Raw genomic sequence first — 54,773 nt, forward strand, 5'->3', positions numbered from 1 at the left:
GTGTACCAGCTGGTGCTGACCTTCGCCCTCCTGCTCATACTCCTCGACGTGAAGAAGGTCATCTGGGGGGACAGCTCGATACGGACCGACGCCGTGTACAGCGCCATCAACACGATTCCGACGAGCGAACTCGTCGGGCTGAACTACCCGACTTACAACGTGTTCGTCATCCTCGTCGGGTCGGTCGTCGTCGTCGGCCTGTTCTGGTTCTTCGAGCGCACGAAAACCGGCCGTATCATCCGCGCGACCGCCATCGACCGCGAGATGGCGACCGCCATCGGCGTCAGCACCGACCGCGTGTTCACGCTCGTGTTCGCGCTCGGTGCGTTCCTCGCCGGTTTCGCCGGTGCGATGGCAGTGCCGCCGACGTCGGCAACGCTCGAAATGGGCACCAATCCGCTGGTACTATCCTTCGTCGTCATCGTCATCGGCGGCCTCGGCAGCCTCCGTGGCGCGTTCGTCGGGGCGCTTCTGGTCGGTGTCATCCGGAGCTGGATGATCACGCTGTACCCGCCGGGCGAAATCGCCGCCCCGTTCGCCATTATGGCGCTCATCCTGCTGGTCAAGCCCGAGGGCCTGTTCGGGACGTGGGGTGAGACAGCGTGATGCCGGAGCGCGTCGACCGTGACAGGACGCCAGCGTATCGCTTCCTCGGGGTCGAAGTGACCCGCCGGGAGGCCGCCTTCCTCGTCCTCGGGGTCGTCGTTCTGTTCATCGTGCCGGATCTCACGACAGTCTCCGATAGCCTCCAGCTCAGCGTCATCCACCAGGGCCTGCTGTTCGGCTTCGCGGCGGTCGGGCTGAACCTCCTGCTTCGGCACACGAAACTCACGTCGTTCGGCCACGCGGCCTTCTTCGGAACCGGCGCGTACGCGACCGCAGTGCTGGCACGCTACGCTGGCGTCCAGAGCGTCGGCCTGCTGTTGCTCGGGGCTATCGCGGCTGCGACGGTGATGGCGGCTATCATCGGGGCGCTATCGCTGCGACACACCGGGCTGTACTTCGCTCTCCTGACGCTGGCCTTTGGCCAGCTCCTGTACGCCATCGCGCTCGGGCAGAGCGCACTCGGGGGAAGCGACGGGCTCCCCATCCGACCGGGGCCGGCGAACCAGCCGCTCCTGTTCGGGACCGCGTTCAGCCCGGACGTGTATCAGGTGCTGACGTACTACCTGACGGTGGTCGTCATCCTCATCGGCCTGTTCGTGATGTACCGCATCACGCAGTCGCCGTTCCGCAACGCGCTTGACGCCATCGGGCAAGAGCGGACCCGAGCGCGGTTCATTGGTCTGCCGGTCCGGCGGTACGTCTGGGCCGCCTTCGTCGTCTCGGGCATCTACGGCGGCGTCGCGGGCGGCCTGTACGCCGTCGTCCGCCAGTACGTCCGTCCGGAGGGGACGCTGTTTTTCCTCCGGTCCGGAGACATCCTGTTCATGGCGATTCTGGGCGGGTTCCGGACGCTGGTCGGCCCGCTCATCGGCGGTGTCGTCCTCGTCTTCCTGCAGGACGTGGGCCAGGACGTGACCCAGTACTACGATTTCCTGACGGGCGTAGTGCTCCTGATCCTGGTGTACGGCTTCCCGAGGGGTATCGTCGGATCGCTCCGGTCCGGCGGCATCGTCAACACGCGGCTCAATGAACTGCGTCGAGAGCCGTCCGTCCTGTCGACGTGGGGGCGGACCGCCGTGCAATCGATAGAACGGAAAGTGACAGAAGCGCTGACCAGCCTGCGAATAATCCTTTTTGGAGTCGACTGATATGCTCGAAGCACGCAACCTGCGGAAGTCCTTCGGTGAACTGGTCGCAACTGACGACATCACGCTCGAGTTCGGCAAGGACGAGGGCGAACTCGTCTTCATCGTCGGCCCCAACGGAGCCGGCAAGACGACGTTCATCAACCTCCTCACCGGCTTTCTCTCGCCGGACGAAGGCTCCATCGTCCTCGACGGCGACGACATCACCGGCATGTCGGCAAACGGTCGTGTCGACGCCGGTATCGCCCGGAGCTTTCAGGTCGTCAAGGTGTTCGAGGAGATGACGGTCCGGGAGAACCTCCGGACGGTCGTGCTGACCGAACAGGGCAAGACCTGGAGCCTGTTCTCGATGGCCGACGGCCACGCGGAAGTGGAGACCAAGGTCGATGAACTGCTTGCGAAGTTCCGGCTCGAAGACGCCGCCGACACCCTCGCCGAGGAACTGCCCCACGGCGACCGGAAGCTGCTCGACGTGGCGATGTCCTTCGGCCTCGATCCGGACTACCTGCTGCTCGACGAGCCGACTTCCGGTGTCTCGACCCGCGAGAAGGAGTACGTCATCGAGACGATTGTCGAGGTCGGCAGGGCCGAGGGCGTCACGACGGTCACCATCGAGCACGACATGGACATCGTCACCGAGTACGCCGACCGCGTCGTGGCGCTCCACCAGGGGACCGTCCACGGGGTCGGCCCGCCGACGATGCTCGAAACGGACGACGAACTCCGGCGGCTCCTCCTGGGGGTGGGTGACGATGAGTAGCGACGCCCTGCTGTCCGTCCGCGGTCTCAACGCCGCCGTCGAGGGGTTCCAGGTGACCGAGGACATCGACCTCGACGTGAACACCGGCGAGGCGGTCGGCCTCGTCGGCCGCAACGGGGCCGGCAAGACGAGTACCTTTCGCGGCATCATGGGCCTGACGCCGGTCTGGAGCGGCTCAGTTACGTTCCGCGGCGAGGAGCTGACCAGCATCCGCTCGGAGCTGATACCCAAGCGAGGCATCGGCTACCAGCCCGAAGACCGGAAGCTGTTCACCGGGATGACTGTCGACGAAAACTTCCGGCTCCCCATCTGGACCAGTGGGAAGGCCCGCGGTATCGACGACGAGGACGCGGTCATCGAGAGCGTCTACGACGTGCTGACCGAACTCGATGACCGCCGGGACGCGAAGGTCCAGAACCTCAGTGGCGGCCAGGCGAAGATGGTCGCTATCGGCCGGGCACTGGCGCTTCAGCCCGACCTGCTCATCCTCGACGAACCGCTAGAGGGGCTAGCCCCGGTCGTCGTCGAGAGCCTCAAGCGCTACATCCGAGCCATCAACGACCGCGACATCGCGGTGCTCATCGCGGAGTCCAACGTCACGCACGTCCCCGATGTCGTCGACCGCCTGTACGTCATCGAACGGGGCGACATCGTCGCCAGCGGCGACCCTGAAGAACTGGCGGCCGACGAAGACATCCAGAAATTGATGCAGGGGAGCGGTACGGAGTAGCGGGCTGGAAAGTAGCCGAGACACTCCGTATCCGCCTCACTCGGTCACGTCGTTCATCGCCGTCGTGACGCGGTCGAGTATCTTCCGCTGGCTCCGCCGAAGGTTCTTCGAGATAGCCATCTTGGAGACATCGAACTCCTCGGCGAGCGACGACAGGGTCGCGTCCCGAGGCGTGTCGAAGTAACCGCCTTCGACGGCTTTCTCCAATGTGTCCCGTTCGACATCCGACAACTCCCGGCAGCCATCGACCAGCCGCTTTGCCGAGTCGATGTTCTGCAGCAGGTCGTAGTAGTCCTCCAAGTCGACCGATTCGCGGGACCGGATGGTGTAGTCGTTGTCCCGCTCCAGTTCCGACAGCGTCCCCTCTGCGACTCGCTCGGTGTCGAAGCCGACGTGCCAGATTTCCGAGCCGTCACGGATGCGGAACGGCCCGGTGATGTAGCCGCTGTGGTCGCGGATGACGCTCATCGCGTTCGTCTCGTCGATGCGCGAGCGGATGAGCGCCAGGTCGCCCTTCCGACGGAGAAGCTGATAGGACTCCATGTGATCGTGCGTCTCCAGCGCGTTCAGCCCGCGATCCAGTTCCTCCCGGTCCGCGCCGTTGACCATGATCCGCGTCTCCAACTCCCGCTCGACAGGGTGGAAATCCCACTGCTTGGCCAGAAACGACACCTCGTAGTCCCGTGTTGTGTCGATATACGGACAGTCGTACTGGACCATGTCCATCTCGAGCGAGATCATGAGCAATCAATCATGTTGAACTCTCTTAGTGATTGCCTCTCCGCCACGTAACCCGACCGTGCCAGTCACGCCGCAAACCCTTTTGACTGCGGCAGTTAACTTTCGAGTATGTACGTCCGGGATGCGAAAAACCGAGAGGAAGTCTGGTTGCTCGACCGTATCGAGGAGATGGGGCTGGACGAGACGGCTTTCAGATCCCGGGACTACGTCGTCGCTATCGACGAGGAGAGCCACGAGAAGGCGGGGTTCGGCCGTATCCGTATTCACAAGAGCGACGAGGAGTCCGTCTGTGAACTGACGAGTATCGGCGTGCTGCCCGTATGGCGCAACCAGGGGGTCGGCGCACACGTCATCGAGCGCCTGGTCGAGTACGCCGGCGACGAGGGGTTCGACACCGTCTACTCGCTGACGAACGCCTCCGAGTACCTCGCGCAGTTCGGTTTCGGGCGCATCGAGCCGGCGCAACTCCCTGACTCGCTCCGGGACCGACTCGCGACCAAACAGGAGAACATCCAGCCCGACGCGGTGCCGCTCCGGGTGGCCATCGACCGCTTCGAAGTACCGGGGCACCTCCGCAAACGGTTCAAGCGGGCCAGTGCCGGCGAGTCCGAGGAATCCGAGCCGGAGGAGGGTCCCGAGGACTTCGGCATCGACCCCGACGAAGCGACCTACAAGTACGACACGGGCGACTGATTATTTGCCGACGACGGACCGATTACCTGCCGACGACAGACTGATTATCTGACATCGACGACTTCGATATCGAACACGAGCGTCTTGCCGGACAGCTCGTGGTTGAAATCCACCTCGATAGCGTCGTCGCGGACCGCAGTCACGTCCCCGTGGAGACCGTTCTCGGCCTCGACGTGGAGCCCGACCTCCGGCTCTTTTCCGACCATACCCTCGAACGTCTCGGGGTCGTACTCGCGGACGCGGTCAGCCTGAAACTCCCCGTAAGCCTTTGCTGGCGGCACTGTGACGGTGGCCTCCTCACCCGCAGTCATTCCGACGATAGCCTCGTCGATCCCTTCGATGATCTCCCCCGCACCGACGGTGAAGGAAAGCGGTGCGTACTCGCTCGCCTCGACGCCCTGTGCCTCGATGAGTCCGTGCTCTCTGGCGACTTCGGGACGTGACGTATCGAAGACGCTCCCGTCCTCGAAGCGGCCGACGTACTCGATGGTGACGCCGTCTCCCGGTTCGATTGGCATACGTCCTCGATAGATACCGACGATATAAACCCGCCTCGGAACAGCGCGCGACCGTCTCACGGCGGGACGCGCATTACAAACCGTGAAGGATTTAAGAACCCTTAAGCCTCCGCCGTCCGACAATCCGTCCATGTTTGACCCCGACGAGCTGGCGGAGATACGGGAGTCGAAGGCTCAGTGGGAGGAAGACGACGTCCAGCCCACCGTCGACCGCTTTGGCGAACGCAAGGAGACGTTCACCACGGACACCGAGGGACACGAGGTAGACCGTCTGTACACCCCCGAAGACATCTCCGATATGGACTACGAGAAGGACCTGGGCTTCCCCGGCCAGGAACCGTACACCCGCGGCGTGTATCCGACCGGCTATCGGGGCCGACTCTGGACGATGCGTCAGTACGCCGGGATGGGGACCGCGACCGAGACTAACGAGCGGTTCAATTACCTGCTCGACCAGGGCCAGACCGGGCTCTCGATGGCTTTTGACCTCCCGACGCAGATGGGCTACGACTCCGACCACGCGATGGCCGCCGGTGAAGTCGGCAAGACCGGCGTCGCCATCGATTCGCTGGACGACATGGAGACCGTGTTCGACGGCATCCCGTTAGACGAAGTCTCGACAAGCATGACAATCAACGCCCCAGCGTCGGTGCTGCTGGCGATGTACATCGCCGTCGGCGACAAGCAGGGCGTCGACCGCGAGGCACTCCGCGGAACCATCCAGAACGACGTGCTCAAGGAGTACATCGCTCGGAACACGTTCATCTACCCACCGGAGCCGTCGATGCGACTCATCACCGACATCTTCGAGTTCTGCGCCGCCGAGACGCCGAAGTTCAACACCATCTCCATCTCGGGGTATCACATCCGCGAGGCCGGTTCGACGGCCGCTCAGGAAATCGCGTTCACGCTCGGCGACGGCATCGAGTACGTCGAAGCCGCCATCGAGGCCGGCCTTGACGTGGACGAGTTCGCCCCGCAGCTCTCCTTTTTCTTTGCCTCCTACAACAACATCTTCGAGGAGGTGGCGAAGTTCCGGGCGGCCCGGCGCCTCTGGGCGAAGATCATGGACGAGCGCTTCGACGCCCAGAACCCAAAGTCCAAGCAACTGAAGTTCCACACCCAGACCGCCGGGTCGACGCTGACCGCCCAGCAGATCGAGAACAACGTCGTCCGCGTGTCCTACCAGGCACTCGCGGCGGTCCTGGGCGGTACCCAGAGCCTCCACACCAACGGCAAGGACGAGGCCATCGGCCTCCCGACCGAGCAGTCAGTCAGGACCGCGCTGCGGACCCAGCAAATACTCGCCCACGAATCCGGCGCGGCCGACACTATCGACCCGCTGGCCGGCAGCTACTACGTCGAGTCGCTGACCGACGAACTCGAAGCCGAGGCCCGCGAACTCATCGAGGAGGTCGACGAACGAGGCGGGATGCGCCGCTCCATCGAGGAGCAGTGGGTCCAGCGCCAGATTCAGGACGTGGCCTTCGAGCGCCAGCGCGAACAGGAGGCGGGCGAGCGCGTCATCGTTGGCGTCAACGAGTATCAGGTCGAGGAAGAGGGCGAACAGGACATCGAGGAGGTCGACGAGGCCGTCGAACAGGCCCAGCAGGACAACGTCGCCACCGTCCGGGAGGAGCGTGACGACGAGGCTGTCGAAGCGAAACTCGACGCACTCCGGCAGGCGGCCGAGGGCGACGAGAACGTCATGCCCTACATCATCGACGCCGTGAAGGTGTACGCCACGACCGGCGAGGTGTGTGACGTGCTCCGGGACGTGTTCGGCGAGTACCAGCCCGGCTCGTCGATGTAAGGTCAGTCGAACCGCGGGGCCGTCCTGTTTTCCGGCTGTCCATGCTCCCAGAATTATAAGCTACCCCGGTGTACGGCCGTCCATGCGATTCGACCACGCCGGCATCGCCACCGACGACGCCGCCCCGCTCGCGGAACTGTTCGCCGACGCCTTCGAGACACCGGTCGTCCACGAGGAGACGTTCGATGGTCTGCAGGTGACGTTCCTGGAGATGGACAACGGCTATTTCGAACTGCTAGAGCCACTGCCGGACGCCGACGGCGCGATTCCACGGTACCTCGACAGCAACGGGCCGGGCATTCATCACGTCGCTCTGGAGACGGACGACATCTCCGCCGCGCTAGAGACAGTCAGCGACTGCGGCATCGACCTCATAGACGAGGAACCGCGGCCAGGCGCGTGGGGACACGACGTGGCCTTTCTCCATCCGAAGACGACCGGCGGCGTGCTCGTGGAGTTAGTCGAACACTAATCGGCTTCTCGTCCCGGTCCCGGATTCACTCGCCGTCGAGCAACGCTGCAAACCGTTCTTCGGCACCGGGCGTGAGCCGCTCGGGCGGCTCCGCGAACCACGCCGCTCCCACGAGTTCCGACTCGTCCACGTCGAGACTGCCTTTCTTGTACGCCGCTTCGAGGTAGATGTCTAGCGTGTGTACCGACCCCTGCGCGTCGGTGTCCGGATAGTACTTCGAGTGAACGACTTCCGCGACGCCGGTGACCGTACAGCGGATGCCGGTCTGTTCGTTGACGCGGCGGACGGCGGTCCCTTGCACCGATTCGTATTCGTCTCCTTTGCCGCCACCCGGCAGCGCCCACATGTCAGCGCCCCGGCCTAGCACTAGCAGGACGCGGTCGCGGGTGTCGTCGGCCGCCTGGTCGGGTATCTGGTCGCTTAGCTCCGGGAAATCGGAGCCGTCACGGGTGACGAACACGACGCTGTTCCCGGAGTAGCCGGTCCCGCGTGTCGCAGCGAACACGTCGGCGTATTCGTCAGGCGACAGCTCGAAGGTCTCCTCGGTGACCGGGACCTCGTCGTAGGCCGCTTCCAGACTCGCAATGCGCTTGTCGACGTTCGTCTGGTTGATTTTCTCCGTGAGGTTCGCGTCGCCGGCCTCCGCGTCGACCGGGGTGTCGTCACCAGTCATACGGGGTGATACTGCGGGCCACCGATAAGTGCCGCGGTCCAGTCGATGAAAAAGAACTTGTATTCTGGTTGTCTGCTTCCGGACATGAAAGCGATTGTCCTCGCAGGCGGATACGCCACCCGGCTCTGGCCTGTCACCAAGAACCGGCCCAAAATGCTGCTTCCCGTCGGTGAGACGACTGTCATCGACCGGATTCTGGGCGAACTGGAGAAAGACGATCGCATCTCAGACGTGTTCGTCAGTACGAACCAGCGCTTTGCCGATGACTTCCGTGACCACATCGCCGCGAGTAGTTTCGAGAAGCCGTCCCTGACCGTCGAGGAAACCGCCGAAGAGGACGAGAAGTTCGGCGTCGTCGGCGCGCTCGCCCAGCTGGTCGACCGGGAGGGGCTCGGCGACGAGGACCTGCTGGTCATCGCCGGCGACAACCTCATCAGCTTCGACATCGCGGAGTTCATCGACTACTTCGAACAGTACGACGACCCCACGCTCGCCGCCTACGATGTCGGCTCGCGGGAGAAGGCGAGTTCCTACGGCCTCATCGAACTGGACGGCGAGGAGGTCACGGACTTTCAAGAGAAGCCCGACGACCCCAACAGCACGCTCGTCTCGATTGCCTGCTACGCCTTCCCGGCCGACGCGATTCGTTTCGGCGAGTACCTCGACGACGGGAACAACCCCGACGAACCCGGCTGGTTCATCCAGTGGCTCGTCGACGACGGCCCCGTCCGGGCGTTCACGTTCGACGACGCCTGGTACGATATCGGCACGCCCGAAAGCTATCTGGAGGCCGTCGCGTGGGAACTCGACGGCGACAACGTCGTCGCAGAGGACGCCACCATCGAGAACACCACGCTCGGCGAGAACGTCCACGTCCTCTCGGGGGCCGAAATCGTCAACTCCAGCCTCGACGGCACCATCGTGTTCCCGGACACGACTATCCTCGATTCGGACATCCGCGAGTCGATTATCGACCGGGATACACAGGTCGAGAGTCTGGACCTCGCCGGCGCGCTCATCGGTGCGCATACGCAGTTGACGAACGGGGACTGACCCCGCCTAGCCGCTTCGATACAAAGTCACGCCAGCCACGCGTCTTCAATTTTGAGTGTCCCGCGACTGCCGTCCCACTCCGTCTCGTACTCCAGTTCGATCCGGCGGTCCATGTGTGGCCCGTCGGTGACGAGCGTCTCGAACTCGCCGCCTTCCCCGAGAATGTGGACGCCGTACTCCTCGTTGAGCGCCTCCAGTTCGTCGAGCGCGTCGGCGTCGAGCGTGCGACCCAGCCAGGACTCGTCGAGGCCGTAGGCGGCCACGCGGATGATCCGTATCTCGAAACCGGCGTCGAGCATCGCGTCGGCGAGGTCACGAGGGTTTTCCTGCCACAGCGGCGCGAACACGTTGGCTTCGAGGCGGTCGGCCATCGATTCGATGCGGGTCGTCTGGTACTCGCTCTCGACCGCGCCGGCGGTGACGCCGGTGATGCCGCCGTCCAGTTCGACGTCGAGTTCGCGTAGCGCGGCCTCCAGCGGTTCGAGTTCGGCGTCGCCCTGGTCGCCGGAGTCGAGCACGTCGTCAGCCTCGAAGTCATCGGGCTCGACTTCGACCAGCGGGATGCCGATACTCTCGGCGGCCAGGCGGGCCAGTCGAGTCGCCGGAACGTGGTACATATAGGAGTCGCCCTCCGGGTGGACCGTCACCAGATGTTCGACAGGGTGGCCCCGTTCCAGTGCTCGGTACAACGCCCACGAAGAGTCTTTGCCGCCGGAGAACAGCGAAACCCACGCGCCGTCTGTCATAGCCGCCGGTAGCCGGCGGCGGCGTAAATCGCTGTCTATTCCACCAGTTCGTCCTCGATATCGGTGTGGCTGACGTAGGTCGCTACCCGGACGCCGACGATGCTGATGAGGATACCTGCGAGGATGAACAGCCCGAGGCGGGTCCCCGCCTCCAGTATGAACCCCTGGACCTGAACGATGCCGAGGTTCGTCTCCGGCACCTGAAACGGCTCGAACACGCCACCGCGTTCGAGGAAGTACGCAGAAAAGCCGCGAACGACGAGCCCGACCGCGACCGCACCGAAGGGGAGGTTCACGTACGCGCTCCGGACCCCCTCTTGCTGGATGAGTTCGTCCAGCAGGCGACCGAGCGAGGCGGCCAGCGCCGCGCCGGTCAGCCACGGCACGGACGCGAAGGCAAAGCGGTTCGCAAGCAGGAACGGACTGATATCGCCGACCGCCGAGACGCCCAACACGCCGGCGAAGATGCCGACGAGCGAGAGGCCGGCGGCGACGACGTAGGTCACGAGCGACACCTGTCCCGAGTACAGGGCTTCTCGGGTCTGGCTGGGAAGTCGGGAGAGGTATGCGTCGATACCCAGTCCCTTGTAGATGAGGAACACGCCGATGGCGGCCGCGATAGCGCCGACGGCAATCGTCGGGCTGGTGACGACGAGCAACAGCGGGAACGCGAGCATGATGATCCCGACGGGGACCAGCACCGTCTTGCGCAGTTCCTCGTCTGCCAGGAACTGCTTGAGCAGGTAGTACGTGGATTCGATGTCGCGGGCCTGACGAACGACGACCCGGTCGACGGCGTCGACCTGGACGCGGCTCTCGATGATGGGAACCAGCCGCTCGTCGTCGGCACTGTCGACGACGACGACCGCGGAGTCCGGGTCGTGCTCGGCGACCAGACTGTCGATCTGGCCGGCGATTTCCCGGTCCGAACCGACGCTGTCGCTTCCGCCGCCGACGACGGCGAGGACCGGCGAGGACCCCTCAGCTTCGAGTTCATCCGCGACTGCGAGCCCTTCGAGGAGGCAGTTGACCCGGCTGTCTTCCGGGTCAACGACGCCCGTCTGCGTGATGAGTGACTCGACGGCGTCGCGGCCGACGACGGGACACGCCGCTGCGGCCGGACTGTCCCTGTCGATACACACCACCAGCGTTGTCACACTACGGCGAAGGCGGTCCCCGAATAAAAAACCTCCCGAGCTATCGCCGGAAGGAGAGGCCCTCGATATCACCGTCGGCGACGCCGGCGATACCCGCGCCGAGGGCGAAGGCGACCTGCTGTGCGCCTCCGCGGAGTTTGCCCGTCAATCCGCGCTCAGGCTCGTACTCCTTGATCGTCACAGCCTCGCCCAGCCGTTGCTCCAGGCTCGCCTCGACGTCGTCGCGCGTGCCGAGCCGGTCGACGAGCCCACGCTCTTCGGCCTCGTCACCGAGGAAGATGCGCGCTTCGGTGTCCTTGAGCGTCTCGGCGTCCATCTCGCGGCCCTCGGCCACGGTGTCGATGAACTGGTCGTAGTAGTCGTCGACGATGCCCTGGAGGTACTCGCGTTCGTCCTCGGTCATCTCCTTCAGCGGAACGCCGGCGTCCTTGTACTCGCCGGCGGTGAACTGCTCGTAGGAGAGGCCCAGGCGGTCGGCCAGTTCCTTGGCGTTGACCCGCGAGCCGACGACGCCGATCGAGCCGACGATAGAGCCCTCGCGCGCCCAGAGCTCGTCACAGCCGGCGGCGATGTCGTAGCCGCCGCTGGCACAGACGTCCGTGGCGTAGGCGATGGTCGGGCCGTCGAACTCCTCGGCGGCGATGCGGATGTCCTCGCTGGGGACGATTTCGCCGCCCGGCGTGTTCAGTTTCAGGAGCAGCGCCTCTGAGCCCCGGTCCGCGTCGGCACGGTCTATCTGTTCGACGATGTCGTCGGCCGACGCGCCCACCGGCGGACTGGTGATGCCGCCACCGCCGTCACGGCTGATCGGCCCTTCGACGGCGACCTCCGCGACGTTGTGTGCTGGGAGTAGGGAGCCGGCGATGTTGCTGCCGATACGGGCTGTGGCGACGGCGACAGCGACGACCAACAGGACGCCGAGCAACTGGGCGAGGTTGTCGGGTGTTCTGACAAACAGCACCCACCCCAGGACCGTGCCGATACCGACGATAATTACGACCAGTAACCCACGTATGATGTCGTCTGCGCCCGCCATTACTGATACATCCCGAGCGGCCGTGCGCTCGTGCTCTCCTCCTGGTTCTCCTGGAGCTGCTGGGCAAGTTGTGCCTTGGCTCGACCGATTTCCTCGGCCTGCTCGACCAGCGCATCGGTGTCGACCTCGAAGTCGGCCAGCGGGCTGATCGCCGTCTGCAGGAGCGCCCGAGCCGCTTCCGGGTCAGGAAAGCGCTGGTCGGCCTCGACGATGAGCCCGATGCTCGTCAGCCCGACCCGCTGTGATTCGTGGACCAGCGCGCCGGTTGGCCCGGTAATCGCGCCGTTCTCCGAGGGCGGGTCCACGTCTGCCTCCTCTAGCATCGCCGCCCCGTCACCCGTCGAGACGCCGTACACGTCCGGAACACCGTCTTTCTCGGCAGGACGGCCGCTGAGGTAGATCGGCGTCGCGTCGTTGGCCTCGAACCAACTGACCATGCAGCCGGCGAACTCCTTCGCGCCGGACGGGGAGATCGGGGCATCGCTCTGGAGGACTAGCAGGTCACGGCCCTCGTCAGCGTACAGCCGGACCGGCGGGCGAACCTCCGGGTCGTCCGTTCCGTACACGGCGATCTCTGGCAACCCCTCGCAGTGGGCCGATGCGTAGTACTCCATGTCGTAGACGTCGACGAGGTGGTCGGCGGCTATCTTGCCGACGAGTCCGACGCCCGGGAGCCCCTCGACCAGTGTCGGGGAATCGAGCGAAATGTCGTCGCGGTGGACCTGTATGTGTGCCATACCTCGGGTATCGGCCGCCGGCGGCTTGAAAGCCATGGGCCGGTGCCGTTCGAAACCCACAAACCGACCGCCAGCGAACGCCGGACAATGGAACCACTCGACCGCTACCGACCCATCATCGACGACTTCGAGGCGTTCATCGACGCGTGTGAACGCCCGCTGCCGTCGGCTGTCAGGGTCAACACCATCAAAGCCTCCGTCGAGCGGGTCCGAACGGCGCTTGCGGACGCGGACATCGCCTACGACCCCGTCGACTGGCACGACGGCCTGTTCGTCCTGCCCGAGGACTCCCCCGGCGCGAACTGGCCGTACTTCCACGGCTGGATTCACGGGCAGGAGGAAGTGTCCGTGATTCCGGCGACCGTACTGGACCCCCAGCCCGGCGAGCGAGTCTGGGACGCCTGTGCAGCACCGGGGAGCAAGACGACCCAGCTCGCCGCGCTGATGGAGGACACCGGCGAAGTCGTCGCGACCGACAACAACCTCGGGCGGATCTCGGCGCTGCGGACCAATACCGAGCGGCTGGGCGCGACCACGGTTGCCGTCACCCACGAGGACGGCCGCAACCACTCGCTCAAGCCCTTCGGCGGCGAAGAGTACGACCGCGCGCTCGTCGACGTGCCCTGCTCCTGTGAGGGGACCATCCGCAAGAACCCGGATACGCTGGAGGACTGGACGCTCTCGCACGTCGAAGGCATCTCCGGCGTCCAGAAGGGCATCCTCAAACGGGCCATCGAAGTGACCGAACCGGGCGGAACCGTCGTCTACTCCACCTGCACGTTCGCTCCGGAGGAAAACGAGGCCGTGCTTGACTACGTGCTCGACGAGGTCGCCTGTGAGATCGTGGACTACGACCTCCCGCTCGACCACGCACCGGGAATCACCGAGTGGCAGGACGAGAGATTCGACCCCAGCGTCACCAACGCCAAGCGCATCTACCCGCATCACAACGACACGGGCGGGTTCTTCTGTGCGAAACTGGAGGTGCCCGCGGAATGAGCGACCAGAGCACGGAGTTCACGCGGCTCCCAGAGACAGACGAGGAGCGCGAGGACCCCGAGCGGGCGACCCGCGAAGAAGTGCTCGACTTCTGGGCTGAACGCTTCGGCGTCCCGCCGGAGACCTTCGAGGGGTACACGTTCTGGGAACGTGGTGCTGGCAAACTGTGGCTGTATCAGGGGAGTCCGCCATCGCCTGTCGATATCGAGGGCCTGGGGATGACGTTCCTGCGGACGCGCCAGGAACACTGGAAACCGACGCTGGAGTCCGTCCAGCGGTTCGGAGAGCACGCCAGCCAGAACGTCATCCACCTCGATGAGGACGCTGCCCGAGCGTTCGTGGCCGGCGAGGACCAGGAACTCGACTGGGACGGCGACTGGGGGTATCTGGTCGTCACCCACGACCTCGCCGGCGAGGCCGAACCGGTCGGCGTCGGCCTGTACGTCTACGGCGAACTCAGGTCACAGGTGCCGAAAGGACGTCGCCGAGAGGTCTGATTCAAGCAGTGCGACCGCTCCGGTGAGAGCGGCTCAGCCGCTGAAAGACTTCGCGGCCGCCGTTCCCTGCAACGCGTACAACTCCGCGTACGTCCCGTCGTCGTCGAGCAGTTCGGCGTGGCTGCCCTGTTCCGTGACCTGCCCGTCCTCGACAGTGTAGATTCGGTCGGCGTTCGAGACGGTCGAGAGCCGGTGGGCGATTGCGATCACGGTCTGGTCCCCGTCGAGCGTCTCGACGGTTCGATGGATTTGCCGTTCCAGGTTCGAGTCGAGGTCGCTGGTGGCCTCATCGAGTACGAGTATCTCTGCGTCCGTCAGCAGCGCGCGGGCCAGTGCGACCCGCTGGCGTTGCCCGCCGGACAGTTTCACGCCGTCGTCGCCCAGCACTGTGTCGAGCCCCTGCGGGAGGTCATCGAGGAATTCGAGGACGAGGGCCTTCTCGGCCACTTCGTAGAGTGTCTCGTCGGAGATATCCCGACCGGCAGTGAGGTTGTACCGCAACGTGTCGTTGAAGATATGTGGGTCCTGTCGAACCATCGCAACAGCGTCACGCCATTCGCCGAGGGCATAGGTCGAAATCGGCGTTCCGTTCGCCAGGATATCACCGCCGTCCGGGGCATAGAGCCGAGTGAGCAGCGAGACGACTGTCGATTTGCCGCCACCGGACTCGCCGACGATACCGACGAACTCGCCTCGCTCGACAGTCATCGAGAAGTCCGCGAGTACTGGCTCGTCCTCGTAGGCGAACGAGGCGTTCTCGAACGCGATTTCCTTGATGCAGTCCGGGACCGGCTTCCCACCGGTCGGTTCCTGCTGGGTTTCGAGGCGGTCGATGAACTGGTGGGTGCGAACCAGATGTGGTAGCTCTCCCTCGATGGCGTAGATGGTAGAATTGAGCGAACTCAGTCGGGGCGCGAGTCGGAGCATCGCGAACAGGAACACGCCGAGTTCAGCGATCGACAGCGCCCGGAAACTGATTGCGACGTAGACGAGACCGAACAGGAGCAGCGAGACCGAGAGCCGATAGAGACTACCGATTGCGACCTCGTTCCGGCGAACGGCGATGCTGGTTGCAGTGTATCGGTCGAGTGTATCCCGGAACTCGGCAAGCAGTCCGTCGCGCATGCCGAACAGCTTCACGTCACGGATACCCTGCGTCCCCGCCTGTGTTGTCTCCTGCAGCCGTTCGTTTGCCGTCGCCACACGGTCGCCGACGGCGTACCCGGGCTCGATGCCGTATCTGATGAGCGCCGTGACCCCGCCGAGAGCGACAGCCGCACCGACTGCCAGCATCGGCGCGATAGCCAGTGCGATTCCGATGTAGACCAGACAGAGGATTCCCTGCTGGAAGAACTGGATAATCCGGCCGATGACACGGCCGGCGTACCGGGTCTGTGTCAGAATCGTGTTCATGATGTCGTCGGACCCCTTGTCGTCGTAGTAGGCGACCGACGCGTTCATCGCCAGTTCGTAGGCCCGGTTTTTGAGGTCGCGTTCGTACGCCTGTGTAAGCTTCGCCGCGAGCCATTTCACCGCAAACGATGCCGTGAACCGGACGACCATCACGCACGCGAGGCCGAGTAGCAGGGATTCGAGCGTGAGCGGCAGTCCGGCGGCGGCGTACGCGGACAGGAACTGACCGGTAACACCGTCCGCCTGAAGCGGGAGGCCTTGCCCGGCCTGTGCGGCGTCGAGTATCGGAAACAGGAACGAGAGGCCGACGCCCTCCAGCAGCATCACGAAGAGGCTGGCGGCGACGATACTCCCCGTCAGCGCCGGACGATACAGTGCCACACGGCGCAGCGATGCGTATTTCTCACTGACGGAGGGAGTATCAGCCATTGGTCCGGATGCGAGTTCTATGTAACATAGTTACCGACTCTCTACGGTTGGGCAGTACGGGAGCGAAGGGAGCGTCTACCGCCTGTCTGGGTCGTGACGGCGACGAAAAGAGGCCATAACAAATAGTGCGAGTATCCCTGGAGTCCACATATGGTCGCGATAGATTCTGGATCGGCTGTCGTCGCAACTGATAACTGTGTCACCACGACAATCGACGGCGAGATCGTGCTGCTCAACAACGAGACGGGGCGGTATCAGGGTCTGTCGGGCGTCGGCCCGGACATCTGGGACCGAATCCAGGAACCGACGGAACCAGCGGCTATCGTCTCAACGCTGGTCGAGGTGTACGATGTCTCCAGAGACCGAGTGGCAAATGACGTGGAACGATTCCTGGAAACGCTTGCCGCGGAGCAACTCATCAAGGTCGATGCGAGCCCGACTCCGTGAGTTCAGGGCGTTGCCACGGGCGCAGAAGCTATTGCTCTGTGAAGCTGTGGTACTGATCGTTGCGAGCAAGGTACTGCTTGCAGTCGCTGGGCTGGAGGACGCAGAGCGATATTTCGGTATGGTCTCTCAGTACCTCCCGTGTCATCGTCAGTCCGGGTCACCAGAGTCAGTACGGTGGGCGGTTCTGACAGCAGGATCACGTCTCCCAGGTTCCTACGATTGTCTTGACCGAGCACTCACTGGTAGCACACTGCTGGTAGCAAACGACCTGCCGCATCGTCTCCGCTTCGGCGTGGACACCCAGTCCGAGACGTTCGAGGCTCACGCTTGGATCGAGTCCAACGGGGCTGTCCTTATCGGGGATGTCGACGACTTTGGGCGCTTCCGCACACTCACGGAACGCGAAGTACGTGGCTAACGAATAGTAAACACGGCATTCTGTATGAATTCAACAGTAATGAGTACTATAACAAATACATCTACATCTGAAACCAGAGGCGGGGGTAACCCATGAAGGAATACGAAACGCCGTCGGTCGAAACGTACGGAACTGTCGAAGAAAAGACGAACTGGTGGGACCACGACGACGGATACGGGAAGTGGAGCTAGCGTCCGCAGTCGGTTCACGTATCTAACTGATCCCTCCTTTATTGATCCTCGACACTGGCACCGGTCAGTGGCTACGTCGTGACGGTTTCGTGGCTGTGTGTCGGAAGTAGAGAGTGCATTCTTATCCACCACAGCAGTCAAGCGATCTGGTATGAACCAGGGGTGTCGTAGATGGGGTGTGTTTCAGCACGGACGGAATCGATGGACAACTACGCAGGGAGGGACCTAGCAGGATGGCAACAGTAAACACAGCCACGTACGAAGCCTTTGGACTGACAGTCCGCTCGGCATTCGACGTACCGGAGCTTCCGCCCGCTGAGACAGAGCCCGACGGGCGGGCCGACGTCACCATCACTGAAGAACGGCTCCCTCGCCCACTGTCGGCTGACTCCGAATCGACCTTTCACGCGGTAGACGAGCGCGAATACTACCTTCTATACGACGCCGCAACGGTCAGAATTCTCGACGGGACGTCCATCGCTGTAGACCCGGCCTCGGACGTGCCAGGCGAAGTCCTCCGCCACGTACTGGTCGGCCCGGCGTTGAATCACTTGCTGGACCAGCGGGGCTACTTCGTGCTGCACGCCAGTACCGTCAGCATCAACGGGCGTGCAGTGGCGTTCGTCGGGGAGTCCGGGGTCGGAAAAACGACGACTGCGATGGCCTGTTTGCTTGACGGGCACCGTGTCCTGAGCGACGACGTGGCTGCGATAACGCTGGATAATGCGGGACCAGTCGTTCGGAGCGGCTACCCATCGATGAAACTCGACCCGGAGGCAGTTGCGGCATTTGACCCCCCGGTCGAGCCGCCGGAACAGGTCCACAGCGGGCGCCCGCGACATTTCTACGGGCTCAGACACGACCAGCCCGCGACTCCGGTGCCGCTAGAACGCATCTATCTGCTCGAAGACGGCGACTCTATCGGGGTGGATTCAGTCAGGCCGGACGAACAGGTCATGGCGCTCGTCGATAACACGTACACACTGGGCGCGCTGGACGCCGACGGCCAGGCCGTGTCCAATTTCAGTGCTTGCGGGGAGATCGTCGACATGACAGATATAAAACGGCTCCGCCGACCGTTCGATCTCGATATGCTCCCGGAGGTCGTAGCCCGGATTCAGTCTGATCTCAAGAGTGAGCCATGCTAACGGAGGCTGAACCCGAACTCCAATTGGTAGTCGACTGTGTTCGTACCGCAATCGTCACCGACGCTTCCCCCGACCCTCCCGCGCTGGATGCCGAACCTGCCTGGGACCGCGTCCTTGAACTCGCCCGATATCATGGCGTCGTGCAACTCCTCTATCAGGGGCTGGAACCGATAGCACGCGAGAGCGGTGATGAGTTCACCGTGCCAGAGTCCGTGTTGACACGACTTAGCAGCACAGTACAGGGAAAGCGGATGCGAAATCTCGCGTTCACGACCGAGCTACAGGAGATAATCGAGAGTTTTGAGACACGCGGTGTACGCGCGGTACCGTTCAAAGGACCGGTGCTTTCGGCCGCCACCTACGACGACGCAACGGTGCGGGAGTACAACGATCTGGATCTGCTCGTCCATCCTGAAGATATCACCGTCGCCGCGGATATTCTGGAAGAGCGAGGCTACGAGTGGCGCGGGGGCACGCCGCGATTGGACGACGCCGCGCTGTTGGGCGGTCCCGTGACGAAGGCAATCGTTCACGAGTACGAGATGCGAGGGCCGGAGTTCGACGTGGAACTCCGCTGGCGCGTGGGCGACGCCGAGCGACCGTTCACCACACCGTTCAGTGAACTCTGGGACCGCCGCGACACAGTCGCGGTCGGCGGCCAACCGCTTCCGGCGCTTGCACAGCCAGACCGGCTACTCGTGTTAGCGTTCCACGGAACCAAGCACCGCTGGTATCTCCTGAAGTGGCTCTGTGATTTCGTTGCGGCGCTGGAGTCGACGGAAGCCGACTGGTCACACGTCCTCGCTCGGGCGCGGGAAACTGGCGTCCAGCGGAACCTACTGCTCGGGGCCGCGCTCGCCCGTACTGTCTTCGGGTATGCCCTCCCAGCGCCGATACTGGATCGTCTTCGTACGGACGACCGCGTCACCGAGTTAACCGAGGCCGTCGTCGAATCGCTGGCCGCTGGGACGCCACAGGCACCCACGCAGTTCGAGGCCGCTCAGTTTCACCTGGCTGCCAGCGATTCGGCAACTGCGCTGGTGCCGCTCCTGCTGTTGCATTCGTCGCTTCACCCGACTTACTCGGAGTACCAGTTTTGCCCGCTCCCCGGTCCGCTGCATCCGCTGTACTACGTCATCTGGCCGCTCCGACTCCTCCTCGAAGTGCCACAGTGGCAGCGACAGCGGTCCGAAGAGCCACTTGACGAAGCGACCTGAACAGCCGAGTCGCTCGCTTCGTTCCGGCGACGATTCGCTGTATCTGGGGGCTGATTCTCAGCGGTATCCCACAGGCGGCTCACTCCCGTGGCTGGATTGTCCCCTCACCCAGCCCTTCCCAGGCGACGCGGTAGCCAAGGCGTGCGAGGGTGGCGCTGTCGTCCTCGAGACCGTAGTCTGCCAGTCTGTCGCTCGCCGCCTCGTACGCCATTCCGGGCTCGATCTCCTCGGCCAGGTCGTCTAACACGGCAGGGGAAACGAGCGTGCGCCCGACGCGCTCGTGGGCCGGATAGGCCACGTCTTCCAGCGCATCCTCGCTGACGCCGTACTCCGCGGCGAGGTCAGCGAGCGAGGTAACGTCGGCATCCGGCCGGAGTTCATCGGGTATCTCCGCGGCGCTCTCGCGCACCAGCCGCTCCTCGTAGGGTCGCAGGGCATCCCGCACGTCTTTCACTCTGACCGTCCCGGCGTACGGAATCGCTCGGTTATCCGTCGCTTCGATTTCGTCCCCGACACCGAGCGATTCGTCGACGGCGACCAGCATCTCCACGTCCGCCAGCGCGTCGAGGCGGGCGAGCTTCTTCTCGACGTACTCCGGCGTCCAGAAACCCATAATTTCGAAGAAAATCCGGAAGGGAGCGTCACTGGCGGCCCCGTCAGCCCCGTCCGAGCCCCCGCCACTGCGCCCGGTGTCCCGAACGCCGGTATCAGCGCCGGGTCGCCACTCGAAGGCGAAATCCGGGATGATGACATGTTCGCCGGCCGCCAGCGGCTCCGGCTCGCGGATGAGGTCCCAGTCGAGGTCCAGCGCGGCGAACCGGCCGGCGAAGTCGGCTTCGACACCGCTGTCGTAGCTGACCTCAGTTACGGGCTCGACGCCGGGCACGGAGACATCCCCATCTGAAAGGGTGAGTTCCCGCTCGGTGCCCCGGTCGTCGATGGTCGCCGTCAGTTCCCACTCGCTCGCGGCCGCGACCGTCCGAAGGAGACGAGCGAAGCGGGTGCCGTACCGGCGTGTATTCGAGAACAGCGCGTCCGGCCCCGTGACGACGACCTCTCGACCGTTCCCAGTCCGGCGAATCTCGTACATCAGCCGGAGGCGTTTGACCGCCGAGACGAGCGCCTTCGGGTCGGATGAGCGGACCTGTACCTCGGTCGCGTCGAACAGCGCCGTTTGCGCTAGCGAGAGGTTGTACTGGGTCCGCAGTTCGGCCGGCCCCCAGCGCGAGTCGACGTCAGTGAGAACCTGTCGCGAGTCCCGGTCGGCGTATAGCGCCTCGGCCAGCGTCTCGGCGTCCGTGCCGAAGTGGTCGGCCGCCTCGGAGAGTGCTCGCTCGCGCTCGGCCTCGGTCACGACGCCAACGTCCGCGGCGGCTTCGAACACCCGACGACGGGCGCGGACAGGGTCGACCGGGGCTTGCGTCTCGAAGGTAGCCTCCCGTTCGACGAGTTTCGCCAGCCCACGGACCAGCTTGAAGTCGTCGGCCTCCCGCTCTATTTCGGCGAGTGCCGCGTCCAGCGTCTCGCGGGACTCGCCGACGTGACCCTGGTAGACGCCCAGGACGCGGGCCGCCAGTCGCTCCGCGTCGGCGTCGGCGAACTGCAGGTGATAGCCGCCGCCGGCCCGGGACACCCGCAGGAGGTCTTTCGTCAGCACACGCGTGTGTCCGCGACGGAGCGACAAAAACACGGGGAGTCGGGGCAACTTCTCGAGACACTCAGGAGTACCACCACGCTGCACCGCCCCCTATCTGCGTCGCCTGGCGACCCGCTCTTCGGCGGTCTCCTCGGTCACGAGTTCGTACAGCAGCGCCCGGCCGCCGTCGGCTTTCGGTCGGAGAACCCGGCCGAGCCGCTGGGTGAACTCCCGCTCGGAGCCGCTGCCCGAGAGGACGACGGCGACGTTGGCGTCGGGCACGTCCACCCCCTCGTCGAGCACGTTCGCCGTCACGACCCGGGAGTAGGTCCCGTCGCGGAACCGCTCTAATATCTCGCGGCGCTCGCTCGCGCCCGTCTCGTGTGTTATCGCCGGGATGAGGAACCGCTCGGAGAGGCGGTACACGAGGTCGGTGTGGGCGGTGAAGACGATGATGCGGTCCTCGCGGTGGCGGTCCAGAATCGTCGCCAGCCGGTCGACCTTCCGCTGAGCGTTCATCATCACCTCGCGGGCGCGCTGTTTCGCCAGCAGCGCCTCCCGGGCCGCCGGGTCGTTGCCGGACCGCTTCACGAGTTCCTGATAGTCGCTGCCGGACCGGAGTTGGATGTTGGACTGCTTCAGGTAGTCGGTGAACGTCCCCTGGGACTCCTCGTAGCGGTCCCGCTCGTCCGGCGTGAGTGCGACTTCGATTCGTTTGATATCGTAGTCCGCGAGGTGCTCGCCCGCCAGGTCGTCAACGCTGACTCGCTGGACGAGCGGCCCGACGAGTGCCTCGATGGTCTCGTGTGCGCCGTCCGGCCGCTCGAACGTCGCCGTCAGCCCGAGTCGCGCCGGCGCGGCGAGCAGCCGAGCGATGTCCCGATACCCCTCGCCGCCGAGGTGATGGACCTCGTCGAAAACCACGAGTCCGAATCGGTCCCCGAGTTCGTCGGCCCGCAGGTACGCCGAGTCGTACGTCGACACCGTGATGTCCTCGACCCGCTGTTCGCCCCCGCCCATGCGGCCGACCGGCTGGTCGAACTCCCGCTGTAGCTCGCGCTGCCACTGCTCCAGCAGGTCGATGGTCGGGACGACGACCAGCGTCGGCGTCCCCAGCGCGACCATTGCCGCAATGCCGATAACGGTCTTGCCGCTCCCCGTCGGGAGTTCCAGACAGCCCCTATCGCCAGCCTCTCGCCAGGCGTCCAGCGCTGCCTGCTGGTAGGCTCTGAGGTCGTACGTCGTCGAGAGCGACAGCGACGGCAGGGAGCAGACAGCGTCTTCGTACGCTATCCCGCGGTCCCCCAGCGCACTCCGGAGGTCGGCGTACCGGTAGGCCGGCGCTCTGGCTGTCTGGGTGCGTTCGTCGTACTCGACGCCGGGCAGGTCCGACGGCGGGTCCCCCGTCACGCGGATGGTTCCCGACTCGTACGTCAACTCCAGCACACTCCGGGGTTCGCCGGTCCGGCCGATAACGCTTTCGCGGGCCGCATCGCCGGGGGCACCAGTTCAAATAACAATACGGTTTACGTCCACTCGCGCCTACAGTGTCAACTATGGACGACAGGCGTACGACACTACTTGCCCTCTTGCTGTCGGTAGTGCTGACCCTCGCTGTGTTGCCGGCGAGCGTAGCGGGAGCACAGACGGCACAGGAGACACTGACCGTGGATAAAGACGGGCGTGCCGACTACCGGTCGATACAGGCCGCTGTGGACGCCGCCGACAGCGGTGACACCGTCGAAGTCCGTCCGGGCACCTACTACGAAGAAGTCCGAATCAACGAGAACATCTCCCTCGTCGCACCCGACCGGGCGATACTGGACGGCTCGCGGTTCGTCAACGGAACCGGCGTCACGGTGGCCGGCACAGCCGAACCGAACGTCACCGGATTTACCGTGCGGAACTACCGCTTCGGTGTCGTGGCCAACGGAACCAGGGGCGACTGGACGGTCACTGATACGACCGTTATCGCTGCCGACGTCGGCGTCTACGCGCCGAATTCGTCCGGGAACTGGACTATCGAGGACGCCGCCGTCGCCAGCACGACCTACAGCGGCGTGTTCGCCCGCGGGACCAGCGGTGACTGGACGATTCGCGACACTCGCTTCGTCGCTGTCGGCGGCGACGGTGCAGACGTCCGGAAGTCCTCTGGCGACTGGACGGTCGCAGCAGTCGTCGTTGACCGGTCCGGCGCGGACGGCGTCGACGCCTCCGGGACAACTGGTGACTGGTCGGTCCAGAACACGGAGGTCCGCCGGAGCGATACCGGCGTCAAGGCTATCAATAGCGCCGGCGACTGGACGGCGACCGACCTGACAGTCCGCCAGAGCGACACCGGCCTCGTGACCGCCTTCTCAAGCGGCGCGTGGACGCTTGAAGATGCGACCCTCGAAACCCGGGATATCGGGGTCTTCACCGCTCGAACGACCGGCGCGTGGACCATCCAGAATACGACCATCGAAAGCCGGCAACAGGGAATCCACGCCGTCAAGACCAACGCGTCGTGGACTGTCTCTGGGTCGACCATATCCGTAACCGCCGAGCAGAATGCCATCGGTGTCGACGCCCGCTCCGCGAGCGAGGGCTGGTCGCTTACCGATGTCACCATCGACAGTCCCGATATCAAAGTCGCCGAGTGAAGCGACCGCACCGACACTGCCCTCCCTCGTCACGGGCTGCCACTCTCGCCACCAAAGCGAAGCCCTTAATTAAAACACCCCCTTCTCCCAGAGTGCGGGACCGTGGGGTAGCGGTATCCTCGGCGGATGGGGTCCGTCGGACCTGAGTTCGAATCTCGGCGGTCCCACTTCAAAATAAAGAATAGAGGCACTCTATGCCTCTTTTTCGGTTCAACGAGGTGTTCACTGTGAGCCGTGCGGCCGACCACAGTGAGCGAGAAGTTTGCCGTATCTGCGGCTTCGTCATCGACCGTGAGTTGAAGCGCTGCCCTGCGATGGATGAGGGGGTGTGTCGGCCATGAGCCGTGCCGAGCGCAGCTGGCAACCAAGCGACGACCTCCCCGGAACAGTCGGCGGGCCGTCAGCTCTCTCGATGCCCGACGAGTGGACGCTATCGACGGCGTGGCAACGCGCCCAGCAAGAGAGCGACGAGGGTGGCGCTATCAACGACGCCGAGCGTATCGTCACTCTCTCCGACGGCGACGACTACCACCGTGTTCTCTGGGCGATACAGAGCCGTACGCTCGTCGCTGAGTGCGACTGTCAGGGCTACCACTACAACGATGGTTGGTGTGCCCACGTCGCCTCGCTGTGGTGGCAGTGGGTCCGTGGGCAGATCGTCGTGGCCCATCTCGACACCGGCCGCGAATACCCAGAGCCACCAGCATGGCTCCGCCTCGACGACGACCCGACCGCCTACGATCAACTTACTCCTGCCGAACTTGATGCGTACCTCGCTTGCGATCTCGGTAGCTTCGGCGTTCGGGAGTTCGCCCGCTACACAGACCGGGTGGCTGGCACCATTGGGAACCTGCTGACCGACGCCCGCGAGAAGACGGAGGGTCGCCAATAATGCGCGCACACACGACCGCCCGAGCGCGAGACCTTCCGGCGACCCCACGGGGGGCTGTCCTACACGTACCAACATCGGCGTCCATCACGTCGCCGTATGGGGATTCGGCCCCGTCTTACGAGGAGGTGGCTAGTCAGACATGACTGGGGGGAGCCAACTTCACGAGGAGAGCGGCAGCGATAAGATTACGTTCCGCCTGCCGACTCATCTGAAGGAACAATATCAGGAGCAGGTCGACAATATGAGTGCCGACCTCGAAGAGTACGTGCGGCGGAAGGTTTCGGAACCGACCCAAGACGGTGGCGTGGAACCCTACGCCGACCCCGACGACCGAGACCTCGCCGTCGCCTACCGAACACTGTGTAAGAAGCGTACAAAGGGTGGAATCGTTCGGGGTGAAACTGCCAAACGGGCACTGGCGCAAGCAGTCGACAACATCGACCAGCAGGGCGCACAGCGCCTTCTCAACCGCTTAGCGAAGCGTGGGTATGTCCGCCTACAGAACGGGATTCCGCCCAGCGACTACATGGCTGTTCACGTTCGGCCGTTCTCTCGCCACGACCCCGCTCAGGGAGGTGCAAAAGCCGATGTGTGAGCAGTCTGCGGGTAGCACTGAGCAATGGCAGGTTGTCGAAGCGGGCACCGGCGGTAAGACGCTGGGGACATTCGACACTGAGGAGGGGGCCCGCGAGTACGTCGAAAACCGCTTTGGAGAGTCGCCGTCACCAACTGTAGGTCGTACGGTCTGGAAAGGCGAGAAACGCCCTGGCCGGTCACGGTACATCATTCAACTTCGCAAAGTCCACACGGCTACTGACCGGTCCGAGTAATGGCCTAATCAGTCATTCAGCCATTCAGCGGCGCGTTTTACGGGGTTTTAGCAATTCTGTTTCTGCGTATGCTCGTTCATCGAGTGGTGATAGTTTGACAGAGCGAATCGAGTACGGCACGAAAGCGGCAGCAGACGCCGCCAGAGACAGGCATGCAGAGTATTTGTGTACCGATGACGACCGGCGGCTGAAGACCGTTGCTTACAGCAGCGACACCCCGGACTCGGTTCTCGAAACCGAGCGCATCGAGGCAGCCGACGGTCGTGGAGAACGAACGGACGGACCCGGACAGGTTCCCCTCTCGGATAGCGAGCGCGAGCGGATTGACTTCTCCCAGAAGCGGGCCAACACCGCCCACGCCCGGAGTGTGAAGGGTATCGCACAGGCAGAGGGCGTGGAAGACTGGGTGAGCTACTATGACGGGACGCTGACCGTCGACGAGCATCGGGAAGTGATGGACCGAGCAAGCCGAGAGAGCGGCGCTCGGAGCGGTGGCGAGTCGGTTCAGGAGAAGGCCGGCCGTGCGGCGCGGGCCGCGCAGTCCAGCCGGTGCGATCACGCTCGGGGGCACTGTGAGAACGGCGACCCCGAAGCCTGCGAGTTCCTGACCCAGACCTGTGGGTACTCTGAGGAGGAGATCGCCCAGTTTATCGACGACGAACCGGCCGACCAGGGCGAGCAGCAGGAGCTTGTGACCGTCGGTGGCGATGAGTACCCCGAGATGGAGCTACGACCGGAGACAGCCGGTGCGCTCCGGCGTGGGTGGCAGGGATACAAAGCCGGTGTTTCAGACCTCGAAGCGGCGCTATCACAGAGCCGTGAGGCGGTCATCAACGCTCGGCAGGCATGGCGAGCGGTGAACCGGATTCGAGAAGCGAACGGCCAGGAACCGATGCATCCCGACCGGTTGCACACGCTCCTCGACGCGCTCGACGGGATGCCCACCAGCATCCCCTCGGTCCGCACACTGGACCACTTCGTTCAGGACGACGCTACCGACCCGGCCGAGGCGATAGAGACCGACGACCAGCGCACTCTCTCCGGCGAGCGAGCGGACGACCAAGCGCGCTTGGCCGGTGGTGAGCGCGGTGAGCGGGGGCAGGGCGAGGTGGTCGACGCGGTCGAGGAGAATTCCGGCGGGCTACTGAGCGACGAGCGCACCGAAAGCGGCGGGTCCGGTGAAACAGAGCAGCAGGTACCCGACGAGTTCGCGGTTGCTGAAGGCGGTCAGGAGACGCTATGACAGGACCAACTTGCCCCGCTGAGGGGTGCGACTACAACGAAGAGGGCGAAAAGACAGCCGCCAGTGTCCGGCGGCACATCAACGCAAAGGCCGACGACGCGCACAGCGACACGGAAGCTCTCAGGAGCGCGCTGAACAGTCCCACTGAGGGGGGCAACGAGGGCGCTGAGAGCGCTCCCGACGACTCGGACGACGAAGAGCAGGGAGAAAGCGAGGATGAGCGCGCTGAAGCGGTCGAGAACGAGGAGAACGAGCAGGACGAAATGGACCAATCAAGCGAATACGAGCGGCAGGTCGCACAGTCTACGGAAGCAGAGACCAGCAACGAGGGCGGTGAAACCGAGGGACAGCAGGGGAATGACGGAGCACAACAAAGCGCCTTCAGCAGTGCCCCCATTGCCCCGCTTCTCGCCGGTTTCGCGCTGGTCGCAATCTACGTGCTGGTCTCCTCCGGCAACTCTAGCGGTGACGACCAGCCGACCGAGGTAGAGAGCGAGGTGGTCGAGGAGAGTGAGCAGGCCGAACCGGTGGCTGACGATCCCGAAGCAGAGGTGGCCTGGTGATGAGCGCGGAACCAGCCGACTCAACTGAGGAACCAGATACCGAGGAACCAGATACCGAAGAAGTACCGGAGATCGACGCCGACGAGCAGGCCGAAATCTCTCTCGATGAACTGGACGTCGACCCCGACGAGGTAGAGGAGCAGGCAGGGGCCGGCCCAGAAGCGGACGGCGACGACGCGGCGGACACCGAAGGCGATGATGCCGGTGAACAGGACACCGCTGAGAGCGACCAGCAAGCGCCGACACCGGCCGGTGAGACGTGGGGTGACCAGTACGTCTCGATGCTGGCACTCCTCTTGGGCGAAATCGCAGAGTCGACCGAGGGCAAACCAGGGAAGACTGCCGAGGACATCGAGGATCTGGCCCGTGCCCCACCGGTGGAACTAGACGAGAATGTCGACGAGTGGCTACAGCAGGCCGGCATGGGGACCGACATCCCGCCGGGCAAGGCTGTGGCACTCGGCACGGCTGGCCTGGTGGCCGTCGTGCTGCTGACGGAGACTGACGCCGCGAGCGACCTGATAGACGGACTGAGCGAGCAGTTAGACAGCGACCTTCTGTGACCATGATGGGGAAAATCAAGCAGATTCGAGAGGCAAAGGCAGAGATAGAGAACCCGCATGAGAGCGAGCGTATGCAGGCGCTTGCCGAGATACTGGCCGAAATTCAGGCCAGCCAACGAGCAGCGGTGATGGACCAGCGGGACGCCGCTGGAATCGACCCCGACGACGACCGAGAGCGTCTGGATAGAGCCGCCCGTGTCCGCGAGATTCTGGACCTTGTCGACGGCTACGGCCCTGGTGGACGGCCGCTTTCCGAGGTGTGGCTGGTGCAGTGCGCACCCGACGACATCGACACCACCGAGCCGTCTATCACCGCCCACTACGCGGAGATGAGCGAAGCCGAGTGGGAGGCACAGATAGAGCGGTGGGCCGACACCATCAGGGAAACACAGTCGGGTGAGATCGACGCCACCGACCGGGAGCTGGCAGACCACCACATCAGCAAGAAGTGGGGCGTCTCCATCGACCGCTTCGAGGCCGTCGTGGTGGACTTCGACCCAGCCACGGCGTTGGAGGACCTGCTGGCTGGCCCCTCGAAAGAGACCGAGCAGGCCATCAAGGCCAACACGGAGGCACTGGCGGAGTCGTGAATCTCGGCTTCGTCGCCCAGAGCGGCTGGGGAAAGGGGTACCACGCGCAGTCGTGGATGGAGAGCAACGCCAGGGAGTACGAGGCGCTGGTCGTCCTGGACTACTGCGCGGAGTACCGCGGGCTGGTCAAAGCCGGTGTGGCCGACCACCTGATAGTCGGCCCTGTCGAAGCGCAGATGTCGGTGAGCGACTGGATGAAAGTCCTGCGGGCGAACCCGCAAATCGTACTGGAACGGCACAAGTCCGAAATCGGGACCGAGCGGTGGCGGGAAATCGCTACCCGCATTGCCTCGGCGCTCCGTCGCCTCGACCGTGACCAGTTAGTGGTCGTCGATGAAGCGCACTTCGTCGCTCCCCAGCGCGAGAAACTGCCGAAGCCAATCAAGGAACTGGCGACGACCGGCCGGGGCGCTGGCACGTCAACGATGTGGGTCACACAGCGGACGGCCGAGATTGACAAGACGATTCTGACACAGTGCCAGGCCCGCATGGTCGGGGGCTTCGACGGCGGGGAGATCGGGCCGCTCTCCTCGTCGATAGAGTACCCCGCCGAGTTGCACAACCCGGCGGCCGACCCTGCGCCGTCTCGAATCCCAGACGAACTGCTTCCGTCGGGTAGAAAGCGGCCAACAAGCCTCCAGAAGCACAAGAACGACGCTGGCCAGACGGTTGGGAGCGAATGGATTTACAGCGACGACGACGGCAACCGCCGGCGGGTCGACACTGGGACCGTCTCGATGCAGAGCAACCACTACGGAAGCGAAGGGAACGACCTCGAACCACCGGAATACGCATGATGACACAGATTACCCTACGTGGCGACGACAGCGAAACCTTCGAGGAGGTACGGGAACGTATCGACCGAGAACTACCCGGTAGCGAACCAAGCAATGCAGAGGTGGTCCGTGTGCTGATGGACGAGTCTTCTTTTTGATGATAACTGATATGGCTTCTTTTTCGTCATCCTAACAGGCTAATAGCATTTTGAATCCAGTAATTAAGGTTCAGAGAGCTAATTAACTGAAGGAGGAAACCAAGTGCCAACAGGGATGCACCATAAATATAGATACGTTTAATTCTAGCTTCGTAAAGTAAGCCACGGATTGCTGTGAGAGTCATAGTTTGGTCAGCCTTCAACTGTGCTTTATTATCTAGCTGGATAGTCCGTTCTTCGGGGAAGATTAGTTGTTCTCCATCAACTTTGAACCATCCGCCACGGATATCGATTTCAGAGTTTCGAGAGACGTTTTGCTCCGCGTGTCGATTCAAAAACCAACTCATCAGCACCCAACTCCAGTGATTGAGATGAATGGGGCCATCATAAGGATGCGCCTTCCTTTCCTCAACTTTCTGCTTATTAGTTGATTTTTTAATAACCCGGTCTAGCCCTTTCTTATATACCCTGTGCGCTGGATCAATCCTTTTTAGAAGCCGTTTGATGGGCTTGATATCGGACCCGAGTAGCACGATTGAGCCTATAAAATTCAAAAATAATCCCACTGGAGTTAGCATACAGGTAGGACTTTCCCGGATAATATAAAACCTAAACTGCAGTCTCCAGTATGGAAAAAGAAAGCCTGCGAGAGATAGTTAGCAAAAATTACATTTTATTGATAGTTGTCTTGATGTGCAAGTCCGAATAATGCTATTTGAGTAAATGATGAAGCGTATCGATCTATTTTGTTGCACTTTTTCGTCGGTTCTTGATGGGTAGCGGGTCGTAACGGTGGGCCTGCATGGATTTTGGTGATGCGATGGGCACGCTCGCCTCGGAGGACTACATGACGGATGTAGCCCTCGTGATGGGCGGGTTCGCGGCCCCTGCACTCGTGAAGTACGGAGTCGAAGACAAGATGGGCAAGGACCTGCCCGACGAAGCCTACGGCGCTACAGTCGCGGTCGGTGGCGCTCTCTACGGCGGCGCTGGTCGCAAGGTCGCTATCGGTGGCGGCGTTCACGTTCTCGAAGCCCTGCGAACGCGGTTCACGGAGGGTAACTGATGTCGGAGGACATCTTCGCCAGCGAAGGTGCGGCCGCCGAAGCTGTCACGACAGCACAGAACGCACCGGATTCGCCGGTTCCGACGCCAATCCTCGAAATCACGCCCGAACGCGGGCAGTTCCTCCGGTTCCTCAACCGCGTGGCGAAGGGTCAGGAGGCGGGTATCCCGATCTACATGGACCTACGGGACGCCAACGGCGACCCGCTCCCCACGAAATCGGAGCTGTTCCTCGCCATCGAACCGAGCGGCCACGAGACGACAATGCGCGTCTCGCAAGCGCTCAAGAACATCAGCCAGTACAACCAGCTTTCCGTCAACGAGCAGCGCAACGTCGACAACGTCGATTCCGTGAAGGTCGAGCTTCAGAACCCCGAGGGGCTTCCCAACGGCGGCCAGCCGACCGACAAAATCGACGTGCGCGATATCGACACGCTGTACCTGCTGCTGGACTCCCCGGCACAGGTCGACTGGTCGGAGTCCGAGGTGTACATCGACAGCAACGCCGTCGAGCAGCACGGCCGGCGGTGAATCACCGATGAACCTGGACCAACGCCTACGGAACGCGAAGCGCCAGCCCGGCCACGTCGTGCCCGACGACATGGACACGTCGGTCAACAGTCAGGGCCAGCGCTCGGAGATCGCGGAGTTCCGCGCCACCACGGCGCATATGCTCCGCACCGGGCAGAGCAACCCGCTCAAGGTCGCTATTCCGGCCTACAAGAAGTTCACGAGCAACGCAACGGCCGGAGACACTGAGACGTTCAGCCTACCCCACTCCATCACTGAGTGCCCGGTTACTCAGGACGCAGTGGTGTGGGTCAACGGAGAGTACTACGGCGCTCCCGACGCTATTGACTACGACGCCGACACGGTCGACGTGACCGACGATGGAACCGAGAACCGGATTCACGTCTACTACATCAGCGACGCAGCGGCGTCCTTCGAGCTTCGGAAGCAGGCGAGCAACGCCAACACCGGGGGCCAGCGGCTCTATTCGGCCAATCTCGGACTGGTCCATCCCAGCCCGCAGATTGAGCAGCCCGAATATATGACGCTCAACCAGACCCGGATGCACCGCTGGGTGGGCACGGACATGACGGTCAACGCCTACGTCGACGCGCCGTACACGGTCCGGTGGACCGACACCGACGGCGACGGAACCGAGGCGACGAACGCACTGCTCCACATCCCGGCGTTCATCGGCCAGAGTGAGGTAGCGGGCCTCACGTCGGCCGTGCGTCAGGACATGGGGCGGCAGTAGGAGGCTACCGCTTCTATGGCGGATTTTTCGGCACCGTGGGAAGTACAGAACGAGCCGACAGCCACCGCTACCAGTCTGGATGAGGGCGACACCGTAGCGGCGGCCAACACGCAGACGAACGGGCCGCTGACGGCCTGCGTCGAAAAGAGCAACTGGACCCTTCAGGACCTCGAATTAGTGCTACAAGCGATGAATGTGGTGCTGTTCCTGATAGTGGTCTGGATGGCAGTCACGGAGGATACAAACTGATGGGACAGAACGCAATGGAGCAGTGGGTATCGGAGCAGGATGACCTAGTAATCGAGGAGGACGGTTCGATTACCAACACAGAAACAGGAGTCAACAGCAAGAACAACAGCAACAGCGACCTCGACCTAATCGAGGGCGACGGAATCGGTGGCGACAACGATATAGCCAGCAACGAGGCCGCCGCCGAGCAGTTCGGGGAAAACGTCGCAACCGGAGAGATTGACGGCCACGCGCCAGACTCGGAGGTAAACGCCGTTCTCGGCAGCGACGGGGAAGCGGTGGCAGTGGCCGCCACGGAGGACGAAGTCGAGCAGTCCGAGGCGGTGCTGTATTCCGAAGCACAGCAGGACGGCGGTGGCACGCAGCCACCGGAGAATCCCCAGCAGGCGGCCCAGCAGATGCGAGCGAGCTATCAGCAGCTACTCAGGCAGATGCAGGGCCAGCAGACCGACGCCAGCGGCCCATCTCCGGCTCTGGCGGTGGGTGGTCTCGCGGCGCTGGGAATCGCAGGATACTGGGTGCTATACGGATGACTCAGGCAAAAGGGGGTAACATCACGCTTGAGCTTGACGCACCCCAGTCCGTCGACCCCGGACAGGGCTTCGAGGTGACGGCGAAGGTCCACAACGGCGGTCTCTACATCAACCCGTGGGAACCCGACCGCTGTACCGGCGAAGCATCCGCCGGCTACATGGTCCGGGTGGACCTCGAAGGGCCGATGGGAGAAACCCGCTCGCAGGGGCCGATGTGCGTTCGAGTTACGAACGTCGGCACTGGCACCGAGGAGGTGACAAAGACCTTCAGCGCCCCGGAATCGTCCGGAGAGTACGAGGTATCCGCCAACGCCGTCCTGCCCGGCTCGGGCAGCGAAACCGGCGAGGAAACCGCGTACGTCGTGGTCTCCGGCGAGGATACGGCCGAACCGGACCCAGACGATAGCGACGACGAGGACGACGACAGCGACGACAACAACGGCCCGCCGTCGTGGCTTCCAACGCCCGACGATAGCGACGATGACGACGACGACAGCCCGGCGGCGCAGTTCTTCGGGGTGGACATGGGACGCATCAAGCTGTACGGCGGTCTGCTGGCGCTGCTGCTGGCGCTGTGGGCGCTGAGTCCGTACGCGAGTCTGGCAGCCGCCGGGGCCGACGCACTGGGGGGCCGGTAGGATGGTCCCGGAGGCTATCATCTACCAGTCGACGGCCATTGTCACGGCAGGAGCGCTATCAGCGCTCGCTATAGAAGCCCGCTGGACACGGAACGCGGCGCTGCGACACGAGCGACAACTGAACGGAACCGAGCATCGGGCCGGAATCATCGAACTCGTGAACGAGCATCTGAGAGACAAGAATGAGGACTGAAATCGAAGCCGAAAAAGAGGAGATGAGCGAGCAGGAGATCGAGGAGCAGCGGCGACGTATCGACGGCGAGGGAGGGGCGGCATGATCGTCCCCGAACCAGCGGCCGACGACGTGCCGTACAACGACCCTCTCACTCGCATCCTCGACCCGGGCGAGCAGTTGACTGTGACGTTCTCGCCTACCCAGCAGGTCACGGAGTTCGTACTGCCGATTCTGGGAATGTCAAAGCACCCCGACAGCAGTTATGAGGCGTGGATGGACGGCAAGCGGGTGTACGGGCCGGCTCCTGTGCCCCCGACCGACATTGACGACCTCGTGGCTACGTTCATCCCGGCCCGTCGGTTTTCGTCGAAGATGACCGTCTACGTGCGGAACCTCTCAGACACGACGACCCGGCGATACACAATCCAGCCGCTCGGCTGGGAGGTGGCACAATGACGATTGAAACCACGGGGAAGGTCGAGCGCATCAACGTCGTCCAAGACGGCAACGGCGACGACCAACCCCCGAGCAACGAGCAGCGCCAGATGGAGATTCAGAAGGCCGTCGGGAACCCGTCGGGCGCGACGATCCGCACTCACACGACCGACGGAACGGCCGCCGAGCAGCTGCCCAATCTCTCCATCCCGGACGGGGTGACGGCACTGGTCGTCTACCTGCCCGCCAACAGCGGAGACGTGTTTCTCGGAGACGCAGACGACCAGTTTATCCCGCTGACCGACGCGGGCCACGTCTTCGAGTGGGAGGGAGCCACGCTGTCGGACCTGCACATCAGGACCAACACAGCCGGCGACGGCGTGGGTATCATCTTCGAGGGGGGACAGTAGCATGGCCGGACTCAGTGCAACGTCTGGCGGCGGCTTCGACTACATCCAGAGCGCCGAACCGGCCGACCCCGAGAATGGCGAACTGTGGTTTGACACGGACGGCGGGACCGACGGCAACGGCGAGGTGAAGGTCTACGACGGCACCACGTGGGACACGACCGGCTACGTCAGCCACGACCAACTCACTAACGTCTCTCCGGGCGACCACTTCACACCGGGTAGCGGCCTGTCGTTCAATTCGGGGACGCTGGCCCTTCTACTGTCGTCGTATCTGACCATCGACGGCAACGGCGACCTCGCGCTCGCATCGGACAGTATCGGGCAGGACCGGCTGGCCTTCAATACGGCCACGCAGTCGGAGCTAAACGGCCACGCGGGCGACTCGACGGCGCACCACAGCAAGCCGAGCGGGACGCAAAACACCACTGATGAGGTGTGGAGAGACCTCGGCTACTCAAACAAGGTATTCAGCGTTGTGACAGGATACGAGATTGAAGTAGACCATTACGGTGGCGATACAGGAAAGACGGGCCAGCATGAATTCCGACTGTATGACCGTAAAGACGGCAAAATAATTCATACCGAGACATTCACGACCGAGAACACGGGACAATATGAGTACGTTTCTGGGTCGGTGCCTGACGTGTGGGCTGGTTATTATGAATTCAATTTCGAGTACGAGACCAATTGGCAGAACGGCGCTATCAGAATAGCGCCCACTCCCCAACACTCGCACAACATCTAACAATGCAATCAGCAATATCTCAAATCCCGACACCAACGGCTGAGATGGTCGCTTACGGCCTTCTCATGTTTATCGGCGGGATGACGGTACCGACTCGCTACGGAATTGAGCGGCTGGAAGGATTCGGCCGGTTCATGGCGGCGAAAATCCCGTACAGACCCGAGCCGGGCAAAGACGAAGAAACGGCGATGCAGGAGGCGACAGGCAACGCAGACGAGCAGGAGAGCGGCCAAGACAACGGAGGTAACTGACATGGGAATCATCAAGATCGTCGGCGACCCCGACGGACACGGCGACGAGTACGACATTCGAGTAACTGGCGAAGCGACCGGGGCCGGCGATATGGGCGGCGGGGACGATGTGAGGCGGCTGCCCGACGTACAGCAGATGATCGGCAGCATCAACGAGCAGTCCGACACGTACAGATATACCGGCAGCATCGTTCAGGCGGACGTGCCCAACGGGGCCGCCATGCTGATCGACGGGCAGCGCGTCGACTCGGACAGTATCGGCAGCGGCAACAGCTACACATCCCCAACTGACCCCGTGCTGGGGCCTGCCCCGGAACCCGAACCGGAGGCGACGCCGCCAACTGAGCCGGAGCCGGAACCCGAGCCAGAGCCGGAACCCGAACCGGAGCCGGAACCGGAGCAGTCCCCGAGTGCTACGCCGCCGACCGAGCAGAGCGACGGCAGCCAGCAGAGCGAGACGACGACGCTCGGGGGCAGCTTGCCAGATACGGTGATGTGGGTGGTCGGTCTCGGAGCGATAGGGCTGGCCGTCTACAAGAGCCAGCAATGAGCTTCCCGTATCACACTGTGCCGGACGGCTCGGCGGCACTCCCGCATCACTACGTGACGGCCACGCTGGCGGCGCTGGTGCCCATCCTCATCGTGTGGGACAACTATCCCCGGCGTGAGCCGTGGCTGGCGCTGTGCGGCGTGCTGGGCGGTCTGGTGAGCTTTGGGATGATATGGCCCCGGTATCCGGTCATCGGCGCGAGTCTGACGCTGGCCGCTAACGCAGTGGTGCTACTCGCTCCGTTCCGTCCGGGGTGGCGCGAGTGGCCTCGGCGGCACGCTGTCGCGGTCGTCGTGCTGGCCCTGGTGGCGGCGGACGACTCGCTACAGCACGCCTTGGGCTGGCACACACCGATAGATTCGGCGTGGAAGGCCGGCGGCCGGGCGACAGTAACCCATCTCGGGGAACTGGTCGTACGCGCACTGTGACGACGAAGGACCGAGATAGCGTGTCCGGTTCTGCACTGAAAGTCGGAAAATCGGACACCGAACCACGCCATTACAGTCCTGAGAAAGCTGTATCACGCCGACTCAGTCTCCCGATTTTACTTGGCTGTAGAACTGTGTCCGGTTCAATATATAATCGGACATCCCCGTCATGACAACTCTCCTTCAGGTTCGATTATAGCTCATTGCTTAATTACTGGGTCGGAGTAAATATATGATTTTCAACACGTATTCAGATTAGGTGCTTGTAAAAAGTAGGCTAGAATTGATGTACCATCAGTCACTCTGCATTGTATGCTCACCTCGATTCTATCTGGTGTTATCGGCGGTGTTGCTACCGGCGTAGTGATGTATATTATACGCCAGAAACGGCGAACAGACAGTTTACGCCAAGCCATAGCGACAGAGATCCGGAACACACCAGTTGGAGCAGCCAAAGCATCAATACTAGGGGTAAATGCGCTGAAAACTCCAATCATTGACGCGAACTTGGGGAAAATTAATCTACTATCGAACCGAGAGGTTGAGTTGGTCACACAGTACCATCAACACATGGCGAAAGTACGGGATGTGAACGAGCGAAAGAGTGCTAACGATAGGGTCCGCATACCTGTCTCAATAGTGGAGCGAGGTGATGAGTTATCGAGCGAGACAGTGGATACATTGGAAGCGAGTATGTGGACGCTGACGACTCCCTCGTGGCTCAAGTCCCCGTTTTCGAGGACTGGAGAAAAAACACAAAAAAGGGAATCGGATGCAGATAATTTCGATAAACGAGCGTGGGAACTACAACAAGAAGCCGCAAATAAGGATTTGGACGAGGAACGAGTAGAGGATTAGCCAGCAGTCACATCTGACGGTACTTCGGTCGGCACCATATGATTTCACTTGTGAGTCACCAACGCCCGAGAATCCCTCATTCTGGTGCAATTGCGCTCTATTTGACCCCTGTTGCCCCCCGAGTTGACCGAAAAAACTAGATGTTTTGCAATAGAACTGGGGAACGAGTGCATGAGGCTGAAGGACTACGACAACGACGACGGGAAACGGGTGTGGCTGTCGGACGACGAACTAACGAGATTCATCGAGCAGGCTGAGACACCACACCAGCGGCTTGCCTTCCTGCTCGCCGGTCGGGTCGGACTCCGGCGCTCGGAAATCATCGAGGTGTGTCCGCAAGACCTCGTCGACGGACCGACCGGCGATCACATCCGAGTCTGGGAGAGCTACGCGAAGCGAAACAAGTACCGAGAGCCGCCGGTCCCGCAGGAAGTTGTCACCATCGCGGAGACGCTGGCGTACCAGCAGGACGACGACGAGCCGCTGCTGGACGTGGCTGGGTCAACTGTGTACCGCTGGGTCCGGCGTGCGGCTGACGCACTGGAGGAAGAAACCGGTGACAGGGGTTGGCAGTACCTCGACGTTCACGATCTCCGCCGGACTTGGGGCACATACCTACTGGAGCAGGGCGTGATCCCATCCGTTGTGATGTCCTTCGGGGGCTGGGAGGACTGGGATACGTTCAGGAAGCACTACCTTGGAGAGTTCAGCCCGGAGGCGATTCGTCGAGAGCGCGGCAAGGTCGACTTCCTCAAGGGCGGCGACGAGAGCGCGGAGGTGGTACATCCAGGTACAATGGGACTCACAGAAACTCGAAGCACCTGTAGATAAACTCTACTGGTTGGGAGCACACAATATCTTATTTTTACTTTATTAGATTAATTGACAATGGTATGATTCCGTAGATACCAATAAATAATGAGAATGCGACCAATAATGCGCTTTCCGTCCAAATATCGCTCATGAATAATGCCATACCGAATAGATACAGACCAGTTGACCCGAATAGCGATTTCATTGGATTATCAAGTGTCCAAGCGAAGACCGTCGTAGCCTGTCTCCGAAACAGACGGTATAATAATTCACGAAGAAGGTTGATAAATCTAAAAATGAATCCTGCACTCCCCTCCAAGACAGCATATATGTGTCCAGCTGCGTACATATAGGGAGTTAGTGATAGGATTATTATAGCAAGTAGAGATATTAGCAGCCATACTGGGAAGTCAGCATCCAAGATATCCGTCAGCAGGTAGGCTAGCGAGCCAAATGATACTAAGAGTGATAGGGAAAGAACGCCCCTAACGAATGCTTCAATTGACCCCATTCCGGGATAGCCGTATAACAGTTGCTCCTGTGCAGTCTGTTCCTCTGGGACGGATTCTAATTCTTTAGCCGTTTCCTCACTGCTCAGGTATGTAACTAAACGAGTCAATTTTGGAGCCGGTTTTTTTGCAAGTCCCTTTCTGTAGAGTAATAACGCTGGCAACGTATTAGCTCTCCATCTGCAGTAGTGGTACGAGGAAATAACAGAAATTATCGCAACTATGGCAAACGAGAAAGCTATAATCAATCCACTAAGTTCCGGTGGAGCAATATTCTCTTTCGATAATGCGGATGAGGTGCCGACAAAAGGTAAGTTACCCTGCTCAATTAAAGAGATAATACTTAAAGAGATTGGCACTATGAACAGCTGTATACTTAATATCTTCAGAGAGTCGTTCGCCAGCGATTCAAATATCTGAATTTTATGGTTTAGAAGTGTTTGGAACTCATCGTGATCATCAATTCCCCTTTCAATACCCGCTAACTGACTGAGTTCCTCGTTATCTTCGGTCATTGGTCAAAACGAGCTATCCGTTTAATACCCGCTCCACGGTCGGTTTTGGCCGATGCCTTGCGTCGATCTGCCCTCTAAGATACTGTATCCCATCAGTCGTTAGTTCGTACATATCGCTTGTGATGGGCGCGACGAAACCGGTGTACTGTAGCATCAGACACCGCTCCCGAATATGTCCCTCTGAGGCGCTGAAACCCTTTGTTTTGGCCATAATTGAGGGGGTAGCCCAGCCCTCGCGGTCAAGATGTTCAAGAATCCGTTCGTCCAACTGCTTCATCCAGAATGCCGACTTTCGCCTGCTCATATTTTAAACCTGCTCGTGACTTTCTCCGGATTTGGACTCTCCTTCAAATACCGACTCAACTTCGTCGGGGGAGTCCTCTGAGGTGTCAATTTCTCCGTCTAAGTATCGCTCTCCACGTTCCGTGATGACGTAGACACCATTCCCAAGGTCATCAAGCAGTCCATGATCTGAGAGCTTCTTACATCGAGTACTGATATACTGCTTAGAGTAGCGGACGTATCCACTCTCTTGCATTTCGGTTGGACGACCAGATCCTTCTTCTCGGATATATTCGAGAATCCGGTCATCAGCTAGTACCATCCAGCCGCCCGAATAGCGCATGAATCAATCATTGATGCCATAGTCCATAATAGGGCGGATTGTCTTCATCTGATTCAATTGGCCCCTGATATTGCTGCCGTAAACTATATCTGACAAGGGCAACGATTGATTCATGCAATGCCACATGCAAATGTGACCGTGGGCATGGAGCCGTCGATGCTCGCGGACATCGAAGAGGAAAGGAAACGACACGGAATGAGTCGGGCCGAGTATATTCGCCATCTCATTCGCCAGGCGCACGACTCTCCGTTTGATGTTCCAGAAACCGAACTGTGTACAGACGAAAACCGACGAACTGAAGAGTCGAAAACGGGGGCCGCGTAAACTATGTCCAGTAGCTCTGAGGCCCCAGTTTCTGATGACGATTCGAGCGACCAAGAGAGTGGCGACAGCGACACGGAGGACGGGCCATGAGCCTTGCCGACAACCCGGACCCGGAGAACCTTACCAACGCCGACAAGCCTGCCGTCGTTGACGTGGACGGGTCTGGGAACGTGTATGTCGTTTCGGCGAAGGTCCGCGAAAACGGCTGGCTGTGGCTCAAGCAGTGGGACGGACAAACACTGAAGTTGCCTCCTCACCGCGTGAACGCTGTCCAGAGAATCCGAAAGGAGCGGTACGGCGAAGCCGGCAGCAGCGGGATGAAGCCCCAGCGCATCGAGGACGAGGATTGGCGGCGGCGAGCGCGGGAGATGACTTCCGGAACCGCCGACGTCGACGGGGCTGGCGAGGCCGTGGTCGCTGATGACTGAGAGGCCGTCACTCTCTCCGCGAGAGGCGAGAGATCGCTATCTTGCCCACCGCCAGACGGACGCGGCCGACGCCTCTATCAAATCGTTTCGGTATCGGCTGAAGCACTTTGTCGAGTGGGCAGAAGAGCGCGATATCACCGCCATGCGCGAGCTGACTGGCTGGAAGCTCGATGAGTACGAGACCTTCCGTCGCGGCTCGGATGTCTCGCCGGCCACCCTGAACGGCGAGATGCAGACTCTCAAGAACTGGTTGGAGTATCTGGCACGCATCGACGTGGTTGATGAGGACTTACCCGAAAAAGTCCACGTCCCTACGATACCCGATGGAGAAGAGTCCAACGACGAGATGCTGGAACCGGAGGCAGCCAAGAAACTGCTTCGAGCTATGCGGTCAGACCCTACACACTACGGGACAGTAAAGCACGCTCTGCTCGAACTTCTCTGGTTTACGGGATGCCGGGTAGGTGCAGCCCGTAGCCTCGATCTACGGGACTACCACAGCGGCGAGCGGTTCGTGACTTTCCACCATCGAGAAGGGACGCCGTTGAAGAACGATAGCGATGGTGAGCGGGCGGTTGGGCTACCGGAGGCAGTCTGTGAGGTGCTGGATTACTACATTGAGCATCACCGGGAGAGTAGCCACGACGATCATGGCCGCAAGCCGTTGTTCACCACGACTCAGGGCCGCGCGAGTGAGAACACTGCTCGGGTGTGGACGTATCTCGCTACTCAGCCGTGCCTGCATGGCCCGTGTCCCCACGGGAAGGAGCGAGAGACTTGTTCGTATCTCCACATTCACAGCGCAAGTAAGTGTCCGTCGTCGCTCTCTCCCCACCGGATTCGGACGGGGAGCATCACTTGGCAGCGTGACTGTGGCTTACCGGCCGAGGTGGTTTCAGAACGGGTGAACGCCACTCTCGAAGTCATCGAAAAGCACTACGACCAGGCAACGAAGCGCCAGCGGTTGGAGGAGCGCCGCCGCCCCTACATCAACAACTTAGAACTCGACTTAGAGGCCGATTCATGATGAATACACCATCACCAAAAGAGCTATTAAGCGGTTCAGTGCGGTACAGTGCGCCAATTTTCCTACGTGGGCATTCTCGGCGGTCCCACTTCAAAACTTTGTGCAGGGAATACGACTTGACAGCAGCGGTTTCATATGGACCGCAAGGGTTGCGCTGCCACAGTGGTTGACGGAAGCGTCAAGCAGGCACCCAAGGCGGAAGCAGACGAAGGCTGACAGCCAAATTGTGATTTGTGCGGTCCTGCCAGAGCGAGACCGATTTCCTCTACACTTTTGTAACGCCGATAGCAAGCGAGGGGTATGGGAAAGGCAAACGACGTAGACTACGCTGACCTGCACGACCCCAACGCAGAGTACACCATGCGGGAGCTCTCTGCGGAGACGATGGGCGTCACCGCCAAGCGCGGTGGCGGCCGTGACGTGGAGATTACAGACGTTCAGACGACGATGGTCGACGGGAACTTCCCGTGGACGCTCGTCCGAATCTACACCGACGCGGGCATCGTCGGCACGGGCGAGGCATACTGGGGCGCGGGCGTCCCGGAACTCATCGAGCGGATGAAGCCGTTCGTCGTCGGCGAGAACCCGCTCGACATCGACCGCCTTTACGAGCACCTCATCCAGAAGATGAGCGGCGAGGGGAGCGTCGAGGGTGTCACCGTCACCGCCATCGCTGGCATCGAGGTCGCGCTGCACGACCTCGCGGGCAAGATCCTCGAAGTGCCGGCCTACCAGCTCCTGGGCGGCAAGTACCGCGACGAGATGCGCGTGTACTGTGACTGTCACACCGAAGAGGAGGCCGACGCCGACGCCTGCGCCGAGGAGGCGCGCCGCGTCGTCGACGAACTGGGCTACGACGCGCTGAAGTTCGACCTCGACGTGCCAAGCGGCCTGGAAAAGGACCGCGCGAACCGCCACCTCCGTCCGGGCGAAATTCGACACAAGGCCGAGATTGTCGAGAAAGTCACGGAGGAGGTCAAAGACGAGGCCGATGTGGCCTTCGACTGTCACTGGACGTTCTCGGGCAGCTCCGGCAAGCGTCTCGCCGAAGCCATCGAGGAGTACGACGTCTGGTGGCTCGAAGACCCCGTTCCGCCGGAGAACCTCGAAGTGCAGGAGGAGGTCACCAAGTCCACGAACACGCCGATCACCGTCGGTGAGAACCGTTACCGCGTCACCGAGGAGCGCCGGCTCATCGAGAACCAGGCCGTCGATATGATCGCGCCGGACATGCCGAAGGTCGGCGGCATGCGCGAGACACGCAAGGTCGCCGACGTGGCGAACCAGTACTACATCCCGGTCGCGATGCACAACGTCTCCTCGCCGATTGCGACGATGGCGAGCGCCCACGTCGGGGCGTCTGTCCCGAACTCTCTGGCCGTCGAGTACCACTCCTACGAACTCGGCTGGTGGGAGGACCTGGTCGAGGAGACCGTCATCGAGGCTGTCTCTTATACACATCNTTGCCAGCCCGCTCAGAGATGTGTATAAGAGACAGGACGAAGCGTAAGTTCAGCCCCCATCTGTTGGTGTTGACTGGGACGGCACCGGGTGACGTGGTGGTCACCCGATATCACGGCGGCACAGTTACGCCGCATCGAATTCGACGCCGGTGATCTCGAAGCGAGCACCGCCGGCGTCGCTTTCTGCAACCGTTATCGACCAGCCGTGGGTGTCGACGATCTCATCGACGATTCGGAGGCCGAACCCGGGGCCCGAAGCCAGCGAGTAGCCGCCCTCGAACACGTTCTCGCGCTCGTCGGCCGGAATCCCGACGCCGTCGTCCGCGACGTAGAAGCCGTCGTCCAGTTCGCCGACAGTTATCGTCAGGTCGGTGGCCGCTCCCTGCGACTGTGATATCGAGGTTGTCACACGCTGCTCGCCGGTGTCTCCCTGTTTCTCAGTGTGTGGCGTTTGTCCATGTTCCACACTGTTGCGGATGAGATTCTCGAACAGTTGTCGGAGCCGACCCGGGTCCGCGCGGACCACGGCCGAGGTCCGTAGCTCCAGCGTCACGTCGCCGGTCTCGACGGTTTGCCAGCACTGCTCGACGACGGTCTGGAGCGGCACCGGCTCGCTGTCGAGCGCGGCCTCGCCGTTCCGGGCCAGCGACAGGAGGTCCTCGATGAGCTGGCCGATACGGTCGTGGGCTCGCTCGACTGCGTCGAGATGCTCGCTGTCGTGTTCTATCTGTGCGAGTTCTAGCTGGCCTCGGGCAACGTCAAGCGGGTTCCGGAGGTCGTGACTGACGACGCTGGCGAACTCGTCGAGGCGCTCGTTTTGTTGTTCAAGGGCCTGTTGACGGCTGTCGGGGGGAGAGATCTCCCGTCCGATACCGGCCACGCCGAGCGTCGAGCCGTCAGCAGCCGTTATCCGGCCGCCGGTGAATTCGTACGGGACTGTCGTTCCGTCGGCGGTCAGCAGGTCGGCTTTGAACGACGCCTCACCGGTCTCGAACGCCGTCTCAATGCCTTGGCGAACCGTCTCGCGGTCGGACGGGGCGAAGAGGGCTGTCAGAGCCATCGACGCGAGATCAGCGTCTTCGTGTCCGGTGGCTGCCGCCAGTGCATCATTCCAGCGAGCCAGATCGCCGTTCTCGTCGAGTTCATAGAACAGATCCGGCACTGCATCGACTGGCGCGTCGGGGCTATCCAGTTCCGTGACGCGTTCGGACTCGCGTCGCTTCCGCTCAGTGATGTCGCGCGAGGCACCGACGATTCTGATGACTGTGCCATCGTCGACAATCGGTTGCGCCTCGGCCCGCACCCAGCGCTGTTCGCCATCCGGTTTGGTAATACGGAATTCGAGGTCGACGGATTCGCCAGCTGACACGCGTTGCATCGCCTGCATGACTCTCTCCTGATCCGTGTGGTGAATCGCTGTCATGAACTCTGCGGGGTCAGCCTGCAGGGACTCCACGGAGCGGCCGTAAAGCGTTTCGTATGCCGAATTGACGAACTGTATCTCGGTCCAGTCCCCGGAGAACACCCACAGCAGTTCGTTCGACTGTTCCGCCAGTTCTGTGAGTTGCCGTCTGGTCCGGCTAGCGATTTCTGTCGACTGATGGTGTTCGACGAGCAACCGAATTCGATTGGCGAGGAGGTCGCCACGCTCGACAGCCGTGTCTCTGCTGAAAACGTCGGTGACGCCGTTCGAGACCGCGTTACTGGCGACGGATTCCGACTCGATCAGCAACAGTACCGGGAGATTGCTATCCCGCTCGCGGACCGCGTCGACGAACGCACGGCCGGACCGGTCCGAGAGGTCGTCCGCGGCAACGATGCCATCGATAGCGTTGTCTTCGAGGTGTTCGAGCGCACTGTCAGCCCGGTCAGTCGTAGTCAGGGTAAGCGAGTCCGGGTCCCGTCCAGCCGGGAACTCGACAGTCTCGTCGAGTAGCGGGGTGTCGTCCACCTGCAACACATGTATCGAATCCGCCGGCGCATATGTGTCAGCCATCTTGTGTAAATGGAACTGCATCACCCCTCTTGAAGATACGCCTGCATTGATGGATTACGCCCCGAATCGGTCCGAGATTGCACCCCGGTCGATCTTGTCCGGGCCGCTGGTCGGCATCGCCTCGACGAACGCAATCTCGCGGGGGTGTTTGTACCGGGCCAGTCGGTCGTCAAGGAACGTCCGGAGGCCGTCGAGTGTCAGCGGCCGGTCGCCGGCCCCGCCCGCCGTGCTATCGGTCGCAGGTTCGATGACGGCCTTCCCGACCTGTCCCCACTTGCCGTCGGGGACCGGAATCACGACGACTTCACCGACCGACGGATGGTCGGCGATAGCGTCCTCGACCTCCGCGGGGTAGACGTTCTCGCCGCCGCTGACGAACATATGCTTGGTGCGACCCTCGATGTAGTAGTAGCCGTCCGCGTCGGCGCGGGCGAGGTCGCCGGTCGACACCCAGCCGTCGCCGAACGTCTCGGCGGTGGCCTCGGGGTTGTCGAGGTAGCCCGTCGCGGCGTGGGGCGAGCGCAACTGGAGTTCGCCGACGGTGCCGGGGTCGACCGTCTTTCGCACGTCGGAGGGACCATCGCCGTTGTCACCGTCGTCGGGTTCGACGACTCTGGCGTCGACGTGCATCGCCGGCTTGCCGACGGAATCGGCCTTCTTTCGGGGCCAGCCCTCCGGCATCGCGAAGTTGTTCGGGCCGCACTCGGTGAGGCCGTACCCCTGTGAGAGGTCGACGCCACGGTCCCACCACGCCTCCATCACGCTCTTGCGGCAGGGGCCACCGCCGGACTTGGCAAAGCGCAGCGTCGAGAGGTCCGTCTCCGTCCAGCGGTCGTGGTCCGTCATCATTCGCAGCACTGCGGGGACGGCGACGAGGACGGTCCCACCCTCAGTATCGATGGTCTCCAGCACGTCGCCGGGGTCGAACTCGCGGGCGATGACGACCGTTCCGCCCATGTGCCACAGCGGGACGGTGAGGACGTTCCAGCCCCCGGTGTGGAACATCGGGAACACCATCGGCGTCACGTCGTCCTCGCGCAGCCCCCAGGCCGTAATCGTGTTCAGGGAGTTCCAGACGATGCCGCGATGCGTGATTTCCGTCTCCTTGGGCGTCCCCGTCGACCCGCCGGTGTGCAGGAGGAGGTGCGTGTCGCCGGGAGTCGGTGTCGCCGTTTCGACGGATGAGTCGTCCACGGGGAGGGCCGAAGCGTAGGGCGTGCTGTCGAGAGTGGCGAAAGCGGACGACTCCGTCGTTTCGGTTTCGAGATGGATGAGTTGGGGGCTCGTCGCGTCGGCTGTCTCCAGGGCGGCCGAGACAGTTCCTGCGAAGGAGGCCTCGACGACGAGGAGTTCGGGGTCCACGCGGTCGAGGAGGTCGGCGAGTTCCGGGGACGCAAGCCGGTGGGACAGCGGGGCCAGTCGGCTCCCGGTCTTGCCGGTGGCGAAGAATAAGTCGACGACGGCAGGGCGGTTCCGCGAGACGACGGCGACGGTGCCGGCTGCCGCCGTGGCGTCCGTCGCAGTGCGGGCGTCGTCTCCGTCCGCGCCGACGCCGTACTGCCGGAGCAGCCGAGCAGTCCGGTTCGCTCGCCGGTCCAATTCGGCGTACGTGAATCGTTCGCCGGTGGTCGCATCCACCAATCCCTCGCGGTCCGGCGTGAGCGCGGCCCGGCGCTCGCTCCAGGCACCGACCCACTCCTGTGCCAGCCCCTCAGACATCGTCGATGAACTCCCGTATCTGTGTGTTGACGCGGTCGTACTCCTCGATGAACAACAGGTGCGGACCGCCGTGGACAGTGACGAAGTCGGCGTTTGGCAAGCCCCGCGCCAGCAGTTTCCCGTTCTCGTAGGGGACGACCTCGTCAGCGGTCCCGTGGATGACAAGTGCCGGGGCCGTGATCTCTCCAAGGCGGTCCGACACGTCGTGGGCCTGCACGGCCGCGCCTTGCCATTCGAGGGCCTGGTCGCTGGCGTCGCTGTCGATGCGCCAGTCGATGATGCGCTCGATGAGGTCTTCGTGGGTGCCCATGAACCGATCCGAAAGCGCGGGCTGCATTTTGTACCGCCGGAGTTCGCGCTCGTCGAGGTCCTCGGGTACGTTGAACATCCGCTGCTGGGTCTCCTCGGGGACCGCCTTGGCTTCCGGCCCGCCCGGCGAGGTACACATGAGCGTCAGCGACTGCGCCCGGTCGTACTCCAGCGCGTACTGCTGGGCGATCATCCCGCCCATGCTGGCCCCGACGATGTGGGCCTGCTTGATGTCGGCGTCGTCGAGTACGGCCTCCAGGTCACTCGCCATCTGGCGCATCGTGTACGGTCCCTCGGGTTCGTCCGAATCGCCGGTGCCGCGGTTGTCCCATACGATTGTCTGGTACTCGTCGACGAGTGCCTCCTGTTGCCACAGCCACATCCAGCGGCCGTAGCCGATGCCTTCGACGAAGACCACAGTCTCGGCGTCTGACGGCCCCTCGCGCTCGTAGGCGAGCGAGACCCCGTCGTTGGTCGCGTATTGCATACTGGCTGGTTCTGGTTGGATATCCTTCAAGTGGTCCGGTTCCGCGCTCATTGCTCTACTGGCTCCCCCTTCGGGTTGTCACACTGCGTGTCGTTTCGCTGGCGATGCACCGCCGTGGAGTAGCCGGGTCGGAAGCGGCCGCCCCACGCCCAAGTTGTCGTACGGTCTGGCGGTTCGACGGTCGTTTTCACTGGTTTCGTCATTCCGAATCACCCCAGAGCCTCGCCGGCAGCGCCTCGGCGAACGTCCCGCCGAGACGCGCCCGCAGCGTCCCCAGCAGGCCGTCAGGGACGTAGAGGACGAACAGCACGAACACGATACCGACGTAGAGGCTCGCGTGGCCGTTCAACAGCAGGTCGATGAGGCCGCCGATAGTCGTCTCGCCGACCAGCGTCGCGTCCAGCGTTTCCTGGCCCAGCAGCGCGCGGAGGTACGGCAACAGACCGCCGCCCTGCCCGGCCTTCGAGAGGAACTCCCGAACCGTCTCGTCGAACAGGTGGCCGTACAGCGAGCCGGCAAGCGTCCCGAAGCCGCCGATGATGCTCGCCAGCAGGGCGTCACCGGTCACCAGGAAGTAAAAGGAGTTCTCCGGGCTGGCCGAGCGCTTGAAGCCGGCGAACAGTCCGCCGGCGACGGCGGCGAAGAAGCCGCTGATGGCGAAGGCCCCGAGCTTGTAGCAGTAGGTGTTGTAGCCGATTGCGACGGCGCGCTCCTCGTTCTCCCGGATGGCGATCATCACCCGGCCGAAGGGGGAGTGGATGACGCGCTGCATGGCGAAGTAACACGCGAGGACGACCAGCCCGATCATGTAGTAGGACACCTCTGTCCCGGACAGCGTCGACCCCAGCAGGGCCACCTCGTCGCCGGTGAGCACGCCGATAGACAGCGATAGCTGGTCGATGCCGGGGACTCCGATCTGGAACCCCTCGGCGTGGCTTGGCCCGACCGCGGGGCCGTCCCGGGGATTGGTCGCCACGTAGTCCCAGCCGCGGACGAACACGTAGAACACCTGCGCGAAGCCGAGCGTAATCATCGCGAAGTACACGCCCGACAGCCGGAACGACACCAGCCCGACCAGCATCGCCAGGGCGATAGCGATGAGACCGCCGACCAGCAGTGACAGCATGAACGGCGTCCCAGGACCCAGGAGCGGGACCTTCCCGTTGGCGATGAGGATGACCGTGTACGCGCCGGTCCCGTAGAACACCGCGTGACCGAAGGAGAGGTAACCGGTGTAGCCGCTGATGAAGTCAAAGGAGATGGCGAACAGGCCGAAATAGAGGACGCCGACCATCGTCTCCACGGTCGGCAGGAGCATCTGCGTCTCGGCGCTGACCGGCGAGTTCAACAGCGTGTGATACACCGGCGGGTACAGCGCCAGCAGGGCGATAACGAGGATGTGAGCGGTGTGGTCCCGCAGGTACTCGCGGGGCCAGCCCGTCTCAACAGTCGTGGGGGCCTGTGGCTCGGACGCCGCCTCGGCGTCGGCCTCGGGTTCGGCGCTAATGGCCCCCCACCTCCTCGACGCCGAACAGTCCTTGCGGGCGGACGATGAGCGTCACCACGAGCACGAGGAACAGCACCAGTTCCGGTAGGCCCGTGAACTGAATCGCGTTCTGGAACCACCACGTCGTCACCGCGTCGGCCATGCCCACCACAAGGGCGGCGACGACGGTGCCCCGGAACGTCCCGAGGCCGCCGACGATGACGACGATGAACGCCGGCAGTAGCGTCTCGGCCGCCAGCGGCACGCTCGCGCCCCACGTCGGGTCCCACATCAACAGTGTTCCGGCCGCGCCGGCCAGGCCGATACCCAGCGCGAACACCACGGTGAACACCTGCCGAACGTCGATGCCGAGCGCCGATGCCATCTCGGTGTCCTCGCTGCCGGCCCGGATGTACAGGCCGTAGCGGGTCTTCGTGAGGAACGCCCAGATGCCGACCACCGTGATAGTTCCGAGCAGTATCTGGAACAGCGACATCCACCCGGCGCTGACGGGGCCGAGCGCGACCGGTTCCCGCAGGAACTGGGGCTTGGTCGCCAGCGCGGCCTGCCAGTCCGACAGGGGCTGGAGGTCGTAGATACCCAGCACGATGCGGACGACCTCCTCGATGACGAGCGTCAGCCCGAACGTCAGCAGGATCTGGTATATCGGCGGCCGGTCGTACAGCGGTCTGATGATGGTCGTCTCGATGGCCCCGCCAAGCACCGTCAGCAGGGCGAACACGACGACAATGGCGACGAAGAACAGGCCGAGGCGGGTCAGCGGCGCTGTCCCGCCGGTGACCGTGACGACCATCAGGAGGCCGCCGAGGTACGCCCCGACCATCGTCAGCGACCCGTGGGCGAAGTTCAGCACGCCCATCAGGCCGAATATGAGCGTGAGGCCGCTCGCGATCATCACGTACAGCGCCGACTTGGCGAGCCCGTTGACGATGACGCCGCCAAGTTCGCTCAGCGTCAGAAACTCCGCGAGCGCTTCGAGTATCATGCCGACAGATACCTCCTGAACCGTTCGTCGTCGGCCGTCACCGCCGCCGTGTCGCCGCCGTCGACGACGCGGCCCTTGTCGAGGATGTAAAACCGGTCGGCCAAATCGAGCGCCAGCGGGAGGTTCTGCTCGACCAGCAGCATCGTCACGTCCTCGCTGGCGGTCGCCAGCGCCTCGGCCACGTCGGCGACGATCTGTGGGGCCAGGCCCTCGCTCGGTTCGTCGACCAGTAGCAGGTCGTTGTCGCCGACCAGCCCGCGGGCGATGGCGAGCATCTGCTGTTGGCCGCCCGACAGCGTGCCTCCCTCCTGCCCCCGCCGCTCTTCGAGGATTGGGAACGAATCGAAGGCCAGGCGGAGGCCATCGCTCACGTCATCCGGGTTCGGTATCGCCGCCCGGAGGTTCTCCTCGACGGTGAGCTGGCCGAATATCCGGCGGTCCTCGGGAATCCAGCCCAGTCCCCGAGCGGCGACCTCGTGGGTCTCCAGGCCGACCAGCGACTCGTCGCGGAATGTGATCGACCCCTCGCGGGGCGGCGTCAGTTGTAGAATCGTTCGGAGCGTCGTCGTCTTGCCGACGCCGTTGCGGCCGGCGAGCGCGACCACCTCCCCCTCTTCGACGGCGAGGTCGACCCCTTCGAGGATGTGGCTGTCGCCGTAGTAGGTGTGGACGCCGCCGAGTTCGAGCAGACTCACGCCGTCCCCTCCTCCGAGTCCGGGTCGGAGCCGGAAGCTGTCGTATCGTCGTCCAGGCTTCCCGGTTCGTAGCCGCCGAGATACGCCGACTGCACGTCGGGATTCGCTCGTACGTCGGCCGGCGGCCCGTCAGCGATGACTGCGCCCTGATGCAGGACGACCACGCGGTCGGAGACACCCATCACGATGTCCATGTTGTGCTCGACCAGCAGCACCGGGTAGTCCTCCGCCACCGCTTCGATGAGGCCCCGGATTTCGTCGACGCTCTCCGAGGAGACGCCGGCGTTTGGCTCGTCCAGCAGGAGGACCGCCGGGTCGCCGGCCAGCGCGATAGCGACTTCGAGCTTGCGCTTTGCGCCGTGGCTCAGCGTGCTCGCGAGGTCGTCGGCCCGATGGGAGAGCCCCACCCGGTCGAGGATGTCCCACGCGCGCTCGGTGAACTCCTCATAGTGGTCGACGTTGCGCCAGAACGTCGTGGCGTCGTCGCTGTGGGCCTGCTCGGCGACCCGGACGTTCTCCAAGACCGTGCTGTTGGGGAAGACGTTCGTCACCTGGTAAGACCGGTGGATACCCTTGCTGGCCGTCTCGTGGGGGGAGGCGTCGGTGATATCCTGCCAGGTCCCGTTGCGCTGGAGTTCGACTGTGCCCTCGGTGGGCGAGAGGCTCCCGGTCAGCAGATTGAAGAACGTCGTCTTGCCGGCCCCGTTCGGGCCGATGAGCGAGCAGAGTTCGTTTTCAAGCTCGAAGTCGACGCTGTCGACGGCGGTGAGTCCCCCGAACTCCTTTGTCAGTCTCTGTGTTCTGAGCATGCCTACAGAGAACAGCCCATCTGGTCGCTGTCCTGTGGGATGGTCGTCTCGTCGGCGCTGATGCGGGCGAGCGGTTCGCCGGGCATGATGGCCGCGCCCCAGTTGTCGGCCCACTCGTCGGTCGTCGGGATCGGGTTCGCGACGGTCATCGCCGACCGCGCCTGGTTGTTGTACTCCTGGAAGGTGTAGCCGTTCTCGCCTTTCGGCGTGTCGGTGACGGTCATTCCTTTCAGAGCATCGGCGATGTCGGCCCCGTCGGTCGACCCACTCTCCTGGATGGCCTGGTGAATCGCCGACGCGCCCGTGAACGTCCCCGCGGTGAAGAGGTCCGGGACGACGCCATAGGCGTTGGTGTAGCTCTCGACGAACGCGTCGTTGATCGGGTTGTCGTACTGGTTCCAGTGGTAGCGCGTCGTGAACGGCCCGAGCTGTGAGTCCCTGATTTTCTCCTCGGTCAGCGGTTCGCCGAGCACGCTCTGCATCGTCCCGCCGACGACGTTGTTGGTGATTCGGGTGGCGAACCCCCCGAACACCCGATAGGAGTAATCGCCCGAGAGGAAGGCGTTGAACATCGCCGGGAGCGTCGCGACGGTGAACCCGCCGACGACGCCCTCGGCCCCGGCCTCCTCCGCATTGTCCAGCAGCCCATCCCACTCGGCGTATCCCTGTTCGACGAATCGCTCGCCGACGATCTCGACGCCTTCGGCTTCCAGTACGTCCCGGTAGTTGTTGACGACCGCGCGGCCGAAACTGTAGTCCGCGCCGAACAGATAGACGCTCGATACGTCCGTCTCTCTGGCGACGTACTTCCCGCCCGAGCGGGCGTCCATCGCGGTGTTCTCGCTCGCTCGGTAGACGAGGTCGCTACAGGTCTCGGAGTTGGACGTGATGTCGGCCGACGCCGCCGGACCGAGCATGATGGGGACCTGCGCCTGATTGACGACCGTCGTGACGACGCGGCTGGCGACTGCTGAGGACGCACAGCCGGCGAGCATGTCCACGCTCTCGTTCTCGACGAGGTTCGTCGCCGCCGTCTGGGCCGTGTCCGCCGAGAACTCGGTGTCCCGTATGAGCAGGCGATACTCTGTGTCACCGGCGGTGATCGTAACCTCGCCGCTGCCGGGGTCTGTCGGCGGATCGGTATCACCCTTGTACGCCAGCCCGGAGAGGAACCCCCACAGCGACTGGTCGCCGTAGTACTTCAGGTCGCCCGAGCGGGGCTGAAGGAGGCCGATACTGACTGTCTGCGTCGAGCCACTGCCGCCCGATTCGCCGTTCGTGCCACTGTCCGTCGTGCCGCCGTCCGAATCGTCCTGTTCAGTCATGGATGAGTCGTCACTGACACAGCCGCTGAGCCCGACAACACCGGCACCGAGCGCGCCGAGAACGCGCCTCCGTGTAGCCGTGTTCTGCATAACAGATTATCGTAGATTCGCCGACTACATAGTGTGCTGAGTTAACATGTTAACGCGGCGAGACAGACCGCAATTCTCGTCCGTACCGGGACTGTCACAAAACTGGCCGTAAACGGTCTGTACCGTTCTTTCCTTGGCGAATTATGCGATCACACCGATTTGACTATCTGCTACGTAACTGCTTCAGTAACTGTCAATCGATATATTTCAGCGGTCACCCACGTTAGTAACGCCGGAATGATAGAGAGGACCAGTCCAAGGGCCACAGCGAACTGTGTGTCCGACGAAATAGAGTAGATATCTGCGACAAAGGTCCATCAGAGAACTGTTTATCAACCCGACCAGAGTTCGGACGAAAATACGCCGCTATTCGCTGTCCCAGTCGCACTGCGGGTAGTTAGAGAATTTCGTGGTCAGTGTATCGATGCAGGATACCGAGGATGACCACCCACGGCAAGGTCATTCCGACGGTGATTGAAATCAGAAACCCAATCTGACGGTTCACACCGAGGAAGTCAAACAGTTCCATTCCTCCCGCAAACCCCGCAAAAATGAACACGCCGAGGAATACGGCAACTGGTAACAGGATAACTCCAGCAAGCAACCGTCTTGCGAGCCGACGGAACGGTACGAATATGATTCGTAAGAACAACCCGAATACCGTTTTGAAAAGCATCTCAAGAGCCGGTATGGCTCTTCTAGACGATGATTCGTCTTCTTCAGCAGTCATGATTATGTTGTCTTTGCTTTTGTATAAAAATATCTTTGGTCGAAATATTTGTCTGACCGGTCCCCTCCTAACCACTCGTATCGAGTCCGGCCGTGGGAATATGATTTAAGCAGGTCACAATCTCGGAATCATGCATGGAAGTAACCCTTACTCTATCCGTCTGGGTGGAACCAGCGGTCACCACCCAGCAACACAGATATGCGGACAGTTCAGGATTCGTTTGACCGGCATTTGCTGATTCATATCTCAGCCCACGCAATCGGTGTTGTCTTGTATCGATGTCGCTCTCACGAGTGTCAGTTATGCAGTAAAACAACGCTAAGGCCTACAGTGGGAGCTAGGTACGGCCGTTGTGACAATTGCACCCAGCTGTCATTCTGGACAGAGTAGCGAACAGGCCGGCGGGAACACCGAACTCAGTCCTCGATGTCATCAAGCGCTTCGACGACGCGTTCGATCATCTTGCGCTCGCCGCGCCGGAGGTTCTTCGAGACGGCGGGTTTGGACACGCCGAAGTCCTCGGCCAGCGACCCCAGTGTCGCGTCCCGGGGTGACTCGAAGTAGCCTTCGGAGACGGCGGTTTCCAGCGTCTCGCGTTCGGTGTCCGAGAGGTCCCGACAGCCGTCCACGAGCGTCATCGCCGCGCCGGCGTTCTGGACAAGGTCCTGAAGCTGTGGGAGCGTCGTCGACGTGCGCTCGACCACGTCGTACTCGTTGTCACGGTCAAGCTCTGAGAGCGTCGTGTCGGCGTCGCGGCCGCGGTCGAAGCCGACGTGCCAGGTTTCGCTGCCCGCCTCAATGTGGAACGGACCGGTGATGTAGCCGCCGTTGTCCCGGATGGTCTGCATCGCCGCCGTTTCCTCGATAGTCGTCCGGATGTGGGCGGCGTTGTCCTCGCGGCGCAACAGCGCACAGTCGTTCATGTTCTCGTGGGCTTGCAGACTGTCTAGCCCCGTATCGAGTATCCCCGCGTCCTCGGCTTCGACAACCATCCGCGTCTCCAACTCCCGCGCACGCTGGTCGAAATCCCAGTGTACCGCTGCAAAGGCGACGTCGTGGTCTGCCGTCGTGTCGATGAAGGGACAGTCGTACTGCTCCATGTCCAGGGCGATATCTATCATTGGCAGTCCACTGTATCCTGTGTGATTCGTGTGATACGGTAAAGAACCCCACGATTAATAATAACTATTTCCCGAAACCGAGTTCTTCACGAACGTCTATCCCTGATACACCGTTTCAATAGTGTTTTAGGGCTCGGTTCTGGAGGAAGTGGTATGACTTTGC

The 54,773-nt window shown here is 62.5% G+C and carries 65 protein-coding genes, 1 tRNA gene and 1 pseudogene (2 of these 67 running past the window's edge); 44 read left to right on the forward strand and 23 right to left on the reverse strand.

Features of this window, described 5'->3' with window-relative positions; genetic code table 11:
- The 4 genes in view from C442_RS08445 to C442_RS08460 are tightly spaced (at most 1 nt apart) and all read left to right on the forward strand, a layout consistent with a single transcriptional unit that may run on beyond the window.
- On the forward strand, positions 1 to 606 hold the 3' portion of the coding sequence (locus C442_RS08445; protein ID WP_008309505.1) for a branched-chain amino acid ABC transporter permease. 339 nt of this gene lie to the left of the window's left edge; the window shows 606 of its 945 coding nt (coding positions 340–945); the start codon falls outside the window, past its left edge; its stop codon occupies positions 604 to 606.
- On the forward strand, positions 606 to 1,754 hold the full coding sequence (locus tag C442_RS08450; protein ID WP_008309507.1) for a branched-chain amino acid ABC transporter permease: 1,149 nt from the start codon (positions 606 to 608) through the stop codon (positions 1,752 to 1,754). The genes C442_RS08445 and C442_RS08450 overlap by 1 nt, the downstream gene beginning before the upstream one ends.
- 1 nt (position 1,755) lies before the next feature.
- Positions 1,756 to 2,511, forward strand: coding sequence for an ABC transporter ATP-binding protein (locus C442_RS08455; RefSeq protein ID WP_008309509.1), 756 nt, complete (start codon positions 1,756 to 1,758; stop codon positions 2,509 to 2,511).
- A complete protein-coding gene (locus C442_RS08460) occupies positions 2,504 to 3,241 on the forward strand; it encodes a branched-chain amino acid ABC transporter ATP-binding protein (protein ID WP_008309512.1) in 738 nt (245 codons plus the stop codon). Before C442_RS08455 ends, C442_RS08460 begins: the two co-directional genes overlap by 8 nt.
- A 36-nt stretch (positions 3,242 to 3,277) precedes the next feature.
- On the opposite strand, the gene C442_RS08465 is transcribed toward C442_RS08460, so the two are convergent.
- Positions 3,278 to 3,982 carry a helix-turn-helix domain-containing protein gene (locus C442_RS08465; protein WP_008309514.1) on the reverse strand — a complete coding sequence of 235 codons (705 nt, stop codon included), beginning with the start codon at positions 3,980 to 3,982 and terminating at the stop codon, positions 3,278 to 3,280.
- A 108-nt stretch (positions 3,983 to 4,090) separates the two neighbouring features.
- Here C442_RS08465 and C442_RS08470 point away from each other — a divergent pair, with 108 nt between their 5' ends.
- Positions 4,091 to 4,675, forward strand: coding sequence for a GNAT family N-acetyltransferase (locus C442_RS08470; protein WP_008309515.1), 585 nt, complete (start codon positions 4,091 to 4,093; stop codon positions 4,673 to 4,675).
- Between the two features lie 44 nt (positions 4,676 to 4,719).
- On the opposite strand, the gene C442_RS08475 is transcribed toward C442_RS08470, so the two are convergent.
- Entirely contained in the window at positions 4,720 to 5,193 is a 474-nt protein-coding gene (locus tag C442_RS08475) for an FKBP-type peptidyl-prolyl cis-trans isomerase (protein WP_008309516.1), read from the reverse strand.
- A 130-nt stretch (positions 5,194 to 5,323) separates the two neighbouring features.
- On the opposite strand from C442_RS08475, the gene C442_RS08480 reads away from it, so the two are divergent.
- A complete protein-coding gene (locus C442_RS08480) occupies positions 5,324 to 7,006 on the forward strand; it encodes an acyl-CoA mutase large subunit family protein (protein WP_008309517.1) in 1,683 nt (560 codons plus the stop codon).
- Positions 7,007 to 7,088: 82 nt separating this feature from the next.
- Positions 7,089 to 7,478: a methylmalonyl-CoA epimerase gene (gene mce, locus C442_RS08485; RefSeq protein WP_008309518.1), complete on the forward strand. Its 390-nt coding sequence runs from the start codon at positions 7,089 to 7,091 to the stop codon at positions 7,476 to 7,478.
- 25 nt (positions 7,479 to 7,503) lie between these two features.
- Here the strand turns inward: mce and C442_RS08490 are convergent, their stop codons facing one another.
- A complete protein-coding gene (locus tag C442_RS08490; RefSeq protein WP_008309519.1) occupies positions 7,504 to 8,151 on the reverse strand; it encodes an NUDIX hydrolase in 648 nt (215 codons plus the stop codon).
- An 84-nt stretch (positions 8,152 to 8,235) separates the two neighbouring features.
- Between C442_RS08490 and C442_RS08495 the strand changes: the two genes are divergently transcribed.
- Entirely contained in the window at positions 8,236 to 9,204 is a 969-nt protein-coding gene (locus C442_RS08495; protein ID WP_008309520.1) for a sugar phosphate nucleotidyltransferase, read from the forward strand.
- A gap of 26 nt (positions 9,205 to 9,230) precedes the next feature.
- Here the strand turns inward: C442_RS08495 and C442_RS08500 are convergent, their stop codons facing one another.
- Genes C442_RS08500 through C442_RS08515 form a run of 4 tightly spaced genes read right to left on the reverse strand, consistent with a single transcriptional unit; the run spans position 9,231 to position 12,916 of the window.
- On the reverse strand, positions 9,231 to 9,950 hold the full coding sequence (locus C442_RS08500; protein ID WP_008309521.1) for a diphthine--ammonia ligase: 720 nt from the start codon (positions 9,948 to 9,950) through the stop codon (positions 9,231 to 9,233).
- Positions 9,951 to 9,985: 35 nt separating this feature from the next.
- A complete protein-coding gene (locus C442_RS08505; protein ID WP_008309522.1) occupies positions 9,986 to 11,107 on the reverse strand; it encodes a DUF373 family protein in 1,122 nt (373 codons plus the stop codon).
- A 40-nt stretch (positions 11,108 to 11,147) separates the two neighbouring features.
- Positions 11,148 to 12,143, reverse strand: coding sequence for a signal peptide peptidase SppA (gene sppA, locus C442_RS08510; protein WP_008309523.1), 996 nt, complete (start codon positions 12,141 to 12,143; stop codon positions 11,148 to 11,150).
- A complete protein-coding gene (locus C442_RS08515) occupies positions 12,143 to 12,916 on the reverse strand; it encodes a proteasome assembly chaperone family protein (protein WP_080504303.1) in 774 nt (257 codons plus the stop codon). Before C442_RS08515 ends, sppA begins: the two co-directional genes overlap by 1 nt.
- A gap of 51 nt (positions 12,917 to 12,967) precedes the next feature.
- Between C442_RS08515 and C442_RS08520 the strand changes: the two genes are divergently transcribed.
- Both C442_RS08520 and C442_RS08525 read left to right on the forward strand, forming a co-directional pair.
- Positions 12,968 to 13,879, forward strand: coding sequence for an RsmB/NOP family class I SAM-dependent RNA methyltransferase (locus C442_RS08520; RefSeq protein ID WP_008309528.1), 912 nt, complete (start codon positions 12,968 to 12,970; stop codon positions 13,877 to 13,879).
- Positions 13,876 to 14,376 carry a DUF7122 family protein gene (locus C442_RS08525; RefSeq protein WP_008309530.1) on the forward strand — a complete coding sequence of 167 codons (501 nt, stop codon included), beginning with the start codon at positions 13,876 to 13,878 and terminating at the stop codon, positions 14,374 to 14,376. Before C442_RS08520 ends, C442_RS08525 begins: the two co-directional genes overlap by 4 nt.
- 33 nt (positions 14,377 to 14,409) lie before the next feature.
- Here C442_RS08525 and C442_RS08530 read toward each other — a convergent pair whose 3' ends face one another.
- On the reverse strand, positions 14,410 to 16,218 hold the full coding sequence (locus C442_RS08530) for an ABC transporter ATP-binding protein (protein WP_008309532.1): 1,809 nt from the start codon (positions 16,216 to 16,218) through the stop codon (positions 14,410 to 14,412).
- A 150-nt stretch (positions 16,219 to 16,368) separates the two neighbouring features.
- Between C442_RS08530 and C442_RS08535 the strand changes: the two genes are divergently transcribed.
- From C442_RS08535 to C442_RS08550, 4 genes are all read left to right on the forward strand, one after another.
- Complete coding sequence (locus tag C442_RS08535) at positions 16,369 to 16,665, forward strand: PqqD family peptide modification chaperone (protein ID WP_008309534.1); 297 nt, start codon at positions 16,369 to 16,371, stop codon at positions 16,663 to 16,665.
- A complete protein-coding gene (locus C442_RS08540) occupies positions 16,646 to 17,083 on the forward strand; it encodes a lasso peptide biosynthesis B2 protein (protein ID WP_008309536.1) in 438 nt (145 codons plus the stop codon). The genes C442_RS08535 and C442_RS08540 overlap by 20 nt, the downstream gene beginning before the upstream one ends.
- Before the next feature lie 424 nt (positions 17,084 to 17,507).
- On the forward strand, positions 17,508 to 18,422 hold the full coding sequence (locus C442_RS08545; protein ID WP_008309540.1) for a phosphoenolpyruvate carboxykinase (ATP): 915 nt from the start codon (positions 17,508 to 17,510) through the stop codon (positions 18,420 to 18,422).
- Complete coding sequence (locus tag C442_RS08550) at positions 18,416 to 19,639, forward strand: nucleotidyltransferase domain-containing protein (RefSeq protein ID WP_049942897.1); 1,224 nt, start codon at positions 18,416 to 18,418, stop codon at positions 19,637 to 19,639. Before C442_RS08545 ends, C442_RS08550 begins: the two co-directional genes overlap by 7 nt.
- Before the next feature lie 79 nt (positions 19,640 to 19,718).
- Here the strand turns inward: C442_RS08550 and C442_RS08555 are convergent, their stop codons facing one another.
- Together C442_RS08555 and C442_RS08560 are read right to left on the reverse strand one after the other, a co-directional pair.
- Positions 19,719 to 21,296: a DUF790 family protein gene (locus tag C442_RS08555; RefSeq protein WP_008309545.1), complete on the reverse strand. Its 1,578-nt coding sequence runs from the start codon at positions 21,294 to 21,296 to the stop codon at positions 19,719 to 19,721.
- Positions 21,297 to 21,386: 90 nt separating this feature from the next.
- Positions 21,387 to 22,721: a DEAD/DEAH box helicase gene (locus tag C442_RS08560; protein ID WP_008309547.1), complete on the reverse strand. Its 1,335-nt coding sequence runs from the start codon at positions 22,719 to 22,721 to the stop codon at positions 21,387 to 21,389.
- 110 nt (positions 22,722 to 22,831) lie between these two features.
- Here C442_RS08560 and C442_RS08565 point away from each other — a divergent pair, with 110 nt between their 5' ends.
- The 10 genes from C442_RS08565 (at position 22,832) to C442_RS22095 (ending at position 29,532) form a co-directional block, all read left to right on the forward strand.
- Positions 22,832 to 23,917: a right-handed parallel beta-helix repeat-containing protein gene (locus tag C442_RS08565; RefSeq protein WP_008309549.1), complete on the forward strand. Its 1,086-nt coding sequence runs from the start codon at positions 22,832 to 22,834 to the stop codon at positions 23,915 to 23,917.
- A gap of 96 nt (positions 23,918 to 24,013) precedes the next feature.
- Positions 24,014 to 24,084, forward strand: a tRNA-Pro gene (locus C442_RS08570).
- A 170-nt stretch (positions 24,085 to 24,254) separates the two neighbouring features.
- The gene (locus tag C442_RS08575; RefSeq protein ID WP_008309550.1) at positions 24,255 to 24,809 is read left to right on the forward strand and encodes a hypothetical protein; all 555 of its coding nucleotides are present in this window, start codon (positions 24,255 to 24,257) and stop codon (positions 24,807 to 24,809) included.
- Between the two features lie 139 nt (positions 24,810 to 24,948).
- Entirely contained in the window at positions 24,949 to 25,404 is a 456-nt protein-coding gene (locus C442_RS08580; protein WP_008309551.1) for a hypothetical protein, read from the forward strand.
- A gap of 329 nt (positions 25,405 to 25,733) precedes the next feature.
- Complete coding sequence (locus C442_RS08585; protein ID WP_049942898.1) at positions 25,734 to 26,882, forward strand: hypothetical protein; 1,149 nt, start codon at positions 25,734 to 25,736, stop codon at positions 26,880 to 26,882.
- Positions 26,879 to 27,445 carry a hypothetical protein gene (locus C442_RS08590; RefSeq protein ID WP_008309553.1) on the forward strand — a complete coding sequence of 189 codons (567 nt, stop codon included), beginning with the start codon at positions 26,879 to 26,881 and terminating at the stop codon, positions 27,443 to 27,445. Before C442_RS08585 ends, C442_RS08590 begins: the two co-directional genes overlap by 4 nt.
- Positions 27,445 to 28,008: a hypothetical protein gene (locus C442_RS08595; protein ID WP_008309554.1), complete on the forward strand. Its 564-nt coding sequence runs from the start codon at positions 27,445 to 27,447 to the stop codon at positions 28,006 to 28,008. Before C442_RS08590 ends, C442_RS08595 begins: the two co-directional genes overlap by 1 nt.
- 2 nt (positions 28,009 to 28,010) lie before the next feature.
- Positions 28,011 to 28,598, forward strand: a complete 588-nt coding sequence (locus C442_RS08600) for a hypothetical protein (protein WP_008309556.1) — start codon at positions 28,011 to 28,013, stop codon at positions 28,596 to 28,598.
- Positions 28,595 to 29,395, forward strand: a complete 801-nt coding sequence (locus tag C442_RS08605) for an ATP-binding protein (RefSeq protein WP_008309557.1) — start codon at positions 28,595 to 28,597, stop codon at positions 29,393 to 29,395. Before C442_RS08600 ends, C442_RS08605 begins: the two co-directional genes overlap by 4 nt.
- Positions 29,395 to 29,532, forward strand: a complete 138-nt coding sequence (locus C442_RS22095) for a hypothetical protein (RefSeq protein ID WP_167320671.1) — start codon at positions 29,395 to 29,397, stop codon at positions 29,530 to 29,532. The genes C442_RS08605 and C442_RS22095 overlap by 1 nt, the downstream gene beginning before the upstream one ends.
- 26 nt (positions 29,533 to 29,558) lie before the next feature.
- Here the strand turns inward: C442_RS22095 and C442_RS08610 are convergent, their stop codons facing one another.
- Positions 29,559 to 30,110: a hypothetical protein gene (locus C442_RS08610; protein ID WP_008309559.1), complete on the reverse strand. Its 552-nt coding sequence runs from the start codon at positions 30,108 to 30,110 to the stop codon at positions 29,559 to 29,561.
- 224 nt (positions 30,111 to 30,334) lie between these two features.
- Here C442_RS08610 and C442_RS08615 point away from each other — a divergent pair, with 224 nt between their 5' ends.
- From C442_RS08615 to C442_RS08685, 15 genes are all read left to right on the forward strand, one after another.
- Entirely contained in the window at positions 30,335 to 30,598 is a 264-nt protein-coding gene (locus C442_RS08615) for a hypothetical protein (protein ID WP_008309561.1), read from the forward strand.
- On the forward strand, positions 30,598 to 31,128 hold the full coding sequence (locus C442_RS08620; RefSeq protein ID WP_008309563.1) for a hypothetical protein: 531 nt from the start codon (positions 30,598 to 30,600) through the stop codon (positions 31,126 to 31,128). The genes C442_RS08615 and C442_RS08620 overlap by 1 nt, the downstream gene beginning before the upstream one ends.
- 7 nt (positions 31,129 to 31,135) lie before the next feature.
- Positions 31,136 to 31,861, forward strand: a complete 726-nt coding sequence (locus C442_RS08625) for a hypothetical protein (protein WP_008309565.1) — start codon at positions 31,136 to 31,138, stop codon at positions 31,859 to 31,861.
- A gap of 15 nt (positions 31,862 to 31,876) precedes the next feature.
- Positions 31,877 to 32,110, forward strand: a complete 234-nt coding sequence (locus C442_RS08630) for a hypothetical protein (RefSeq protein ID WP_008309567.1) — start codon at positions 31,877 to 31,879, stop codon at positions 32,108 to 32,110.
- Entirely contained in the window at positions 32,110 to 32,643 is a 534-nt protein-coding gene (locus C442_RS08635) for a hypothetical protein (RefSeq protein WP_152418449.1), read from the forward strand. The genes C442_RS08630 and C442_RS08635 overlap by 1 nt, the downstream gene beginning before the upstream one ends.
- Positions 32,640 to 33,281: a hypothetical protein gene (locus tag C442_RS08640; RefSeq protein WP_008309570.1), complete on the forward strand. Its 642-nt coding sequence runs from the start codon at positions 32,640 to 32,642 to the stop codon at positions 33,279 to 33,281. Before C442_RS08635 ends, C442_RS08640 begins: the two co-directional genes overlap by 4 nt.
- 1 nt (position 33,282) lies before the next feature.
- Positions 33,283 to 33,474 (forward strand): hypothetical protein, encoded by a 192-nt coding sequence (locus tag C442_RS08645; protein ID WP_008309573.1) that lies wholly within the window; start codon positions 33,283 to 33,285, stop codon positions 33,472 to 33,474.
- 81 nt (positions 33,475 to 33,555) lie between these two features.
- Positions 33,556 to 33,912, forward strand: coding sequence for a hypothetical protein (locus C442_RS08650; RefSeq protein WP_008309575.1), 357 nt, complete (start codon positions 33,556 to 33,558; stop codon positions 33,910 to 33,912).
- Complete coding sequence (locus C442_RS08655) at positions 33,909 to 34,301, forward strand: hypothetical protein (protein ID WP_008309576.1); 393 nt, start codon at positions 33,909 to 33,911, stop codon at positions 34,299 to 34,301. The genes C442_RS08650 and C442_RS08655 overlap by 4 nt, the downstream gene beginning before the upstream one ends.
- Position 34,302: 1 nt before the next feature.
- Positions 34,303 to 35,046, forward strand: a complete 744-nt coding sequence (locus tag C442_RS08660) for a hypothetical protein (RefSeq protein WP_008309577.1) — start codon at positions 34,303 to 34,305, stop codon at positions 35,044 to 35,046.
- A gap of 2 nt (positions 35,047 to 35,048) precedes the next feature.
- Complete coding sequence (locus C442_RS08665) at positions 35,049 to 35,297, forward strand: hypothetical protein (RefSeq protein ID WP_167320674.1); 249 nt, start codon at positions 35,049 to 35,051, stop codon at positions 35,295 to 35,297.
- Between the two features lies 1 nt (position 35,298).
- Positions 35,299 to 35,847 carry a hypothetical protein gene (locus C442_RS22470; RefSeq protein ID WP_008309579.1) on the forward strand — a complete coding sequence of 183 codons (549 nt, stop codon included), beginning with the start codon at positions 35,299 to 35,301 and terminating at the stop codon, positions 35,845 to 35,847.
- A complete protein-coding gene (locus C442_RS08675; RefSeq protein ID WP_008309580.1) occupies positions 35,844 to 36,275 on the forward strand; it encodes a hypothetical protein in 432 nt (143 codons plus the stop codon). The genes C442_RS22470 and C442_RS08675 overlap by 4 nt, the downstream gene beginning before the upstream one ends.
- 312 nt (positions 36,276 to 36,587) lie before the next feature.
- Positions 36,588 to 37,133, forward strand: coding sequence for a hypothetical protein (locus C442_RS08680; protein ID WP_049942899.1), 546 nt, complete (start codon positions 36,588 to 36,590; stop codon positions 37,131 to 37,133).
- A gap of 171 nt (positions 37,134 to 37,304) precedes the next feature.
- Positions 37,305 to 37,964 carry a site-specific integrase gene (locus C442_RS08685; protein ID WP_008309581.1) on the forward strand — a complete coding sequence of 220 codons (660 nt, stop codon included), beginning with the start codon at positions 37,305 to 37,307 and terminating at the stop codon, positions 37,962 to 37,964.
- A gap of 34 nt (positions 37,965 to 37,998) precedes the next feature.
- Here the strand turns inward: C442_RS08685 and C442_RS08690 are convergent, their stop codons facing one another.
- Both C442_RS08690 and C442_RS08700 read right to left on the reverse strand, forming a co-directional pair.
- Positions 37,999 to 38,970: a hypothetical protein gene (locus C442_RS08690; protein WP_008309582.1), complete on the reverse strand. Its 972-nt coding sequence runs from the start codon at positions 38,968 to 38,970 to the stop codon at positions 37,999 to 38,001.
- Positions 38,971 to 39,277: 307 nt separating this feature from the next.
- Entirely contained in the window at positions 39,278 to 39,595 is a 318-nt protein-coding gene (locus tag C442_RS08700; protein ID WP_008309585.1) for a helix-turn-helix domain-containing protein, read from the reverse strand.
- 144 nt (positions 39,596 to 39,739) lie between these two features.
- Between C442_RS08700 and C442_RS08705 the strand changes: the two genes are divergently transcribed.
- The 4 genes and pseudogenes from C442_RS08705 to C442_RS08720 all read left to right on the forward strand — a co-directional run.
- Complete coding sequence (locus tag C442_RS08705) at positions 39,740 to 39,919, forward strand: ribbon-helix-helix protein, CopG family (RefSeq protein WP_008309588.1); 180 nt, start codon at positions 39,740 to 39,742, stop codon at positions 39,917 to 39,919.
- Between the two features lie 86 nt (positions 39,920 to 40,005).
- Positions 40,006 to 40,347 (forward strand): hypothetical protein, encoded by a 342-nt coding sequence (locus tag C442_RS08710; protein ID WP_008309589.1) that lies wholly within the window; start codon positions 40,006 to 40,008, stop codon positions 40,345 to 40,347.
- Positions 40,340 to 41,374 carry a tyrosine-type recombinase/integrase gene (locus tag C442_RS08715; protein ID WP_008309592.1) on the forward strand — a complete coding sequence of 345 codons (1,035 nt, stop codon included), beginning with the start codon at positions 40,340 to 40,342 and terminating at the stop codon, positions 41,372 to 41,374. The genes C442_RS08710 and C442_RS08715 overlap by 8 nt, the downstream gene beginning before the upstream one ends.
- A gap of 300 nt (positions 41,375 to 41,674) precedes the next feature.
- Positions 41,675 to 42,817: pseudogene (locus C442_RS08720) on the forward strand (mandelate racemase/muconate lactonizing enzyme family protein); the annotation flags it as partial.
- 144 nt (positions 42,818 to 42,961) lie between these two features.
- On the opposite strand, the gene C442_RS08725 reads toward C442_RS08720, so the two are convergent.
- The 10 genes from C442_RS08725 to C442_RS08770 all read right to left on the reverse strand — a co-directional run bounded on the left by C442_RS08725 (position 42,962) and on the right by C442_RS08770 (position 54,610).
- Positions 42,962 to 44,833, reverse strand: coding sequence for a PAS domain S-box protein (locus C442_RS08725; RefSeq protein WP_008309596.1), 1,872 nt, complete (start codon positions 44,831 to 44,833; stop codon positions 42,962 to 42,964).
- Between the two features lie 54 nt (positions 44,834 to 44,887).
- Entirely contained in the window at positions 44,888 to 46,552 is a 1,665-nt protein-coding gene (locus C442_RS08730) for an AMP-binding protein (protein ID WP_008309598.1), read from the reverse strand.
- Positions 46,545 to 47,399 (reverse strand): alpha/beta fold hydrolase, encoded by an 855-nt coding sequence (locus C442_RS08735; protein WP_008309599.1) that lies wholly within the window; start codon positions 47,397 to 47,399, stop codon positions 46,545 to 46,547. The genes C442_RS08730 and C442_RS08735 overlap by 8 nt, the downstream gene beginning before the upstream one ends.
- A gap of 148 nt (positions 47,400 to 47,547) precedes the next feature.
- Positions 47,548 to 48,711 carry a branched-chain amino acid ABC transporter permease gene (locus C442_RS08740; protein WP_008309600.1) on the reverse strand — a complete coding sequence of 388 codons (1,164 nt, stop codon included), beginning with the start codon at positions 48,709 to 48,711 and terminating at the stop codon, positions 47,548 to 47,550.
- Positions 48,712 to 48,850: 139 nt separating this feature from the next.
- Positions 48,851 to 49,840, reverse strand: coding sequence for a branched-chain amino acid ABC transporter permease (locus C442_RS08745; protein ID WP_008309601.1), 990 nt, complete (start codon positions 49,838 to 49,840; stop codon positions 48,851 to 48,853).
- Positions 49,837 to 50,535 (reverse strand): ABC transporter ATP-binding protein, encoded by a 699-nt coding sequence (locus C442_RS08750; RefSeq protein ID WP_008309602.1) that lies wholly within the window; start codon positions 50,533 to 50,535, stop codon positions 49,837 to 49,839. Before C442_RS08750 ends, C442_RS08745 begins: the two co-directional genes overlap by 4 nt.
- Positions 50,532 to 51,344, reverse strand: coding sequence for an ABC transporter ATP-binding protein (locus C442_RS08755; protein WP_008309603.1), 813 nt, complete (start codon positions 51,342 to 51,344; stop codon positions 50,532 to 50,534). The genes C442_RS08750 and C442_RS08755 overlap by 4 nt, the downstream gene beginning before the upstream one ends.
- Positions 51,345 to 51,346: 2 nt before the next feature.
- A complete protein-coding gene (locus tag C442_RS08760) occupies positions 51,347 to 52,759 on the reverse strand; it encodes an ABC transporter substrate-binding protein (RefSeq protein ID WP_008309605.1) in 1,413 nt (470 codons plus the stop codon).
- Between the two features lie 397 nt (positions 52,760 to 53,156).
- Positions 53,157 to 53,489 (reverse strand): hypothetical protein, encoded by a 333-nt coding sequence (locus C442_RS08765; protein WP_239642284.1) that lies wholly within the window; start codon positions 53,487 to 53,489, stop codon positions 53,157 to 53,159.
- Between the two features lie 416 nt (positions 53,490 to 53,905).
- Positions 53,906 to 54,610, reverse strand: a complete 705-nt coding sequence (locus tag C442_RS08770; protein ID WP_008309609.1) for a helix-turn-helix domain-containing protein — start codon at positions 54,608 to 54,610, stop codon at positions 53,906 to 53,908.
- Positions 54,611 to 54,763: 153 nt separating this feature from the next.
- On the opposite strand from C442_RS08770, the gene ppc reads away from it, so the two are divergent.
- Positions 54,764 to 54,773, forward strand: partial view of a phosphoenolpyruvate carboxylase gene (ppc, locus tag C442_RS08775; RefSeq protein ID WP_008309610.1) — the beginning only. Its footprint extends 2,687 nt past the window's final position; only the first 10 of its 2,697 coding nucleotides appear in the window; the start codon lies at positions 54,764 to 54,766; the stop codon falls past the right edge of the window.

Source organism: Haloarcula amylolytica JCM 13557 (genome assembly GCF_000336615.1).
Classification (GTDB): domain Archaea; phylum Halobacteriota; class Halobacteria; order Halobacteriales; family Haloarculaceae; genus Haloarcula; species Haloarcula amylolytica.

Coding starts and splice junctions, on each gene's coding strand:
- C442_RS08580 (WP_008309551.1), top strand. CDS start 24,949: ATGACTGGGGGGAGCCAACTTCACGAGGAGAGCGGCAGCGATAAGATT.
- C442_RS08680 (WP_049942899.1), top strand. CDS start 36,588: ATGCTCACCTCGATTCTATCTGGTGTTATCGGCGGTGTTGCTACCGGC.
- C442_RS08455 (WP_008309509.1), top strand. CDS start 1,756: ATGCTCGAAGCACGCAACCTGCGGAAGTCCTTCGGTGAACTGGTCGCA.
- C442_RS08635 (WP_152418449.1), top strand. CDS start 32,110: ATGGGACAGAACGCAATGGAGCAGTGGGTATCGGAGCAGGATGACCTA.
- C442_RS08465 (WP_008309514.1), bottom strand. CDS start 3,982: ATGATCTCGCTCGAGATGGACATGGTCCAGTACGACTGTCCGTATATC.
- C442_RS08530 (WP_008309532.1), bottom strand. CDS start 16,218: ATGGCTGATACTCCCTCCGTCAGTGAGAAATACGCATCGCTGCGCCGT.
- C442_RS08565 (WP_008309549.1), top strand. CDS start 22,832: ATGGACGACAGGCGTACGACACTACTTGCCCTCTTGCTGTCGGTAGTG.
- C442_RS08650 (WP_008309575.1), top strand. CDS start 33,556: ATGATCGTCCCCGAACCAGCGGCCGACGACGTGCCGTACAACGACCCT.
- C442_RS08675 (WP_008309580.1), top strand. CDS start 35,844: ATGAGCTTCCCGTATCACACTGTGCCGGACGGCTCGGCGGCACTCCCG.
- C442_RS08495 (WP_008309520.1), top strand. CDS start 8,236: ATGAAAGCGATTGTCCTCGCAGGCGGATACGCCACCCGGCTCTGGCCT.
- C442_RS22470 (WP_008309579.1), top strand. CDS start 35,299: ATGGGAATCATCAAGATCGTCGGCGACCCCGACGGACACGGCGACGAG.
- C442_RS08610 (WP_008309559.1), bottom strand. CDS start 30,110: ATGCTAACTCCAGTGGGATTATTTTTGAATTTTATAGGCTCAATCGTG.
- C442_RS08705 (WP_008309588.1), top strand. CDS start 39,740: ATGGAGCCGTCGATGCTCGCGGACATCGAAGAGGAAAGGAAACGACAC.
- C442_RS08770 (WP_008309609.1), bottom strand. CDS start 54,610: ATGATAGATATCGCCCTGGACATGGAGCAGTACGACTGTCCCTTCATC.
- C442_RS08550 (WP_049942897.1), top strand. CDS start 18,416: ATGCTAACGGAGGCTGAACCCGAACTCCAATTGGTAGTCGACTGTGTT.
- C442_RS08645 (WP_008309573.1), top strand. CDS start 33,283: ATGGTCCCGGAGGCTATCATCTACCAGTCGACGGCCATTGTCACGGCA.
- C442_RS08735 (WP_008309599.1), bottom strand. CDS start 47,399: ATGAGCGCGGAACCGGACCACTTGAAGGATATCCAACCAGAACCAGCC.
- C442_RS08515 (WP_080504303.1), bottom strand. CDS start 12,916: ATGGCTTTCAAGCCGCCGGCGGCCGATACCCGAGGTATGGCACACATA.
- C442_RS08540 (WP_008309536.1), top strand. CDS start 16,646: ATGCGAGCCCGACTCCGTGAGTTCAGGGCGTTGCCACGGGCGCAGAAG.
- C442_RS08760 (WP_008309605.1), bottom strand. CDS start 52,759: ATGCAGAACACGGCTACACGGAGGCGCGTTCTCGGCGCGCTCGGTGCC.
- C442_RS08655 (WP_008309576.1), top strand. CDS start 33,909: ATGACGATTGAAACCACGGGGAAGGTCGAGCGCATCAACGTCGTCCAA.
- C442_RS08450 (WP_008309507.1), top strand. CDS start 606: ATGCCGGAGCGCGTCGACCGTGACAGGACGCCAGCGTATCGCTTCCTC.
- C442_RS08490 (WP_008309519.1), bottom strand. CDS start 8,151: ATGACTGGTGACGACACCCCGGTCGACGCGGAGGCCGGCGACGCGAAC.
- C442_RS08475 (WP_008309516.1), bottom strand. CDS start 5,193: ATGCCAATCGAACCGGGAGACGGCGTCACCATCGAGTACGTCGGCCGC.
- C442_RS08685 (WP_008309581.1), top strand. CDS start 37,305: ATGAGGCTGAAGGACTACGACAACGACGACGGGAAACGGGTGTGGCTG.
- C442_RS08525 (WP_008309530.1), top strand. CDS start 13,876: ATGAGCGACCAGAGCACGGAGTTCACGCGGCTCCCAGAGACAGACGAG.
- C442_RS08595 (WP_008309554.1), top strand. CDS start 27,445: ATGAGCGCGGAACCAGCCGACTCAACTGAGGAACCAGATACCGAGGAA.
- C442_RS08725 (WP_008309596.1), bottom strand. CDS start 44,833: ATGGCTGACACATATGCGCCGGCGGATTCGATACATGTGTTGCAGGTG.
- sppA (WP_008309523.1), bottom strand. CDS start 12,143: ATGGCGGGCGCAGACGACATCATACGTGGGTTACTGGTCGTAATTATC.
- C442_RS08640 (WP_008309570.1), top strand. CDS start 32,640: ATGACTCAGGCAAAAGGGGGTAACATCACGCTTGAGCTTGACGCACCC.
- C442_RS08745 (WP_008309601.1), bottom strand. CDS start 49,840: ATGATACTCGAAGCGCTCGCGGAGTTTCTGACGCTGAGCGAACTTGGC.
- C442_RS08460 (WP_008309512.1), top strand. CDS start 2,504: ATGAGTAGCGACGCCCTGCTGTCCGTCCGCGGTCTCAACGCCGCCGTC.
- C442_RS08500 (WP_008309521.1), bottom strand. CDS start 9,950: ATGACAGACGGCGCGTGGGTTTCGCTGTTCTCCGGCGGCAAAGACTCT.
- C442_RS08480 (WP_008309517.1), top strand. CDS start 5,324: ATGTTTGACCCCGACGAGCTGGCGGAGATACGGGAGTCGAAGGCTCAG.
- C442_RS08535 (WP_008309534.1), top strand. CDS start 16,369: ATGGTCGCGATAGATTCTGGATCGGCTGTCGTCGCAACTGATAACTGT.
- C442_RS08765 (WP_239642284.1), bottom strand. CDS start 53,489: ATGACTGCTGAAGAAGACGAATCATCGTCTAGAAGAGCCATACCGGCT.
- C442_RS08625 (WP_008309565.1), top strand. CDS start 31,136: ATGAACCTGGACCAACGCCTACGGAACGCGAAGCGCCAGCCCGGCCAC.
- C442_RS08690 (WP_008309582.1), bottom strand. CDS start 38,970: ATGACCGAAGATAACGAGGAACTCAGTCAGTTAGCGGGTATTGAAAGG.
- C442_RS08620 (WP_008309563.1), top strand. CDS start 30,598: ATGTCGGAGGACATCTTCGCCAGCGAAGGTGCGGCCGCCGAAGCTGTC.
- C442_RS22095 (WP_167320671.1), top strand. CDS start 29,395: ATGACACAGATTACCCTACGTGGCGACGACAGCGAAACCTTCGAGGAG.
- C442_RS08575 (WP_008309550.1), top strand. CDS start 24,255: ATGAGCCGTGCCGAGCGCAGCTGGCAACCAAGCGACGACCTCCCCGGA.
- C442_RS08600 (WP_008309556.1), top strand. CDS start 28,011: ATGATGGGGAAAATCAAGCAGATTCGAGAGGCAAAGGCAGAGATAGAG.
- C442_RS08630 (WP_008309567.1), top strand. CDS start 31,877: ATGGCGGATTTTTCGGCACCGTGGGAAGTACAGAACGAGCCGACAGCC.
- C442_RS08710 (WP_008309589.1), top strand. CDS start 40,006: ATGAGCCTTGCCGACAACCCGGACCCGGAGAACCTTACCAACGCCGAC.
- C442_RS08665 (WP_167320674.1), top strand. CDS start 35,049: ATGCAATCAGCAATATCTCAAATCCCGACACCAACGGCTGAGATGGTC.
- C442_RS08730 (WP_008309598.1), bottom strand. CDS start 46,552: ATGTCTGAGGGGCTGGCACAGGAGTGGGTCGGTGCCTGGAGCGAGCGC.
- C442_RS08700 (WP_008309585.1), bottom strand. CDS start 39,595: ATGCGCTATTCGGGCGGCTGGATGGTACTAGCTGATGACCGGATTCTC.
- C442_RS08520 (WP_008309528.1), top strand. CDS start 12,968: ATGGAACCACTCGACCGCTACCGACCCATCATCGACGACTTCGAGGCG.
- C442_RS08615 (WP_008309561.1), top strand. CDS start 30,335: ATGGATTTTGGTGATGCGATGGGCACGCTCGCCTCGGAGGACTACATG.
- C442_RS08715 (WP_008309592.1), top strand. CDS start 40,340: ATGACTGAGAGGCCGTCACTCTCTCCGCGAGAGGCGAGAGATCGCTAT.
- C442_RS08755 (WP_008309603.1), bottom strand. CDS start 51,344: ATGCTCAGAACACAGAGACTGACAAAGGAGTTCGGGGGACTCACCGCC.
- mce (WP_008309518.1), top strand. CDS start 7,089: ATGCGATTCGACCACGCCGGCATCGCCACCGACGACGCCGCCCCGCTC.
- C442_RS08545 (WP_008309540.1), top strand. CDS start 17,508: ATGGCAACAGTAAACACAGCCACGTACGAAGCCTTTGGACTGACAGTC.
- C442_RS08660 (WP_008309577.1), top strand. CDS start 34,303: ATGGCCGGACTCAGTGCAACGTCTGGCGGCGGCTTCGACTACATCCAG.
- C442_RS08470 (WP_008309515.1), top strand. CDS start 4,091: ATGTACGTCCGGGATGCGAAAAACCGAGAGGAAGTCTGGTTGCTCGAC.
- C442_RS08590 (WP_008309553.1), top strand. CDS start 26,879: ATGACAGGACCAACTTGCCCCGCTGAGGGGTGCGACTACAACGAAGAG.